The organism is Nocardia sp. NPDC057440, assembly GCF_042802915.1.
GTDB lineage: Bacteria > Actinomycetota > Actinomycetes > Mycobacteriales > Mycobacteriaceae > Nocardia.
In genome coordinates this window covers 381,606-437,645 of the sequence record NZ_JBHVDF010000002.1, presented here as the reverse complement: position 1 = coordinate 437,645, position 56,040 = coordinate 381,606, and the positions used below count along the sequence as shown (strand labels likewise).

The 56,040-nt window shown below is 65.7% G+C and carries 56 protein-coding genes and 1 riboswitch; of the genes, 26 read left to right on the top strand and 30 right to left on the bottom strand.

The features are described 5' to 3' along the window. Positions 1-72 precede the first annotated feature (72 nt). Both ACFU4Z_RS05085 and ACFU4Z_RS05080 read left to right on the top strand, forming a co-directional pair. The gene (locus ACFU4Z_RS05085) at positions 73-216 is read left to right on the top strand and encodes a hypothetical protein (RefSeq protein ID WP_379059853.1); all 144 of its coding nucleotides are present in this window, start codon (positions 73-75) and stop codon (positions 214-216) included. Positions 217-790: 574 nt separating this feature from the next. Next, positions 791-1,546: a hypothetical protein gene (locus tag ACFU4Z_RS05080; protein WP_379059851.1), complete on the top strand. Its 756-nt coding sequence runs from the start codon at positions 791-793 to the stop codon at positions 1,544-1,546. A gap of 321 nt (positions 1,547-1,867) precedes the next feature. Here the strand turns inward: ACFU4Z_RS05080 and ACFU4Z_RS05075 are convergent, their stop codons facing one another. The 6 genes from ACFU4Z_RS05075 to thiO all read right to left on the bottom strand — a co-directional run bounded on the left by ACFU4Z_RS05075 (position 1,868) and on the right by thiO (position 7,029). Further along, on the bottom strand, positions 1,868-2,623 hold the full coding sequence (locus ACFU4Z_RS05075; RefSeq protein ID WP_379060349.1) for an adenylate/guanylate cyclase domain-containing protein: 756 nt from the start codon (positions 2,621-2,623) through the stop codon (positions 1,868-1,870). A 534-nt stretch (positions 2,624-3,157) separates the two neighbouring features. Beyond that, positions 3,158-3,919 (bottom strand): ABC transporter permease, encoded by a 762-nt coding sequence (locus tag ACFU4Z_RS05070; RefSeq protein ID WP_379059849.1) that lies wholly within the window; start codon positions 3,917-3,919, stop codon positions 3,158-3,160. Further along, positions 3,919-4,863, bottom strand: coding sequence for an ABC transporter ATP-binding protein (locus ACFU4Z_RS05065; protein ID WP_379059846.1), 945 nt, complete (start codon positions 4,861-4,863; stop codon positions 3,919-3,921). The genes ACFU4Z_RS05070 and ACFU4Z_RS05065 overlap by 1 nt, the downstream gene beginning before the upstream one ends. Before the next feature lie 105 nt (positions 4,864-4,968). Next, complete coding sequence (locus tag ACFU4Z_RS05060; protein WP_379059844.1) at positions 4,969-5,724, bottom strand: thiazole synthase; 756 nt, start codon at positions 5,722-5,724, stop codon at positions 4,969-4,971. Continuing rightward, a complete protein-coding gene (gene thiS, locus ACFU4Z_RS05055) occupies positions 5,717-5,935 on the bottom strand; it encodes a sulfur carrier protein ThiS (RefSeq protein WP_328406919.1) in 219 nt (72 codons plus the stop codon). The genes ACFU4Z_RS05060 and thiS overlap by 8 nt, the downstream gene beginning before the upstream one ends. Then, positions 5,932-7,029: a glycine oxidase ThiO gene (gene thiO, locus ACFU4Z_RS05050; RefSeq protein WP_379059842.1), complete on the bottom strand. Its 1,098-nt coding sequence runs from the start codon at positions 7,027-7,029 to the stop codon at positions 5,932-5,934. The genes thiS and thiO overlap by 4 nt, the downstream gene beginning before the upstream one ends. Positions 7,030-7,086: 57 nt before the next feature. Here thiO and thiE point away from each other — a divergent pair, with 57 nt between their 5' ends. Then, positions 7,087-7,785 (top strand): thiamine phosphate synthase, encoded by a 699-nt coding sequence (gene thiE, locus ACFU4Z_RS05045; RefSeq protein WP_379059841.1) that lies wholly within the window; start codon positions 7,087-7,089, stop codon positions 7,783-7,785. A gap of 77 nt (positions 7,786-7,862) precedes the next feature. Here thiE and ACFU4Z_RS05040 read toward each other — a convergent pair whose 3' ends face one another. Further along, positions 7,863-8,585 (bottom strand): NUDIX domain-containing protein, encoded by a 723-nt coding sequence (locus ACFU4Z_RS05040; protein WP_379059840.1) that lies wholly within the window; start codon positions 8,583-8,585, stop codon positions 7,863-7,865. 117 nt (positions 8,586-8,702) lie between these two features. On the opposite strand from ACFU4Z_RS05040, the gene ACFU4Z_RS05035 reads away from it, so the two are divergent. The 3 genes from ACFU4Z_RS05035 to ACFU4Z_RS05025 are packed head-to-tail and all read left to right on the top strand — an operon-like array spanning position 8,703 to position 13,594. Continuing rightward, entirely contained in the window at positions 8,703-10,070 is a 1,368-nt protein-coding gene (locus ACFU4Z_RS05035) for a hypothetical protein (protein ID WP_379059839.1), read from the top strand. Continuing rightward, positions 10,067-11,041 (top strand): glutamate ABC transporter substrate-binding protein, encoded by a 975-nt coding sequence (locus ACFU4Z_RS05030; protein WP_379059837.1) that lies wholly within the window; start codon positions 10,067-10,069, stop codon positions 11,039-11,041. Before ACFU4Z_RS05035 ends, ACFU4Z_RS05030 begins: the two co-directional genes overlap by 4 nt. 6 nt (positions 11,042-11,047) lie before the next feature. Continuing rightward, positions 11,048-13,594, top strand: a complete 2,547-nt coding sequence (locus ACFU4Z_RS05025) for a tetratricopeptide repeat protein (RefSeq protein ID WP_379059836.1) — start codon at positions 11,048-11,050, stop codon at positions 13,592-13,594. Between the two features lie 194 nt (positions 13,595-13,788). Here the strand turns inward: ACFU4Z_RS05025 and ACFU4Z_RS05020 are convergent, their stop codons facing one another. Then, a complete protein-coding gene (locus ACFU4Z_RS05020; protein WP_379059835.1) occupies positions 13,789-14,466 on the bottom strand; it encodes a macro domain-containing protein in 678 nt (225 codons plus the stop codon). Positions 14,467-14,570: 104 nt separating this feature from the next. On the opposite strand from ACFU4Z_RS05020, the gene ACFU4Z_RS05015 reads away from it, so the two are divergent. Continuing rightward, positions 14,571-16,160, top strand: a complete 1,590-nt coding sequence (locus tag ACFU4Z_RS05015; protein WP_379059834.1) for an ADP-ribosyltransferase domain-containing protein — start codon at positions 14,571-14,573, stop codon at positions 16,158-16,160. Positions 16,161-16,391: 231 nt separating this feature from the next. Further along, the gene (locus ACFU4Z_RS05010; RefSeq protein WP_379059833.1) at positions 16,392-17,591 is read left to right on the top strand and encodes a cytochrome P450; all 1,200 of its coding nucleotides are present in this window, start codon (positions 16,392-16,394) and stop codon (positions 17,589-17,591) included. Positions 17,592-17,631: 40 nt separating this feature from the next. On the opposite strand, the gene ACFU4Z_RS05005 is transcribed toward ACFU4Z_RS05010, so the two are convergent. The 3 genes from ACFU4Z_RS05005 to pta form a co-directional block, all read right to left on the bottom strand. Further along, positions 17,632-18,582 (bottom strand): AraC family transcriptional regulator, encoded by a 951-nt coding sequence (locus tag ACFU4Z_RS05005; protein WP_379059831.1) that lies wholly within the window; start codon positions 18,580-18,582, stop codon positions 17,632-17,634. A gap of 554 nt (positions 18,583-19,136) precedes the next feature. Beyond that, positions 19,137-20,354 (bottom strand): acetate kinase, encoded by a 1,218-nt coding sequence (locus ACFU4Z_RS05000; RefSeq protein ID WP_379059830.1) that lies wholly within the window; start codon positions 20,352-20,354, stop codon positions 19,137-19,139. Positions 20,355-20,479: 125 nt separating this feature from the next. Further along, positions 20,480-22,552 (bottom strand): phosphate acetyltransferase, encoded by a 2,073-nt coding sequence (pta, locus tag ACFU4Z_RS04995; RefSeq protein ID WP_379059828.1) that lies wholly within the window; start codon positions 22,550-22,552, stop codon positions 20,480-20,482. Positions 22,553-22,735: 183 nt separating this feature from the next. On the opposite strand from pta, the gene ACFU4Z_RS04990 reads away from it, so the two are divergent. Next, a complete protein-coding gene (locus tag ACFU4Z_RS04990) occupies positions 22,736-23,242 on the top strand; it encodes a nitroreductase family deazaflavin-dependent oxidoreductase (protein ID WP_379059827.1) in 507 nt (168 codons plus the stop codon). Between the two features lie 87 nt (positions 23,243-23,329). Here the strand turns inward: ACFU4Z_RS04990 and ACFU4Z_RS04985 are convergent, their stop codons facing one another. Further along, a complete protein-coding gene (locus ACFU4Z_RS04985; protein ID WP_379059826.1) occupies positions 23,330-23,695 on the bottom strand; it encodes a hypothetical protein in 366 nt (121 codons plus the stop codon). Between the two features lie 199 nt (positions 23,696-23,894). Beyond that, positions 23,895-24,905: a glucose-6-phosphate dehydrogenase (coenzyme-F420) gene (fgd, locus tag ACFU4Z_RS04980; protein WP_379059825.1), complete on the bottom strand. Its 1,011-nt coding sequence runs from the start codon at positions 24,903-24,905 to the stop codon at positions 23,895-23,897. Between the two features lie 418 nt (positions 24,906-25,323). Here fgd and ACFU4Z_RS04975 point away from each other — a divergent pair, with 418 nt between their 5' ends. Then, positions 25,324-26,079 (top strand): HAD-IIA family hydrolase, encoded by a 756-nt coding sequence (locus tag ACFU4Z_RS04975; protein WP_379060347.1) that lies wholly within the window; start codon positions 25,324-25,326, stop codon positions 26,077-26,079. A 12-nt stretch (positions 26,080-26,091) separates the two neighbouring features. Here the strand turns inward: ACFU4Z_RS04975 and ACFU4Z_RS04970 are convergent, their stop codons facing one another. The 6 genes from ACFU4Z_RS04970 to ACFU4Z_RS04945 all read right to left on the bottom strand — a co-directional run bounded on the left by ACFU4Z_RS04970 (position 26,092) and on the right by ACFU4Z_RS04945 (position 30,306). After that, positions 26,092-26,547, bottom strand: coding sequence for a MarR family winged helix-turn-helix transcriptional regulator (locus ACFU4Z_RS04970; RefSeq protein WP_379059823.1), 456 nt, complete (start codon positions 26,545-26,547; stop codon positions 26,092-26,094). 108 nt (positions 26,548-26,655) lie between these two features. Beyond that, on the bottom strand, positions 26,656-27,297 hold the full coding sequence (locus ACFU4Z_RS04965; protein WP_379059822.1) for a type 1 glutamine amidotransferase family protein: 642 nt from the start codon (positions 27,295-27,297) through the stop codon (positions 26,656-26,658). Between the two features lie 188 nt (positions 27,298-27,485). After that, a complete protein-coding gene (locus tag ACFU4Z_RS04960; RefSeq protein ID WP_379059820.1) occupies positions 27,486-27,932 on the bottom strand; it encodes an RpiB/LacA/LacB family sugar-phosphate isomerase in 447 nt (148 codons plus the stop codon). A gap of 96 nt (positions 27,933-28,028) precedes the next feature. Then, positions 28,029-29,243 (bottom strand): O-succinylhomoserine sulfhydrylase, encoded by a 1,215-nt coding sequence (locus ACFU4Z_RS04955; protein WP_379060345.1) that lies wholly within the window; start codon positions 29,241-29,243, stop codon positions 28,029-28,031. After that, a complete protein-coding gene (locus ACFU4Z_RS04950) occupies positions 29,240-29,656 on the bottom strand; it encodes a rhodanese-like domain-containing protein (RefSeq protein ID WP_379059818.1) in 417 nt (138 codons plus the stop codon). The genes ACFU4Z_RS04955 and ACFU4Z_RS04950 overlap by 4 nt, the downstream gene beginning before the upstream one ends. 14 nt (positions 29,657-29,670) lie before the next feature. Further along, a riboswitch (SAM riboswitch) is annotated at positions 29,671-29,788 on the bottom strand. Positions 29,789-29,850: 62 nt separating this feature from the next. Next, positions 29,851-30,306: a hypothetical protein gene (locus ACFU4Z_RS04945; protein ID WP_379059817.1), complete on the bottom strand. Its 456-nt coding sequence runs from the start codon at positions 30,304-30,306 to the stop codon at positions 29,851-29,853. Between the two features lie 341 nt (positions 30,307-30,647). Here ACFU4Z_RS04945 and ACFU4Z_RS04940 point away from each other — a divergent pair, with 341 nt between their 5' ends. From ACFU4Z_RS04940 to ACFU4Z_RS04925, 4 genes are all read left to right on the top strand, one after another. After that, positions 30,648-32,036, top strand: a complete 1,389-nt coding sequence (locus tag ACFU4Z_RS04940) for an FAD-dependent oxidoreductase (RefSeq protein WP_379059815.1) — start codon at positions 30,648-30,650, stop codon at positions 32,034-32,036. A 101-nt stretch (positions 32,037-32,137) separates the two neighbouring features. Next, on the top strand, positions 32,138-33,013 hold the full coding sequence (locus ACFU4Z_RS04935) for an amidohydrolase family protein (protein ID WP_379059814.1): 876 nt from the start codon (positions 32,138-32,140) through the stop codon (positions 33,011-33,013). 97 nt (positions 33,014-33,110) lie between these two features. Beyond that, the gene (locus ACFU4Z_RS04930) at positions 33,111-33,713 is read left to right on the top strand and encodes an SMI1/KNR4 family protein (protein WP_379059813.1); all 603 of its coding nucleotides are present in this window, start codon (positions 33,111-33,113) and stop codon (positions 33,711-33,713) included. 18 nt (positions 33,714-33,731) lie between these two features. After that, the gene (locus ACFU4Z_RS04925; RefSeq protein WP_379059811.1) at positions 33,732-34,148 is read left to right on the top strand and encodes a hypothetical protein; all 417 of its coding nucleotides are present in this window, start codon (positions 33,732-33,734) and stop codon (positions 34,146-34,148) included. A 209-nt stretch (positions 34,149-34,357) separates the two neighbouring features. On the opposite strand, the gene ACFU4Z_RS04920 is transcribed toward ACFU4Z_RS04925, so the two are convergent. Beyond that, positions 34,358-34,855, bottom strand: a complete 498-nt coding sequence (locus ACFU4Z_RS04920) for a DUF456 domain-containing protein (RefSeq protein WP_379059810.1) — start codon at positions 34,853-34,855, stop codon at positions 34,358-34,360. A gap of 413 nt (positions 34,856-35,268) precedes the next feature. Here ACFU4Z_RS04920 and ACFU4Z_RS04915 point away from each other — a divergent pair, with 413 nt between their 5' ends. Together ACFU4Z_RS04915 and ACFU4Z_RS04910 are read left to right on the top strand one after the other, a co-directional pair. Further along, a complete protein-coding gene (locus ACFU4Z_RS04915) occupies positions 35,269-36,006 on the top strand; it encodes a hypothetical protein (protein WP_379059809.1) in 738 nt (245 codons plus the stop codon). 636 nt (positions 36,007-36,642) lie between these two features. After that, positions 36,643-36,858, top strand: a complete 216-nt coding sequence (locus ACFU4Z_RS04910) for a hypothetical protein (protein WP_379059807.1) — start codon at positions 36,643-36,645, stop codon at positions 36,856-36,858. Positions 36,859-37,274: 416 nt separating this feature from the next. On the opposite strand, the gene ACFU4Z_RS04905 is transcribed toward ACFU4Z_RS04910, so the two are convergent. Further along, a complete protein-coding gene (locus tag ACFU4Z_RS04905; protein WP_379059806.1) occupies positions 37,275-37,481 on the bottom strand; it encodes a DUF397 domain-containing protein in 207 nt (68 codons plus the stop codon). Next, complete coding sequence (locus ACFU4Z_RS04900; RefSeq protein WP_379059805.1) at positions 37,478-38,365, bottom strand: helix-turn-helix domain-containing protein; 888 nt, start codon at positions 38,363-38,365, stop codon at positions 37,478-37,480. Before ACFU4Z_RS04900 ends, ACFU4Z_RS04905 begins: the two co-directional genes overlap by 4 nt. Before the next feature lie 256 nt (positions 38,366-38,621). Here ACFU4Z_RS04900 and ACFU4Z_RS04895 point away from each other — a divergent pair, with 256 nt between their 5' ends. From ACFU4Z_RS04895 to ACFU4Z_RS04870, 6 genes are all read left to right on the top strand, one after another. Continuing rightward, positions 38,622-38,891, top strand: coding sequence for a hypothetical protein (locus ACFU4Z_RS04895; protein ID WP_379059804.1), 270 nt, complete (start codon positions 38,622-38,624; stop codon positions 38,889-38,891). 751 nt (positions 38,892-39,642) lie between these two features. Continuing rightward, a complete protein-coding gene (locus tag ACFU4Z_RS04890) occupies positions 39,643-39,960 on the top strand; it encodes a hypothetical protein (RefSeq protein ID WP_379059802.1) in 318 nt (105 codons plus the stop codon). 222 nt (positions 39,961-40,182) lie between these two features. Further along, positions 40,183-40,683, top strand: coding sequence for a hypothetical protein (locus ACFU4Z_RS04885; protein ID WP_379059800.1), 501 nt, complete (start codon positions 40,183-40,185; stop codon positions 40,681-40,683). Positions 40,684-40,699: 16 nt separating this feature from the next. After that, on the top strand, positions 40,700-41,821 hold the full coding sequence (locus ACFU4Z_RS04880) for a hypothetical protein (protein ID WP_379059799.1): 1,122 nt from the start codon (positions 40,700-40,702) through the stop codon (positions 41,819-41,821). A 962-nt stretch (positions 41,822-42,783) separates the two neighbouring features. After that, on the top strand, positions 42,784-43,725 hold the full coding sequence (locus ACFU4Z_RS04875; protein WP_379059798.1) for a hypothetical protein: 942 nt from the start codon (positions 42,784-42,786) through the stop codon (positions 43,723-43,725). 233 nt (positions 43,726-43,958) lie between these two features. Then, on the top strand, positions 43,959-45,059 hold the full coding sequence (locus tag ACFU4Z_RS04870) for a CaiB/BaiF CoA transferase family protein (RefSeq protein WP_379059796.1): 1,101 nt from the start codon (positions 43,959-43,961) through the stop codon (positions 45,057-45,059). 299 nt (positions 45,060-45,358) lie between these two features. Here ACFU4Z_RS04870 and ACFU4Z_RS04865 read toward each other — a convergent pair whose 3' ends face one another. Then, on the bottom strand, positions 45,359-46,063 hold the full coding sequence (locus ACFU4Z_RS04865; RefSeq protein WP_379059795.1) for an NUDIX hydrolase: 705 nt from the start codon (positions 46,061-46,063) through the stop codon (positions 45,359-45,361). A gap of 321 nt (positions 46,064-46,384) precedes the next feature. Beyond that, positions 46,385-47,209 carry an SDR family NAD(P)-dependent oxidoreductase gene (locus ACFU4Z_RS04860; RefSeq protein WP_379059794.1) on the bottom strand — a complete coding sequence of 275 codons (825 nt, stop codon included), beginning with the start codon at positions 47,207-47,209 and terminating at the stop codon, positions 46,385-46,387. Positions 47,210-47,341: 132 nt separating this feature from the next. Between ACFU4Z_RS04860 and ACFU4Z_RS04855 the strand changes: the two genes are divergently transcribed. Next, entirely contained in the window at positions 47,342-47,932 is a 591-nt protein-coding gene (locus ACFU4Z_RS04855; RefSeq protein ID WP_379059793.1) for a TetR/AcrR family transcriptional regulator, read from the top strand. 175 nt (positions 47,933-48,107) lie between these two features. On the opposite strand, the gene ACFU4Z_RS04850 is transcribed toward ACFU4Z_RS04855, so the two are convergent. From ACFU4Z_RS04850 to ACFU4Z_RS04830, 5 genes are all read right to left on the bottom strand, one after another. Further along, a complete protein-coding gene (locus tag ACFU4Z_RS04850; RefSeq protein WP_379059791.1) occupies positions 48,108-48,851 on the bottom strand; it encodes a DUF2071 domain-containing protein in 744 nt (247 codons plus the stop codon). Between the two features lie 11 nt (positions 48,852-48,862). Next, positions 48,863-49,201 (bottom strand): metalloregulator ArsR/SmtB family transcription factor, encoded by a 339-nt coding sequence (locus ACFU4Z_RS04845; protein ID WP_379059790.1) that lies wholly within the window; start codon positions 49,199-49,201, stop codon positions 48,863-48,865. A 777-nt stretch (positions 49,202-49,978) separates the two neighbouring features. Beyond that, a complete protein-coding gene (locus tag ACFU4Z_RS04840) occupies positions 49,979-50,128 on the bottom strand; it encodes a hypothetical protein (RefSeq protein WP_379059788.1) in 150 nt (49 codons plus the stop codon). A gap of 26 nt (positions 50,129-50,154) precedes the next feature. Continuing rightward, on the bottom strand, positions 50,155-50,625 hold the full coding sequence (locus ACFU4Z_RS04835) for a hypothetical protein (protein WP_379059787.1): 471 nt from the start codon (positions 50,623-50,625) through the stop codon (positions 50,155-50,157). A gap of 286 nt (positions 50,626-50,911) precedes the next feature. After that, positions 50,912-52,417, bottom strand: a complete 1,506-nt coding sequence (locus ACFU4Z_RS04830; RefSeq protein ID WP_379059786.1) for a PLP-dependent aminotransferase family protein — start codon at positions 52,415-52,417, stop codon at positions 50,912-50,914. A gap of 62 nt (positions 52,418-52,479) precedes the next feature. On the opposite strand from ACFU4Z_RS04830, the gene ACFU4Z_RS04825 reads away from it, so the two are divergent. Both ACFU4Z_RS04825 and ACFU4Z_RS04820 read left to right on the top strand, forming a co-directional pair. Beyond that, entirely contained in the window at positions 52,480-52,830 is a 351-nt protein-coding gene (locus ACFU4Z_RS04825) for a hypothetical protein (RefSeq protein WP_379059785.1), read from the top strand. Then, complete coding sequence (locus ACFU4Z_RS04820) at positions 52,827-53,399, top strand: methylated-DNA--[protein]-cysteine S-methyltransferase (RefSeq protein ID WP_379059784.1); 573 nt, start codon at positions 52,827-52,829, stop codon at positions 53,397-53,399. Before ACFU4Z_RS04825 ends, ACFU4Z_RS04820 begins: the two co-directional genes overlap by 4 nt. Before the next feature lie 376 nt (positions 53,400-53,775). On the opposite strand, the gene ACFU4Z_RS04815 is transcribed toward ACFU4Z_RS04820, so the two are convergent. Next, a complete protein-coding gene (locus ACFU4Z_RS04815; protein WP_379059782.1) occupies positions 53,776-54,942 on the bottom strand; it encodes an MFS transporter in 1,167 nt (388 codons plus the stop codon). A gap of 82 nt (positions 54,943-55,024) precedes the next feature. On the opposite strand from ACFU4Z_RS04815, the gene ACFU4Z_RS04810 reads away from it, so the two are divergent. Beyond that, complete coding sequence (locus ACFU4Z_RS04810) at positions 55,025-55,459, top strand: MarR family winged helix-turn-helix transcriptional regulator (protein WP_379059781.1); 435 nt, start codon at positions 55,025-55,027, stop codon at positions 55,457-55,459. Positions 55,460-56,040: the final 581 nt, after the last annotated feature.

The window sequence follows — 56,040 nt, the reverse complement described above, 5'->3', positions numbered from 1 at the left end:
AAGCAAGCACGCGTGCTTGTTAATCGCCCACGCCCACCTAAACCCCCACAACCTGCGAGTAAGCTCCCCGCCGTGTCCTCCATCCTCCTACTCGCCCTCGCCGGTTTCCTCCTCGGCGGCGCCTACTCCACCTGGAAGACCCTCCGCCCCCTGTCGATCGCACTGGGTGTCTGCGCAGCCCTGGCGGTGGCGGGCGCGATCGCCTGGATGAGCTAGAGCATCATCCCCACCAACCTTGCGGTAGCTGCTGGTCGGGGATTGGCGGGTGGTCCGGGCAGCGAAACCGCGGGAGTTCGCACGCTTGACCTTGACCCTAGGTCAAGGTGCACGTTCATCGCATGACTACTACGCCTCTCTCTGACTCTGCTGGCGAAATCTGCTCCAGAGCCCCTCAACATGGCCATTGACAAGCGCCTGCGCGAGAGTGATTCCGGTATATTTTCGGCATGGCGGCGATGCTCGGACCGGCCGAAAACCGCGATACGCCAGCGCCAATGGAGAGCCAGGCCAGTCTGGGCCGGGGTTTGCTGTGATGAGGCTAGGCATCGATGTTGCACGAGCCATGGTTGCTGCGGCGCGTCGGCTGAACTGTCTGGGTGAGGCCGCAGCGGGCTTGGCCCTCAGGCTCCGGAGGGACGGGGATGCCTTGCATTCCGTGGTGCCCGAAACCGGACATGTTGACGCGGCCCTCGCCGAACGGATCCGCGGCATTTCCCTGGACACTCGATTCGACAGGGCGAGTACAACGATTCGAGAGAGGCTCGACCGCGATCCACCCGGCACCGAGGACATGTTCTATCGCGACCTGCGTGAACATGTGCGCGAACACGAGATGCCATTGAAAATGCGTGAAACGGACGACGACGACACATGGGCGTGGACAGGCACGGATGACGCCGTTGAGAAGGAGGCAGAGAGAGCGCAATGGCTGGCGAACCGCACCTGGGGTCGAGCCATTCAGATCAAACAAGACCATCTGCGCCAGCAAGGTGTGACCGGGAGAGCACACGCCCAGTCCATGTGGGACTGGAAGGATAAGCTCGAACGGGCGGCACGCGACTACGGGGATCCGTTGCCCTTCCTTCCGGAGATCGCGGGAAGGGAACCGCGCATGAGCGAGGTCTATCGCGGCGACGGGCAGCCTCGGGAGGTGATCTTCACAGAAGGCTTCCAGGCGTGGCGCGACGCCCCGGACGCCGACCGCGCGCTCATGGACCCCCGCCCCGGCTACGATGGCCGGATCTACACCGCGAAGGAGCTCGAGGTCGCGGCGCTCTATCCATTGGACGACCCGGGCAGGCACGTGTACGTCATCGAGGACGCGCGCAATTACACGGACATCGAGGATGCACGGAAATACAACCCGCACGGACCCCGTTACGAGGCAGGCGAGGCGGGCGAGGTGGTGTTCCCGAACGTGCCACCCGACAAGATCAAAGGCGAACTCCGCGACCCCCACGACCCGAGCGCTGGACTCATAGCCAACCCCAACTTCAAACCCTATGAACCGCCGCCGATCAGGCCACCGCGTGAGGACGGCGACTAACGCCGACATCAAACCCGCCGCCTGCGGCCTCTACTTCCAACGACCCCACAGGGACTGGACCATCAACCAGCTCGCGGTCGCCGAATACGTTGCGCGGGAATGGTTCCGACCTGCGCGCCGCGATACCGGTGAATTTCGCAAACCTGAACGGAGACGACACCGCCCGACAGGGATAGGGATGCCGACCCGTCAGTGCTCAGTTCACCGGGCTGAAATCGAGACCCACCAGCCCGCCTAGCTCACGACAATCCCCAGCCAACTCAGCCCGAAAGACCCGCCCCTAGGTTCACCTATGACCGAAAGACGGGGCAGCCCCCGCCTTCAACTCAGCCGAAAAATCCTCAAGTCCTCCGGCACCCCACTCAACGGCGCCGCAAAAAAACTCCGCCGATAAGGCTTGATCGTGTACCCCAATTCCTCCAACGTCTCCGGCCGCAGCGAATCCAGCGTCGCCTCCGACACCATCGTGTTGCCGTTGCCGCCCGCTTCCATCACTCGCGCGGCGATGGTGACGTCCACACCGAGCCAGTCGCCACCGATCTCGCGCGGTGAGCCGGTGTGCAGCCCGACGCGCATCTGCGGCCGGTAGCCGCGGACCTCGACCTCGCCCAGGTTGCGCTTGGCCTGCGTCGCGGCGTGCACCGCACGATCAGCCGAGGTGAACACGGCCATCACGCCGTCACCCATGCGCTTGACGAGGTGACCGCCCCGGTCGGCGATCGGGGGCTCGATGGCCTTGGCTACCACCCGCAGAAGTTCGAGCGTCGCCTCATCTCCCGCCGACAGCGACCAACTGGAGAACGCCACCAGATCGGTGAACATCACAGTTATCTCTTGGCTACCTCTGCCGCGACCGACTCGCTCCAACACGGCCTGCCAGACCTGGAGCGCGCCGAACCCGATCTCACGGGCCGCGCTAGGTGTATCACCGACCAGTTTGTCCGCGGCGCGGGCGACCGCGCGAGCGCCGCCGGGACCCGAAACCGACAGCGGATCGCCGAAGGCCGGATCACCTGGAAGCTGCTCACGCGCCTTCCGCAGCGCACCGATCAGATCTGGTCGCTGATTCGCATTCATCAGTGCGGAAAGCTGCCCCCGGCGAAGCCCAGGCTCCGAACGACGAGGCGAACCGTCCTCGTCGACGGGCACCAGCGGTATGACTACCTCGGACGGAATGCCGCCGGTCTCCCCTGGCGTCGACTCCGGCTCAGCACCGCCGGAAGGTGTTTCGCTCACGCCCCGAGCGTATCTCAGCCGACCTACCGTCGGCGGGTTACTTATCATCGCCACTGCCACCTCACGATCAGACGGAGCGGGCACGACATTGGGGCCGCCGATAGATAACGTGATAGTTGCTGGAGCCGATGCTACCCAGCACAGATTCCAGACGGAAGCGGCCTATTTCACAGTTTCCGCGATGTTCACACGCGACAGAAGCGGTCGGAAACGAGATCGCCGGCCCGGTGTGGAAGGGGATTCACACACCGGACCGGCGATCGCACCGTCCGCCGGGCAGTGGCAGGCGGTGACGAAGGGCGCGCGATTCCTCCCGACAAGGTGACGCGCCCCACACCCGAGTGGCGAGGGAGGGCTACTCGGGTAGCTCCTTGCTCAGGCGTCGCGCTGGTTCACCGTGACCAGCGCCGCGCCGAAGATGATCGCCACGAAAGCGATGAAGTAAGCCAGGCTGCCCCAGACGCCCCAGTGCCAGTTCGCGGTGGACTCCGAGGAGCTCACGAAGCGAGTGATGTTCTGGAAGGGCAGGAACGGCGCCACATTGCGACCGAAGCTGCCGAAGGCGCTCAGCAGCGGCTCGATCAGCAAGGACCACAACACGACCAGGGAGATCGCCGCGGCCGACTGCCGAACGAGCACACCGATGCCGATGGCGAGCGCGACGGCGAAGAACGCGTAGATCGGAATGCCGTACACCGAACGCCAATGGTCCTCGAGCACCACATCGGCGGCCGCCTTCGAGCCGCCGACCACTTTGGCTACGGCAATGGCGATCAGCGCGATGATCGTGGTGAGCACCGCCCCGAAGCCGCCGACCAGCGCGGTCTTGGTCACCAGGACCTTCGTCCGATGCGGTACGGCCTGGAACGTCGTCCGGATGACGCCGAAGCGATATTCGCTGGTCACCGTCAACGCGGCCATGATCATCAGCACCATGATGCCGAAACCGGTGACGCCCGCGGTCGCGGTGCCGATGTCCAGCGTCGGCGTCCCCTCGTCGGGATTGTCACCCGCGGAACGCACGACCAGCGCGAACAGCGCCGACAATCCGATGCCGAGGATCACGATGATGGCCGAGCACCACCAGGGCGACCTGGTCGAGGTGAGCTTGATTCGTTCTGCTGCCAGCACGCCCATCAGAGCGCACCTCCCATCACCTGATCGAAGCCTTCGCCGTGGTACTGCACCGCGCCGCCGGTCATCCGCATGAATGCCTCTTCCAGCGAGGCCCGCTGCGGCGCGAGCTCGAACAACGTGATGTCGTTCGCGCCCGCGAGCTTGCCGACATCGTCGCTGGTCACGCCCGCTACGACCAAGGCGGGACCGTCACTGCTCTCACCGTCTTCGCGCACGGTCATGCCGTTGGAGGTGAGCACACTGCGCAGCTGTTCGAGCTGCGGGCTGCGCACCCGCACCGACGCTTCCGAGGCGCGTTCGATGAATTCCTGGGTGGTCGTATCGGAGATCAACTGACCCTTGCCGATCACCACCAGGTGCTCGGCGGTCTGCGCCATCTCCGAAAGCAGGTGGCTCGACACCAGCACGGTGCGGCCCTCCGCGGCCAGACGCTGCATGAACCGGCGAATCCAGAGAATGCCCTCGGGGTCGAGGCCGTTGACCGGCTCGTCGAACAGCAGCACCTGCGGATCGCCGAGCAGTGCGCCCGCGAGGCCGAGCCGCTGCGACATGCCGAGCGAGAATCCGCCCGCGCTCTTGCCCGCCACCTCGGACAGGCCGACCAAGCGCAACACCTCGTCGACGCGCGAGGACGCGATGTCGTTGGATGCGGCCATCCACTGCAGGTGCGCGCGCGCCGAACGATTCGGATGCACCCACTTCGCGTCCAGCAGCGCGCCGACGGCACGCAACGGATGGTCGAGCTCGTGGTACGGCTTTCCGTTGATCAGTGCGGTTCCCGCGGTGGGCTTGTCCAGCCCGAGGATCATCCGCATAGTGGTCGATTTACCGGCGCCGTTGGGTCCAAGGAAGCCTGTCACCTGTCCGGGACGGACGGTGAAGGACAAATCCTGAACGGCGACGGTCTGCCCGTAGTGCTTGGTCAGGCCCCTCAGCTCGATCATGAGTACCAGCATTGCGCAAGAAAGGGCCGCACGCGTCACTAGAAAGTGTCGAGTCGGATCATCCTCGAGGATGATCTCGACCCCGAGGGGTCTGCGGATGTTCCCCTAGAGCGCGGGCGAGGACGCCTGCGCCCAGAAACGCTTGGGGATGCGGCCGGCCTGGCGGGCCAGATGCCCAGCGCGCACGGCGTCCGCCATGGCGGCGGCCATCAGCGCGGGGCGTCGGGCCCTCGTCACGGCGGTGGCGAGCAGGACGGCCGAGCAGCCGAGCTCCATGGCGAGGGCGGCGTCGCTCGCGGTGCCGATGCCCGCGTCGAGGATGACGGGGACCCCCGCCCCGGCCACGATCATCTCGATGTTGTGCGGGTTGCCGATGCCGAGACCGGTGCCGATCGGGGCGCCGAGCGGCATGACCGCGGCGCAGCCCGCGTCCTCCAGCCTGCGGGCCAGGATCGGGTCGTCGGTGGTGTAGGGCAGCACCACGAAACCCGCGTCGACCAGTTGTTCTGCGGCGGTGAGCAATTCGATGGGGTCGGGAAGCAGGGTTCGCTCGTCGGCGATCACCTCGAGCTTTACCCAGTTGGTGTCGAGCGCCTCGGCGGCCAGCTGTGCGGTGAGCACCGCTTCGGCGGCGGTGCGACAGCCCGCCGTATTGGGCAGCGCCGTAATGTCCAGGCGCTTCAGTAGATCGAGCACGCCGGTGCCGCCGACGGCGTCCACGCGGCGCATCGCGACCGTGGTGAGTTCGGTACCGGAGGCGATCAACGCCTCCTCGAGCACGGCGAGATTGTCCGCGCCGCCGGTGCCCATGATCAGCCGCGAGCCGAACCGCTTGCCCGCGATCTCCAGTGCGTCAGCCACCCTGGACCGCCGTGAGCACCTCGATCTGCCAGCCGCGCCCGACCGGCTCGCCCCAGCGGGACTTCGGGAACACCGCACCGTCCACCGCGAGCGCGACGCCCTGATTCGGCAGCCCGAGGCGGTCGAGCAGCTCACGCACGGTCAGTGCTTCGGCGAACTCGTGGTCGGCGCCGTTCACGGTGACACCGATAGGGATTGACGTCGCGGTCATCGAATTCCTCCTGCGGACGACGATAGGGACGGCGCACCTGGCGCCGAAAAACGTTGCGGATCGGCGGCTTCCGCCGCCGTGAGCACCGTGCCGTCGAGCACGCTCAGCACCGCGTCGACGGTGAGCGGGACGGCGAGCATGCCGTTGCGGCCGTGTCCGGTCGCCGCGACGATCCGGTCGGAGAGTCTGCCGATCAGCGGCAGATTGTCCGGGGTGCCCGGCCGCGAACCCGCACTGGCCTCGGCCAATTCGTACTCGCCGATACCGGGCAGCACCGCCTCGGCGTCCGCGATCAGGTCACGGACACCGGCCACGGTCACCGCGGTATCGAAGCCTGCCTCGTATTGCGTTGCGCCGACGACGATTCCGTCCGCGCGCGGCACCAGATAGACCGGCCTGCCGTGTACTCGGGCCCGGATCACCCGCGTCGGCGGGGGCGTCGCGCCGGGCCGATGCCGCAGGCGCAGGATCTCCCCCTTGACGGGACGGACCGGCAGCTGCGGCCACAGGCCTGCGGAGGCCGCGCCCGCCGCGAGCACGATCTGGTCATGCGGCAGTGCGTCGAGTTCGGCGACCGATTCGGCGCGGAACTCGACCCCCTCGGCCACGCAGGCCTGCCGCAAAGCATCGAGCAGGCGCCGGTTGTCGATGGCGGGCTCGGCGGGTGCGAGCAGACCGGCGCGCACCGTGCGGGCCAGTGCAGGCTCCAGGGCACGCACGCCCGCCCGATCCAGCAGGCGCAGCTCGTTGCCGCGACCGCCCACCCAGTCGGCCACCGTGCGCAGGTCGGCGGCATCGGCCCCGTCGAGCGCGACGGTCAATGTCTCATCGGCGACGAAGACACGCACTCCGGTGGCGGCCTCGATGCGCCCGGCGAATTCCGGCCAGCGGGCCAGTGAGGCGGCGCCGAATTCGAGGACGAGATCCTCCCCCGGCCAGCCTTCGGACAGCGGGGCCAGCATGCCCCCCGCAACCCATGAGGCGCCGGATCCGACGGCGGGGTCGAAGTTCGTGACCGACCAGCCCGCCTGCGCGGCCCGCCAGGACACAGCGAGTCCGATGGCGCCGCCACCGACGACAGCCAAAGTCCGCATCCGTTCCACCTGCCTTCTTATTCGCATCCCCACGGTAGCGCGGCTACGGTCGAAGGCGTGCAACCCTCCCACCCGTACCGGTCCCTCCCGCCCAGGGAGCGTCTGGCAACCGCGCGGCTCTATCTCTGTACCGACGCTCGCCGGGAGAAGGGCGATCTGGCCAAGTTCGCCGCGGCCGCCCTCGCGGGCGGCGTCGACATCATTCAGCTCCGAGACAAGGGCTCGCCCGGCGAGGCGAAGTTCGGTCCGCTGGAGGCCAAGGCCGAGCTCGGCGCGCTCGCCGAACTCAAGGCCGCGGCCCACAGATACGGTGGGTTGGTCGCGGTGAACGACCGCGCCGATATCGCACTCGCGGCGGGCGCCGATGTGCTGCACCTCGGACAGGGCGACCTGCCGCCCTGGTACGCCCGGCGCATCCTCGGACCCGAGGTGGTGATCGGGCGCTCCACCCACAATCGCGCGCAGGCCGGACTCGCCGCGATCGACGAGCACATCGATTACTTCTGCACCGGTCCGGTGTGGACGACCCCGACCAAACCCGGCCGCCAGGCCGCCGGACTGGATCTGGTGCGCTCCACCGCCGACGCCCACCCGACCCGGCCCTGGTTCGCGATCGGCGGTGTGGACGGCCCGCGGTTGCCGGAGCTACTGGAAGCCGGGGCCGACCGCATCGTCGTGGTGCGAGCGATCACCGAAGCCCGTGATCCGGAGGCCGCGGCACGAGAACTCAAGTCCGCGCTGCTCGAAAACGCATAGGGCTGAGCACCCCTCGCCCAGCATCCCGTCGACTCCGGTCCACCGAGGTTCGGTTCCGGACGACTGCCGCACCGCACCTAGGAAACGACCTGAACGCGAGTGAGCGAGAGGATCGGGCCGGCCGTCGCGATATCGGCGACCGAGGCCGAATCCGATGCTGCCGCCGTAGCGCTCGAATCCCGCGCGGCAACCACCGCCGGGTCGACGATCCTGGCGCAACCGCCGGGGCCATCCGGATCCGAATGCAGCCAGACGAACCCGTCGTCGGCCAGGTCGACGGTGCGCGGCAGCGCGGCCGCGACGGCGGGGGCGTCCACCACATCGTCCAAGCAGACGCGAGCGGGCGCGGCACGCAGCGACGGCCAGGAGGCGGCGAAGCCAGGGTGCAGCGGACGGGCGTCGACCTCGTCTTCCGGCACCCACGCCAACGCGGTGCTCTCGCGGTTGCGACTGGTCGGCAGGGGCATCACGGCATCGGCGACCACGGTCGTATAGGTCCAGCCGCTCGACGAGGTGGCCGTGACCCGTTCCCCGCGCACCCGGACGTCGGCGGGATTGATACCCGCCTCCTCCCATGCCTCGCGTACTGCGGCGTGCACGGGCGTCTCGTGGCTGTCGCGCGCACCGCCCGGCAGCGCCCAGGTGCCGCCCTGATGGCTCCACAGCGCGCGATGCTGCAGCAACACCGCGGAACCACCGCCGACCAGCGGAGCGCGCAGCAGCAGGCCGGCCGCGCCGAAGCGGCCCCAGTGCCGCAAGCCGTCGGGGTCGTCCGACCAACCGTCACCGTCACCACGCATCTGCCAAACCATCCTCATCCAGCCGTGGCAGGGGTGTTTCACACGCCACGGCACCGGTAAGACCACAATAAACTCCGACACGGCGCGTACGTGCGCCACAAAACCGGGGAGGTGGAGATGGCTCGCACCGAGCAGGCGACGGCTGCGCAGCCGCCGTCGGTCGTAACCGAGCCCGCGCGCAAGCATCTCGGTGCCGCGCGCAACTCGGCGGTGCGTGAGCATCTCGACCCGGCCAATCTGCGATCATTCGCGCAGTCCTCACCGGGACGGCTCATCGCGTTCGGCCTGGTGCTCATCGGCCTATGCCTGGCGGCGGGCGTCGTTTCGGCGGTCACGGTGAGCGATCGTCAGCAGGCGCTCGACATCCTGCTCGACGACACCGAGCCGGACGCGCAGTCCGCACAGCGGCTCTACACCACGCTGTCCATCGCGGACGCCGCGGCGAGCACCGCGTTCATCGCGGGCGGCCTGGAACCCGAGGCCGTGCGCGACCGATACAGTCAGGCACTCGGCGAGGCGTCCTCGGAACTGGTGACCCAGTCCGGGCCCATGGCATCTGCCGACCCCGACACCCGGCTGCGGACGGGGATCGCCACCGGCCTGCCCGTGTATTCGGGTCTGATCGAGACGGCCCGAGCCAACAATCGCAGCGGATATCCGGTCGGCGCGGCGTACTTGAGCGAGGCATCGAATCAGATGCAGACGGCGCTGCTGCCGATGGCTCAGGAACTACAGGATCATCGATCGGGCGCGGTCGACGCGGCCCAGCGCCACCACGCGCAGCCACCGTGGCCCGCCATCATGCTGCTGATACTCGCCTTGGCGTTTTTGGTCTGGGCGCAAATCGAGCTGGCCAAGCGCTGGCACCGCGTGATCAATCCCGGACTGCTGCTCGCCTCCGCCGCGATGGTGACCCTGCTGGCCTGGACCGTGGTCGCCGGGTCGATCTCGGCCGTGTCGATGATCAGCGGCCGTGACGGTGCGGCGGTGCCCGCCTCCCGGTTGACCGAGAGCCGCATCGTGACCCAGCAGGCGCGTTCCGCCGAAACATTGAAACTGGTGCGACGCGATGCGACCGGCGATTACGACCGCACCTACGATTACAGCATCGCCCGGCTGACCGAACTGCTCGACGGCTACCCGACGCGCGCGCCCGCAGCCGGGGACGTGGCGAACGCCCGAACCGCGCTCGCCCGTTGGCGCGCCGCGCATCAGCGAATGAATGAAACTCTCGCCCACGGCGACTTCAACGGTGCGGCAGCGGTCGCGACCGGACCCGGCACCGCGGATGCCGCCGCCCAGGTGGACGCGCTGGACAGGTCGCTCGGCGCGGCGCTGGCGAAGACAAGGGACACCTTGCGCGGCAAGATCTCCCAGGGCGCCCGAGTGCTCGACTTCCTTGCCCCCGGCGCGATGGTGCTCGGCATCCTCGCCGCGGGTTTGGTCGGCCTCGGTCTGTGGCCCCGACTGCGGGAGTACCGATGAAAACCACTCGCGGCATCCTGGCCGCCGCCCTGCTCGTTGTCGCCTGTGCCGGCGGTTGTGCCAGCGACTCGCTCACGAGCGCGCCGGTCAAGATCATCCGATACGACGAACCGCCACTGCCTGCCAAAGCCGTCCCGGTATTGCCGAATACACCGATCACGCCACAGGTCGACCCGCAATGCGGCGATCCGACCGCCAGCCTGCGGCCGACGGGATCGGCGGTCGGTGGGCCGACCATCGAGGCAATCCGCGCGCGTGGCCGACTGGTGGTCGGACTGGACACCGGCAGCAACCTGTTCAGCTTCCGTGATCCGGTCAGCGGCGCCGTCGTCGGCTTCGACGCCGACATCGCCAGGGAGGTCGCGCGCGACCTGCTCGGCAGCCCGGACCTGATCGAATACCGCAGTCTCGGCTCCGCCGACCGCGAGCGGGCGCTGCAAAATCACACCGTCGACCTGGTCGCCAAGACCATGACGATCAACTGTGAACGACGGCAGAAGGTGACGTTCTCCACGGTGTACCTGCGCGCCAACCAGCGCGTGCTCGCGGTCAAGAACTCCGGCATCAACGGCCTCGGCGACCTCGCGGGCAGGCGGGTGTGCGTGGTGCCCGGCACCACCTCACTGGAACGGATCCGCCACGAACAGCCGGGCGCCACCATCCTCGCGGTGCCGACCTGGGCAGATTGCCTGGTGGTTCTGCAACAGCGCCAAGTCGACGCGGTGAGCACCGACGACGCCATCCTGGCCGGTCTCGCCGCGCAGGATCCCTACACCCAACTGGTGGGCGGCAGCATCAGCGTCGAGCCCTACGGCCTCGGCATCCCCAAGGGCAACGACGATCTGGTGCGTTTCGTCAACGGGACGCTGGAGCGGATCCGAGCCGACGGCACCTGGACCAGAATCTATCGACAGTGGCTTTCCGTGCTCGGCCCCCCACCGGCGCCGCCGGAACCGACCTACCTGGACTGATCGCCGATGACGAGTAAGCACGGCGCCGATCCTGACGAATCCGCCGGTTCCGGTAGGAATGGTTCGCCTGCGCCGCAGGAGGATTCGGCCGACCATGACCTAGCGGGCACCCAGGCGGTCCGACCTGGGCACGAACCCGCGGCCGAGGAGAACATCGGACCCGACACCACCGCCGCCGAAACCGCCGCACCGGACACCGCAACCGTCGCGCCCGGCCCCACAGCTGACGAAAACATCGCCCCGGGGACCTCGGCCGCCAATTCCGCCGGACCGGACACCACCGCCGCCGAAGCTGTTGGGCCGGGCACCACCGCCGCCGAAGGCGTTGGGCCAGGCACCACCGCCGCGGACTTCACCCTCGGCACACGGCGTCCACAGTCGGAGCCGAATTCGAATGCCACGATGCGGACCTCCGGCCGCAGCGTGCGCACCGTCCGATCACGGCCGACAGTGCGCAAGCTCGGCGGGGGACTGGTGCCCATCCCGGCCATCGCGCCCGCCGATCCGCTCGACGCGGTGCTCACCGATCCGGTCGTCTCCGAAGGCAGGCGCTTCTGCTGGCGCTGTGGGAGCCCGGTCGGCCGGGCCACCGCGGTCCGTCCGGCGATGACCGCGGGGACCTGCCAAACCTGCGGCGCGACCTACGATTTCCGGCCCTTGCTGTACCCGGGCGACTTGGTCTCGAACCAGTACGAGGTCCAGGGCTGCATCGCACACGGCGGACTCGGCTGGATCTACCTGGCGATCGACCGCAATGTCAGCGATCGCTGGGTGGTGCTCAAGGGCCTGCTGCACGCGGGCGATGCCGAGGCACAGGCGGTGGCCGTGGCCGAGCGCCAATTCCTTGCCGAGGTGGCCCATCCCAGCATCGTCAAGATCCACAATTTCGTCGAGCACACCGGCCAGGACGGCGAGCCGGTCGGCTATATCGTCATGGAATACGTCGGCGGCAAATCGCTGCGCGACATCCTCGACACCTATCCGCGGCCACAGCGGATGCCGGTTGCCGAGGCCATCGCCTATCTGCTGGAGATCCTGCCCGCGCTGGAATACCTGCATTCCATCGGAGTGGCCTACAACGATCTCAAGCCCGACAACATCATGATCACCGAGGACCAGGTGAAACTGATCGACCTCGGTGCCGTCTCCACCTTCGAAGCGTACGGAAATCTCTACGGCACCCGGGGGTTCCAGGCGCCGGAGATAGCAAGGACCGGGCCGACTGTGGCGTCGGACATCTACACCGTCGGGCGGACGCTTGCCGTGCTTACATTGAGCATGCCGATGGAGCAGGGCCGATATCTGGATGGAATTCCAGACCCCGCAGCACATCCCGTGCTCGAGCACAACGAGTTCTTCCATCGGTTGCTGTTGTCGGCGACCGATCCAGACCCGAAGCGGCGCTTCCCCTCCGCTCGCGCCATGTCCGCCCAGCTGGCGGGCGTGCTGCGCGAAATCCTGGCCGTGGAGACCGGGGCCGAACATCCCCAGCTGTCCACGGTGTTCAGCCCGCAGCGCGCCAATTTCGGCACCGAGGAGCTGATCAGTCAGACCGATGCCTACGCCGACGGCATCGGCCGCAGTAGCCGGCTGCCGGCACGGGAAGTCGCCGCGGCCCTTCCTGTTCCGCTGCTCGATCCGGCGGATCCTTCCGCGCCGCTGCTCGCCGCCGCCGTGCGCCACGACCCGCAGCAGGCGCTGGAAGCACTGCGCGAAGCACGCGAGCGCGCCGGATCCAATCCCGGGGATACTCCGGAGACCATGGATCTGGAGCTGACGCTCGCGGAGGCGCGGGCGCACCTCGATCTCGGCGAGTCAGCCACGGCGCTGGATATGCTGTCGCGGATGCCCGCCGATCGCGATTGGCGTATCAATTGGCACACCGGACAGGCCCAGCTGCTGGAACAGGATTACGAAAAGGCTTTCGCCAGTTTCGACGCGGTACTGCAGGTGCTGCCGGGCGAAATCGCGCCGAAGCTGGCGCTGGCGGCCACGGCGGAACTGATACTGCAGCAATGGGATTCCGACGATCCGGAGCAATGGCGGGTCTATGCCGAGAAGTTCTACGACACGGTGTGGCGCACCAACCGCGCGGTGGTGAGCGCCGCCTTCGGCCTGGCCAGGCAGCTGGCCACGGCGGGCCGGGTCGCCGATGCGGTGCGCGCGCTCGACGAGGTCCCCGCCGCGTCGCGGCATTACAGCACGGCACGCGTGACCGCCGTGCTGCTGCTGCTCACCTCCGCGCCGGTGGGCGAACTCGAGGAAGCGACCCTGCACATCGCGGCCTCCCGAATGCTTGCCATCCCGAAGGGCGAGAGCCGCGCGGTCCAGATGCGCGTCCTTGTCCTCGGCGCCGCCCTGGCTTGGCTACAGGCGGGCAATACGCCGAAACGACAGGACGCCACCCTGTTCGGCGCCCCCTTCACCGACCGCGACCTGCGCGAAGGCACCGAAGCCAACCTGCGGGCCCTGGCCCGCAGCGCGCCGGGCCGAAACCATCGCTACGCCTTGGTCGACCTGGCGAACGCCATTCGAGCCAAGACCTGGATCTAAGCCTCGATCCGTGGACGAGCTCGGGTAATGGTGTCGCGGCCGCAGCAGCGAGTCGCAATGTGCTCGGTCAGCGTCATCACCCGACCAGCCCGGCCGCGTCCAAGCCACTTAGCGCCAGATGTCGCACGCAGGCGTGTCCGGCCACAACATGCACCTGGACCCGGTCGACCGCCCGCTCCAAGGAGGCCGGTCGATCAGCGACCGGTCACGGGGCGTTTGGGTCGCGCGATGCGTACCCGCTGGTCGTTGGGCGCGTTCTCGATGTCGTCGAGTTGCGCGATGATTGTGCTGCGCAGGTCGTCGTAGTCTTCGAACCAGTAGTCGTTGAACAATGTGTGGCCCGTCCACATCAGGTTGGCGCTCACGCGGGCAGGCACGCGGCCGGTTTCGGCGCCCATGCCTACCAGCGCCACCGACTCGATGCTGCCTGGCGCCTCGTTGTTCTGCCGGTGGATCGCCTGGAACCCGGCGGCACACGCCAAGGCCACATTCAGGGTCTCGCTGACGTTCTGTACGGACGCTTCCATTGTCGGCGTCGAGATCAAGAACTTCGGGTTGGTCGCCCCGGACGGAACACACACCGCGCTGCCCACCGGAAGTGTTCCCGCGAACTGATCACGGATCGCCCGCTGCACTCGCAGTTGGATGCCCGCCCCGAGGTGTCGCTTGATGACCGCGTCCAGCCCTCCGTCCATCCGACCCCGGGAGTTGGTCGGGGTGACCCAGGCATCGACATACTCGTCAAGGATTGAGCCCCTGCGGATCTCGATGCCGGGGTTGTCGGCGAACGCCGCCCGCCACGCCTCCACAACGTGTGGGTTGATGTCGATCAACACCACCCTCAGCGGCCCCTGCACGCGGTTCACGGTCATGGTCAACTCCCATCGAGATGCGGTCCTCCTGCTGTTCGTGACGCTACCGCGCCCCACTGACATGTCCTCTGCCCGAGCGGATTTCATGACATATAGTGCCGACGGTGAGCACGAATGATCCGCTGGCCCTTGCCGAATTGTTCAAAGGCGGCGGTGAACCGTGGCTGCCACTGCTGAAGCCGGTAATCGAGGCACAGCCGGACGCGGCTACGTTCATGGGCCCGGGCCGTAGCCCGCACATCGTCCCCGTCCGGGAACTGACCTTCCAGGCGCTCAAGCCCAATCCACCGCACAAGTGGAAGGTCGTCGTCTTCGGCCAGAACCCGTACCCGCGGCCGGAGAGCGCCACCGGTATCGCCATGTTCGACAACACCTTCCACAACTGGAAAGAAAGCCAGTTCGGACGGGTCGTCAGCATCCGCTGCATCATCAAAGCAGCGGCGATGTGGAAGTACGGCATCCCCAAGAAGACCCCGATTGCCGACATTCGCGCACTCTTGCACGAGCAGGACACCGTTCAGCCGCCGGAATGGTTCCAGGCGATGCTCACCCAGGGTGTACTACTGCTGAACGCGGCGCTCACCGCCAGTAGCGACGGGGCGATGGGAACCGACCAGCACACCGCGTTCTGGCGTCCCGTTGCCGAGCGGATCGTCGAAGAGATCCTCAGCGCCAAGCAGAACGCCGACGAGGCCGACCGTGGTGTTGTCTTCGCGTGGTGGGGCGCCCACGCGCGCAGTTTGAAAAAGATTGTCCTGCAACTGCAGAAAAAGTATCCCCAGGTCGAAGTCCGGCACGTAGACCACGCCAATCCCGCGGCGCAGGGCGATATCTTCTGCGACGGTGACCATTTCGCAACAGTGAACGCGGCCCTCGCAGCGCTGGGCGCCGATCAGATCGACTGGTTGCCGAGCACCGGGTGGAACAAGCGTACGGCGGAAGCCGACGGGACAGACCACGACATCGCCGAACGCATGGGCGCGTTCATCGCGTCCACCATGGAGCTGCACCAGCTGTACCTCGAACGGCTCGCGAGCGTCAAAGACGAGGGGCTCGTCCTCCCCGCGATCACCGGTGTATTCGACACACCGCTCATGGACTTCCACGATGCCATCGCCCCGGTCGCCAAGCTGCTTTCCGGTCTCGACCGGCACGCCGTGCTATCGCACGAGTTCGGCAAGAGGCGGGCGGATCAGACGACCGGGAGCCTGTCCGCCGACGCGATTGCCACGCTTCACCTTTACACCTGCGAGTCCGCGTTCTATCGGGAGATCAACGCCGTCCTGCGCGCCCCGGACCGGGCGAAACTCGCCCCGTACCTCCCGTACCTGCGGCTGCTGTTCTCGGCGGTGTCACGGCTTCCCGCCCGCAGCGAGCCATTGTGGCGCGGGGTGTCGCTGGACCTGCGCGCGCAGTACCCGCTGGGTCGGACCGTGACCTGGTGGGGAGTGTCGTCCTGCACGTCCAAACCCAGCGTGGCACGGGCATTCCTCGGTAGTCGCGGCAAGCGAACACTCTTCGAGGTACTCCCCGCCCGGGCCGTGAGCATCCGGAATTTCTCCGCGTTCACCGACGAAGAGGAATTCGTCCTCTTGCCGGGCACTCAGCTCGAGGTGACAAACGTCAAGGCCGAGCGCGGCGGATTGTGCACCGTGACGTTGACCGAATCGGACGAGCAACCCCTCGTGTCCTGAGCATCGCGCGATGGTGAAAGAAAGCCGCCGCCGAGTCCTTACGGTGGGTGAGCAGCAGTACCTCTGGACGACTACCACCAGCATGTAGACGGCTGCGAGCTTCTCGGGTGCTCACTTCCGTTTTGGTTTCTTCCGGTTCCGGTCTGGGGCCGGAAACGCGCGTACCGCGCGTTCCGCACACGCGGACAACCGAGTATTTCCTCAGCAATCCGAAATTTGTTGGGAGACAGCATGACCGAGCAAGTGATCCAGCTGCCCACCGCGGGAGAGTCCACCTACGACACCTATGACCGAATTCGTGAGCGCGGCGAAGTCGTTCCTATCGAATTGCCAGGCGGGGTGCCGGCCTGGATCGCGACAAGCTATCAGGCCGTCAGTGAAGTCCTTGACGACAAACTGTTCAGCAAGAGTGCCGCGCAGTGTCCCGCCCTGCACGACGGCACCATTCCGGCCGATTGGCCCATGCGCGCGCTCACCGATATCGACCACATGCTCAACAAGGACGGCCTCGACCACCGGCGGCTGCGCAAGACCATCAGCCAGGCGTTCACTCCGGCCAGGGTCGCCGCGCTCGAACCGCGCATCGAGAAGATCGCCGCGAACCTGATCGCAGACTTTCCCAGTGGCGACCGGATCGATCTGGTCTCGGCCTTCACCACGCCGTTCCCGGTTCGTGTGATCTGTGAACTGTTCGGCGTACCGACAGCGATACAGCCGCAGCTCAAAGACTGGACCACCACGCTCATCTCGCACACCAGTACCGGCGAAGAGGCGCAGAACGCGATGGCGAGCATGCTCGGCTACTTCGCCGAATTGCTGGACAGTAAACGGCGCGAGCCAGGCGACGATCTCACCACCGCACTGCTACAAGCCAACGCAGCGAACGAGCTGACCGACGACGAGCTGTGCAACATGCTCTGGATAGTGATCGTGGCCGGACACGAGACCACTGTGCACCTGCTGGGCAACGCCGTCGTCACGCTGTGCACCCATCCCGAACAACGCGCCAAGGCGCTCGTCGAGGACCGATGGGCCGATGTCGTAGAGGAAATGCTGCGGTACAAGTCATCTGTGGTCGGTGCCCTCATGCGATACGCACGCCATGATGTGACAGTGGCGGGAGTCGGCATTCCCGCAGGCAGCATGGTGATGTGGTACGGCGGAGTAGGCAGGGACGCGCGGCGCTACCCGGACGCCGGTACGTTCGATATCGACCACGACCACCGCGACCAGTTGGCGTTCGGTCGCGGCCCGCATTTCTGTCTCGGTGCGCCACTGGCCCGACTGGAGAGCCGCATCGCACTTTCCATGCTGTTCAATCGCTTTCCGCGGTTGAGCCTCGCGGTTGATCCGGCGGATATCGAGTACGCCCCGCAGATCAGCACCAACGGACCACTCGAACTTCCGGTGCGGCTCGATTCCGCCACCTAGACGATGTCGGCCGGATGCGGGCTTGCGGCATCCGGCTCGGTCAACGCGCCGCCACCGACTGCGGCGCGCCGCCGTGCTCGGTGAGTTCGTCCAGCCTGCGGCGCCGGAAATCGCGCGGCGACTCGCCGTACCGCGCTTTGAACGCCGTGGAGAACCAGCCGGGAGTGAAGCCACTGCTGATGGCCAGGTCACGGATGGGCACTGCCTCCCTTGCCGGGTCCTCGAGCAGGTCGCGGGCGGCGCGCAGCGCCTCGTCCCGCCGCACATCTCGGAACGTGGTACCCGACTGCTGCAGGACCGTTCGCAGGTGCCGTGGCGACCAGCCGAGTGCATGTGCCACCGCGGGCAATCGCACGTCACCGTGGCCGACATTCGCCCGCACATATCGCCGAATATGCTCGGCGATCTGCGCGTGATGAGCCCGCTGCGGATGGGTGTCTCCGAGCGAGATCAACGACAGCAGCTCGGCGATTCGATCGCAGACCGCGTTGAACTCACGGTCGGACAGGTTCGACTGTTCAGCGTGGGCACTGCGGATCATGGCCTGCGTGATGCGGCCGAGGCCGGAGCGCAGGTCGAGCACCCTGGCGCCTGGGCCGGAAGACCCCGCTCGATGGTCGATCTCGGTGCGTGGCACCTGGAACGCGTACGCCGACAATTCCGGAATGTGTAGCTGGCACACGTCATCGAGGGCGGTCAGCGCGGCATGGCCGGGATGCGTCCAGGTCACCTCATCCCGATAGCGGACCGAGTACAAGCCCCGTTCGGGGAGGACGACCCAGTAGAAGTCATCGCAGGGACCTCGGCGGATGTGCGTTCGCGTTCGGTAGGAGGTGCTGGTTCCACGCTGCTCCCAGCGCAACAACCGATAGACGGTCGACTCCTGAACCGTCAGCCCCGAATACCAGCGCTCGGGGTCGCGGTACTGATAGTCCATCCCGACGAAGCTGTTGGCGACCGTCGTCCACGACCGCGAATCGCTCGCGGTCACGCGATAGCACTGCATAGTGACCACCCTCGCCGTCAGCTCACGGATATCGTATTGTGCACCAGCACAATATGTCTGCACCTCGACGATTACGCCCCGCCGGCTGGTCGCCGTGTGCGGCCGCCGACTTTCGTGCTGTTGTCCCCTACGCGTGAACCGGCGGGCACAGTGTCAGCGACCGGAATTCCGGCGGCGCCACACCGGACCGAACCTCATTCATCCGCAACCACATTCGTCGATCCGGCACCATCGAGCCCACCATCGCCGGATCCGACCAGCCACGGCTGACGATGGTTTTCGGGCGCGCACCAAGAAAAAACCCGGCCGGGAGGGAAGACCGGCCGGGTCGGATCTGTCGGAACAGCCGGCACACCGAAACCTGGGATCCGCGTGCACCCAGCGAGCTCCGGGGGCAGCCGGAGCGAGCAATTCGGGCGGGGCGAGGGCATCGCTGACCCGAGAGCACGCGGATCGGGTCGTCCGGGATCTCGGTGGGCCGGCGAACTTGATCCGATACCAATACTGGCGTATCGATCATGAGGTTTTCGTGAGGGTTTCTAGACCTGTTCGGCGGCCACCACGCGCTGCGCCGCGCGGGCAATGGCCAGTTCCTCATTGGTCGGAACGACCAGAACGGCCACCTCGGCCCCTGGCACCGAAATATGCCGGGCCGTGCGGTCTTTCGCGGTGTTGAGCGCGGGGTCGACCGCGATGCCGAAGCGGGAGAGCCCGGCGAGGGCGTCGGCGCGAACCTGTGGGCTGTTCTCCCCGACGCCCGCGGTGAAGGTGATGGCGTCGAGGCGACCCAGCTCCACCAGGTACGCGCCCAGGTAGCGGCGCAGTCGGTGGATGTACACGTCGTAGGCGAGCTTCGCCGCGGCGTCACCCTGATCGATGAGCCGTTGCAGCTCACGGAAGTCGTTGACACCCGACAGCCCCTTGAGGCCCGAGTTCCGATTCAGGAGCTCGTCGACCTGGTCGATGGTCAAATCGGCCGAGCGCATGAGGTGCGGCACGATGCCCGGGTCGAGGTCGCCGGACCTGGTGCCCATCACCAAGCCCTCCAGCGGTGTCAGACCCATTGTCGTGTCGACCGGGTGACCGCCCTTGATCGCCGAGGCCGAAGCGCCGTTACCCAGGTGGAAGACAATCTGATTCAGGTCGGCGGGATCGCGATCGAGCAGCTGCGCGACCCGCCCCGAGACATACTCGTGCGAAGTGCCGTGGAAACCGTATTTCCGAATGCCCTGCGCGGCAGCGACCTTGGCATCGATCGCGTAGGTCTTCGCGGCATCGGGCAGTCCGTGGAAGAACGCGGTGTCGAACACCGCGACCTGCGGTACGCCAGGCAGTAGCTTCCTGGCACTCTCGATGCCCGCCACGTTGGCCGGATTGTGCAGCGGCGCAAGCGAAGACAGCTCCGAAATCGCGGCGACCACGGCATCGTCGATCAGCGTCGGCCGGTAGAACACCTCGCCGCCGTGCACCACGCGATGCCCGACCGCGTGCACCCCCTCGCTCGCCAGATCGTGGCCGGTCTCGGCGAACATCTCGAAGACCAGTCGCAGTCCGGCGGTGTGATCGGCGACCGGCTCATGACGCTCGACGGTCATCCCCTCGGCACGATGCTCGATCCCGGCGTTCGCCTCGCCGATCCGGTCGACCATGCCCGAAGCCGCGACCGCGCTCGACTCCGGGTCCAGCAGCTGGTATTTGATCGACGACGACCCGGAATTGATCACCAGCACCAGACCATCGGCACGTTCGCTGCTCATGACGCCTCCTGTGTCCCGCGAGAGGTCACATCGCCTCCAGGGTTCTGTGGTGCTCTCGCACACGTTCAGCAACCGCGATCACGACACGGATGTTCCGTATTGCCCCTGTGCCGCGGGCCACCCCGTCACTCGCCCTGCGCCTGAATCGCGGTGATCGCCACGGTGTTGACGATGTCGGCGACCAGAGCGCCGCGGGACAGATCGTTGACCGGCTTGCGCAGACCCTGCAGCACCGGGCCGATAGCGATCGCGCCCGCACTGCGCTGCACCGCCTTGTAGGTGTTGTTGCCGGTATTGAGGTCGGGAAACACGAACACCGTTGCGCGGCCCGCCACCTCGGAATCCGGCAGCTTGGTGGTGGCGACGGTCGGCTCGATCGCCGCGTCGTATTGAATCGGGCCCTCCACCAGCAGTTCCGGCGCACGCTCGCGGACCAGCTTGGTCGCCACCCGCACCTTGTCCACATCGGCGCCGCTGCCGGATTCACCGGTCGAGTACGACAGCATTGCCACCCGCGGCTCGATGCCGAACCTGGCCGCGGTGCCCGCCGAGGAGACGGCGATATCGGCCAGCTGCTCCGACGTCGGATCGGGGACCACCGCGCAGTCGCCGTAGGCGAGCACCCGATCGGCAAGGCACATCAGGAAGACGCTGGACACCGTGGCGACGCCGGGCGTGGTCTTGATGATCTCGAACGACGGCCGGATGGTGTGCGCCGTGGTGTGCGCGGCGCCGGACACCATGCCGTCGGCGATGCCCTTGTGGACCATCATGGTGCCGAAATACGAGATGTCGGTCATGGTTTCGCGGGCGCGCTCGACGGTCATGCCCTTGTGCGCGCGCAGCTTCGCGTACTCCGCGGCGAAATCGTCCAGATATCCCGAGGTGGCGGGATCGAGCACCTGCGCGGCGGCGATATCGACGCCCAGTTCGGCGGCGCGGGCCCGGATGGACCCCTCGTCACCGAGAATGACCAGGTCGGCGATCTTGCGCTGCAGCACCCGACCCGCGGCACGCAGGATGCGGTCGTCGTCGCCCTCGGGCAGCACGATGCGCTTGCGGTCCGCGCGCGCCCGCTCGATGAGCTGGTACTCGAACATCTGTGGGGTCACCACCGCGCTGCGCGGAACATCGATGCGCCGCAACAACTCCGCATCGTCGACACGCTGCTCCATCAGCGCGAGGGCGGTGTCGACCTTACGCGGGCTGCCCGCCGACATCCGGCCGCGGGTGCGGTAGGCGGCGCTGGCCGCGTCGTAGGTGCCGAGCTCGGTGGTGAGGATCGGCAGCTTCGGCTTCAGACCGGTCATCAGTCGCGCGACCGCGGGATGCGGGAGCATGCCGCCGTTCATGACGATGCCCGACAGCGACGGAAAGCCCTCCGCCTCATGCGCATTCACTACGCTCAGCAGCACGTCCGAGCGGTCGCCCGGCGCGATGACCACGACGCCGTCGACAAGCCGCTCCAGAATGTGTTCGGCCGTCATGCCGCCGACCATGATCTTCAGCGCCTCGCGCTGCAGCAATTCCGGGTCGCCGCTGTACATTTCGCCATCGATCGCGGTGCACAGCTCGGCCATGGTCGGCGCGATCAGCAGCGGCACTTCCGGCAGCGTCCAGGACGGCACATCGAAGCCCTGCAGGGCCGAGCACACCTTGTCGAGCTGGTCGGGATCGCAGCGGTTGGCGATGATCGCGACCAGCTGCGCGTGCTCGAGTGCCAGTTCGCTCGCGCACAGCTCGGCCAGATGCCGCACCTCCTCGGAGGTGCGGTCGGAGCCGCGCACCACCAGCAGCACCGGTGCACCGAGGTTCACCGCGATCCTGGCGTTGAAGCGCAGCTCGCTGGGGCTGGCCACATCGGTGTAGTCGCTGCCGACGATCACCACGGCATCGCACATCTTGGCGACCTCGTGAAAACGCATCACGATCTCGCTGATCGCGGCATCGGGATCGGCGTGCACCTGGTCGTAGGTGACGCCGGTGGCCTGCGCGTAGTCGATATCGGCCGTGCTGTGCTCGAGCAGCAGTTCGAGAATGTAATCCGGCTCGGTGGTGGAGCGAGTGATCGGCCGGAACACCCCGACCCGGGCGGTAGTCGCGCACAGCATCTGGAGCATCCCGAGCGCCACCGTCGATTTTCCGGTGTCACCCTCCGGAGACGCGATATACACAGCGGATGGAGCAGATTCGGCCATATCCGCAGCTTAGTAAACCGATGGCAACCACAACCGTGTGGCGAGACGGTGATCACGGCTGAAATCACGAGCTCCGTCGTGAGACTCGTGCCCGAGCGCGACGAACTGTGATCGGCACAGCCGGACGAAGTCCGCCCCTGGACGTGCCCGGACGAGCGGAGCCGGGGGCGTTATAGTCCGGTCATGGCTGAGCAGTTCCCGGACCGGCAATGGGGTTCGCGCACCAATGTTCTTTCCCGCGTGGCGAATAAGTTCGCGGCTACCAAGCCTGGTTCGTGGTTCATTCGGAAGATCACGCCGCTGGATCGCGCGCTGCTCGAGCGCACCGACGCCAAGTACACCGTGCTCGGCCCGATCGGTGCGCCCGTCATCCTGTTGACCAGCATCGGCCGCAAGTCCGGCGAGCCGCGCACCCAGCCACTGCTCTATGTGCACGACGGCAGCACGTTGTATGTGATCGGCAGCAACTTCGGCCAGGCCAGGCACCCGGCCTGGACCGCTAATCTGCTGGCGAATCCGCAGGCCACCGTAGCCATCGCCGGTGAGCGCATCCCTGTCCAAGCCACCCTCGTCGCCGAGGCCGATAAGGACGCCGTCTTCGCCCGCTTCGTCGACATCACCGGCGCATACGATGCCTACCGCTCCCGCACCACCCGCGACCTGCGCATCTTCGCACTCACCCGAGCCTGAGACGCGCTCACGACCTGCCGCAGTCCCGCGAAGGAGTGGATGGTGTGGTGGCGGGACCCATGCGATGGCCGCCACCACACCGTCGATCTAGCCCCCGAAACTACCGGTTGCGGGCTTGGCGGCGGGGACGGTGACGGTGACCAGCTCCGACAACTCGTATCCCGCGTCGCCCGCGCAGCCTCCCCTGGCCGTGATCGTCGTCCCCGGCTCGAGACCTTCCAGCGACGTCTTGATCGTCTGGCCGGGGTTGGCCAGCGACTCCGGGCGAGAACCGCCGAAGAACACGTGGTTGTTGTCGGGTCCGACGCCGGCCTCGGCCCAGCACTGACCCTGATCGTTCGGATTGTGCAGCGTCGCGGTGACCGTGCCCGGTCCGGTGCCCGCGAAGGTGATGTCAGGGGCTTTGAACGGTGTCGCGGCGCTTGCGGGTGCCGCGGTAGTGGGGGCGAACATTACGGCCGCCGCGGAGGCGGCAAGAAGGACGGCTCCATGAATTCGTCGGTTCATCACATGACCGGATCATTCCCTGGAACAGGGTTCAGCACAATAAAATCCGCCGCCAGAACTGGGAATACCCGCTAGAACACACACCGCGGGTGATGGGACATGGCCGCGGCGACTCTCACAAGCGCCGCGTGGCCATGTTCGATTGTCAGCCGAGTGCGCGCAGGCGGGGTGCCAGGTCGCGCTGGAAGAGGTCGAGGAAGCGGCGCTGGTCGTGGCCGGGAGCGTGGAAGACCAGGTGGTTGAGGCCCGCGTCCAGGTAGGGCTTGATGAGGTCGACGGCCTGGTCAGGGTCGCTCGCGACGATCCAGCGCTTGGCGATCTGATCGATGGGGAGGGCGTCGGCGGCGGCCTCCATTTCGATCGGGTCGGTGATGCTGTGCTTCTGCTCGGGGGTCAGCGACAGCGGGGCCCAGAAGCGGGTGTTCTCCAGGGCCAGTTCGGGATCGGTGTCGTAGGAGATCTTGATCTCGATCATCCGGTCGATGTCGTCGACGGTGCGGCCTGCCTTCGCGGCGCCCTCGGCGACGGCGGGCATCAGCTTCTCGGTGTAGAGATCCATGCCCTTGCCCGAGGTGCAGATGAAACCGTCACCGGCGCGGCCCGCGTACCGGGCTACCAATGGACCGCCCGCGGCGATGTAGACCGGGATGCCGCTCTTGGGGACGTCGTAGATCGAGGCGCCGACGGTGCGGTAGTACTGACCGTCGAAGTCGGTGCGCTCGCCGGTCCACAGTGCGCGCATCAAGTCGACCGATTCGCGCAGGCGGGCGAAACGCTCCTTGAATTCCGGCCATTCGCCGGTGAACCCGGTGGCGATCTCGTTGAGCGCCTCACCGGAGCCGACGCCGAGCATGATCCGGTCCGGATACAGACAGCCCATGGTGGCGAAGGCCTGCGCGATCACCGCGGGGTTGTAGCGAAAGGTCGGGGTGAGCACCGAGGTGCCGAGCTGGATGCGCTCGGTGCGCTCGCCGACCGCGGCCATCCAGGCCAGCGAGAACGGCGCGTGCCCGCCCTTGTGCCGCCACGGCTGGAAGTGGTCGCTCACGGTGGCGCTGTCGAGCCCGTGTTCCTCGGCGAGCACCGCGATCTCGACCAACTCCCGAGGTCCGAACTGCTCTGCCGATGCCTTGTACCCGAGCTTGAGCTCACCCATGTGCGCCACTCCTATCGCTTAGCTGCCACGGTTCGTGTGCGGGCGTTCCCGCACCCCGTTTCGGCCGTATCAACGCTTCATCGTGTCGCGATAGTCCGCGTCGCGGCGCAACGCCGCACGACGGTCCTCCGCGTTTCAGACGGCCTTCCTCGACCATAGTCAGCGACTCGCCATGGTGTGTGCAGGGTCGCACCGAGTCGATCGTTTCGCCACGATCACCCGCACTAGGCGGCTGCTTCGCCTTCGCTCAGCCCGGCGCACAAGCGGCTGCATCGCCTTCACTCAGCCCAGCGCGAGCGGCTGCATCGCCTTCGCTCAGGGCGGCGCTGGCCGGCGACGGACTTCGTCCGGCTGCGCCATGGTGGACAATTGACCGGTGACCGCCATTGACGAGCCCATCCTGTCCTACCTCACCGACATGGACGGCGTGCTGGTGCACGAAGACCACATGATCCCGGGCGCGGACAAGTTCTTGGCAGAGCTGCGGTCCAACGACATCCCGTTCCTCGTGCTCACCAACAACTCGATCCGTACCCCGCGTGACCTGCAGGCCCGGCTACGCCACACCGGATTGGACATCCCGGAGGAGGCCATCTGGACCTCCGCCCTCGCCACCGCCACCTTCCTCAATGACCAGCGCCCGAACGGAACCGCCTATGTCGTCGGCGAATCCGGGCTCACCACGGCGCTGCACGAGATCGGCTACGTGCTGACCGACAGCGATCCCGACTATGTCGTGCTCGGCGAGACCCGCACGTACTCCTTCGAGGCGATCACCACCGCGATTCGCCTGGTCGAGCGCGGCGCACGCTTCATCGCGACCAACCCGGACGCCACCGGCCCGTCCCGCGACGGTCTACTGCCCGCGACCGGCTCGGTCGCCGCTCTGATAACCCGCGCGACAGGCAAGGAGCCGTACTACGTCGGCAAGCCGAACTCGCTGATGATGCGGTCGGCCCTGCGCCGCATCGGCGCGCACTCCCAGTCCACCGTGATGATCGGCGACCGAATGGACACCGACGTCATCTCCGGACTCGAGGCGGGTATGCGAACCATCCTCGTCACTACCGGCATCTCCACCCGCGCCTCGGTTGAGCAATACCCCTACCGCCCGACCCTGGTCGTCGACTCCGTCGCCGACCTCCTCGGCCGCACCAGCACACCTTTCGAATAGACCCCACCGACCTCAGGTTTCGTCGGTGGCGATGGCGTCGAGGGCGGCGGACAGTGTGGTCAACGCGTCCACCATGCCGGCGAATTGTTCGGAACCGAGTTCGGCCGCCAGACGCTGAGCGATGACGGCGTGCTGCGGGTTGATGCGCTCGATGGCGTCGTGGCCCGCTTCGGTCATCGCGACCAGTTTCGCGCGGCGGTGGGCGGGGTTCGGGCGATATTCGGCGAGTCCCTTGGCCACCAAGAGATCCGCGATGCGCTGCACGCTCTGGCGGGTAATGCCCATCGCTCTGGCGATGCCCGCCACCGGAAGCGGTTCGCGCAGCACCGCCCCGAGCACCTGCCACCAGGCCGCCGTAATGCCCGCGGGCTCGGCGAGTTCCTCTGCGATCGTGAGGAATTGGCCGTTGAGCCGGAACGAGGTGATGGCGGCGGTGCTGAAGAGTTCCTGTTCGGGGGTGTCACTCATGCCGAGCAGTCCCCCTGTGCCGCACGGCTTTCGGTGCCGGGCATGCCGCCTCCTCGTGATGGATCGTCGGTGGTCCGACCGTTCGATCGGACCACCGTGGATTGTCCCTCAGTGGGAGGCTCCCGCCATCTGCGCCTCGTACTCGGCGAGGACGGCATAACCTGCCGGATCGCTGTGCGCATAGAGCCGGTACCAGCCGTCGAGCACGTGCGGCTCGTACACACCGAGCCTGCCCAGCACCTCGCGGGCGAATTCGAAGGGCGCGGTCCCGCTCGCGGTGATCAGATCGCCGTCGGTCACCGCAGGCTCGTTCACGTAGCGGTCGCCGCCCGAATAGCCGGTGTAGGCAAGGAATTCCGCAACATTGCTGGTGTGTGCGCGAGTGTCGAGCAGACCCTCCTGCGCCAGCCCGAAGGTGGCGCCACAGATGCCGGCGACCGGTACACCCGCATCGAGGAACGCCTTGGCCAGGCGAGCGAACGGGGCAAGTTCGCCCGTAACCCAAGTATCCGCGCCGGGCAGGATCAGCATCGCGCTGTCAGCGGGGGCGAGTTCGGCGATCGCCACATCCGGCACGATCCGCATCCCACCCATCGTGGTGATCGGATCCGTGGTCAAGCCGACCGTCTTGACCTGGAACTTTCCTGGCTCTTTGTGCCAGGTGTGCTTGTTGATGTGCGCAGTGGCAGCACCGACCTCCCAGTCGGCGAGAGTGTCGAAAACGGCCATGTGAACTGTCTGCGTAATCATGACAGTATCCTGTCATATTTGACAGAATACTGTCAATTCCGCAATCGAAGTCGCTCCCGAGCGCAGCTCATTCGACCGCTCGAGACCCGCACGGGCACACCGCGACACCATGGGGTTCAGGTGCTCGCCAGACCGGAAAAGGGTGCACGACCTGCGGATCGGCAAAGGAACGGGCAGACCCGGTTCGCTCAGCGTGCGCGCTCGAGCTTCGAGAGGTGCGCGATATTGGCTCGATCATCCGAGTCCGCGCTCGGCTCCGTCACGAACCAGGCGTCGAGGATCTCCGTCAGCAGGGCACCCGAGGTCGTGCGCAGGCTCAGCGCCAGGACATTCGCGTCATTCCACTTGCGCGCACCGGCCGCGGTGACGGCATCACCGCACAGCGCGGCCCGGATACCGGCCACCTTGTTCGCGGCGATCGAGGCACCGGTTCCGGTCCAGCAGCAGACGATGCCCTGCTCGGCTCGCCCCTCGGCGACATCACGCGCGGCCGCCGCACTGGCCCAGGCCCAGTCGTCGCGCTCCATCTCGGAAAGCGCCCCGTGCGCGAGCGTCTCCAGCCCGCGCCGATGCAGCTCCTCGATCAGTTCCTTCGCCACTCCCACACGCTCGTCCGCTGCCACCGAGATCCGCATACGTCCAGGGTAGGCACGCGGCGCCGCCGCGGGTCGCCGAACGGGACATCGCTGTGCTCGTTACTCGACGATGTCCCGCTCGCGGCGCGGGACGCACTAGCTGAGCGCGTGGTCCAGGTCGTCGAGAAGGTCTTCTACGTCCTCGAGGCCCACCGAGATACGGACGACGCCGTCGGTGAGACCGATGGTCGCGCGACCTTCCGGGCCCATCGCGCGGTGGGTGGTGGTGGCCGGGTGGGTGATGAGGGTCTTGGAGTCGCCGAGGTTGTTGGAGATGTCGACGATGCGCAGGCGGTTGAGCACCTCGAAGGCACGCTTCTTGCCTTCATCCGCAGGCGCGTTCAGCTCGAAGGTGACCACCGTGCCGCCGCCGCTCATCTGGCTCACGGCCAGCGCGTGCTGCGGATGTGATTCCAGGAAGGGGTATTTCACCCAGCCGACGGACTTGTTGCCCTCGAGGAACTGAGCGACGCGCAGCGCGGATTCGGTGGAATGACGCACCCGCAGCGGCATCGTCTCCAAGCCCTTGAGCAGGGTCCACGCATTGAACGGGCTCAATGCGGGGCCGGTGTGGCGCATCAGATTCTTCACCGGGCCGTCGATGTAGTCCTGCGGACCGAGAATCGCGCCGCCGAGCACCCGGCCCTGGCCGTCGATGTGCTTGGTGCCGGAATACACCAGGACGTCGGCGCCGAGTTCGAAGCCGCGCTGCAGCAGCGGTGTGGCGAAGACGTTGTCCAGCACCACTTTCGCGCCCGCGGCGTGGGCGAGTTCGGTGACCCGGCGCACGTCCACCAGCGTCTGCATCGGGTTGGCAGGCGTCTCGAAGAACACCGCCTGGGTGGGCACCGAGAGTGCCTGCTCCCACTGATCGAGGTCGTCGCCGTCGACGAAGACGGTTTCGATTCCCCAGCGCGGCAGAATCTCGTTGCACACCACGAAGCAGGAGCCGAACAGGCTGCGCGCGGCGACAAGCCGGTCACCGGCGCCGAGTAGCGCGCCGAGCGCGGTGAAGACGGCGGACATGCCGCTCGCCGTGGCGAAGCAGGCTTCGGCGCCGTCCATCAGCCGCAGCCGCTCCTCGAACATGGCGACCGTCGGGTTGCCGTAGCGGGAGTAGACGAAATGTTCGACATCGCCGGTGAACGCGGCCTCAGCGGCCTCGGCGCTCTCGTAGACGAAGCCGGAGGTCAGATACAGCGCTTCGGCCGTCTCCTCGAACCCCGAGCGCCGCAAGCCACCGCGCACGCCGAGGGTCGCCGGGCCGACGCCATCGGGCAGCGGCTTGTCGAAGGAGCCGCCGGTGATCACGACTGCCGCCACGGGAGGCCGATGGCGCGCCAGCCGGAGCCGCCACGATGACCGGTCGCGTCGAGGCCGCCCTCGAAGCCATCCAGCACGTTGTAGGACGGTCCGATCCCGACCCCGGTCGCGGTGTTCGCGGCATGCGCGGAACGCTGGCCGGAGCGACACAGGAACACGACGGGGGCCTCCGGGTCGCGGCCGTCGAGCGCCTGGGTCAGCTGCTCGACGAACGCGCCATTGCGGGTGCCGGTGCCGTCGACCCACTCGATCAGCACCGTCGGGCGCTCGATCGATGTGGTGTCGGGAACTCCGACGAAGCGCCATTCGCCTTCGGTGCGCACGTCCACCAGGACGGCTTCCGGGTTGTCCCGCAGTAATTCCCACGCCTGCTGCGGGGTGATGTCACCGGCATAACTCATGTGGACCTCCTGTGAATCCGCTCTTGCCGCACCTTGGTTTCGGGTGCGCGGCCAGGTCGTCACCCGGAGCACCCCGCCGCGGAGGAGGGTTGCCGACCAGCAAGCCGGGGCTTGACGCTGATTCTCATGACCTGGTTCTGAGATTGCCTGGGCGGGGGTCACCCTGTCAAACCCCAGTTCACGACGTGGGACGGTCAACCGCAGATGAGCCAGCCGTCGCCCGATCGCGTCAGATTCCAGGTCGCCGTGGCTGCCTTGCCATTGACCTCGGTGGTGACTGTCGCCTTCGCCCGGTCACCGTCGACCATCGGATTCTCGATTTTTGTTATCTCGACGGTCTTTCCGGTTTCGAGGCCACCGAGCTGCGCGGCCAGCGACGACTTGCCCTCGTCGAATCCATCGCACGCCACACCCGGCGGCGGCGTGAGGTCGCTGTGGCCGCGAGCGTCGGCGTAGTTGCGGACCGCCGCCGCGATGCGGTCCGCTTCTGTGACATTTTTCTCAGCCGGTGACAGCAACCCGCCGAGCACGATCCCGACGACCACGATGACCGCCACCACCGCCGCCGCGATGAACGGCCACGGGGTGCGGGAGTCGGTCTGGTCGACCTCGATTACATCGTCGCCGTCGGTGCCTCGCTGATCGGTCATGTCCACGATGATCCCTGGTCGGCGGGGTTATCGAGCGCCCGCCCCCGAACTCGACGACACGCCGCGGAGGATCTCGTGCGCACAGCGGTTACCCCGGAGCACACCGTGGGTAAGCAACGAGAGGCAGGCCGTCCTGGCCGCGGGCCGGTCACCGCACCGGCGCGGGCTGCCGGGCGGACCACCGATAGAATCGCGAGACTGCGGCCTGCTGTCATAGCTGATATGACAGCGAGTCGGCACCAGTGTCCGCACATCAGGTGCAACCACAGCGGCGCGTCGAGTTAGCCTAGGCTAAGACCGACGCCATTAATTGTTTTCGACCTTAAGGGTGCGCGTAAGAGATGACCGAACAGAGTGCAGCGACCCGCCCGCTCCGCATCGCGATCGTGGGCGCAGGGCCGGCCGGCATCTACGCCGCCGACGCATTGATGAAGTCCGATGCCGAAGTGTCGATCGATTTGTTCGAGCGCATGCCTGCTCCGTTCGGGCTGATCCGCTACGGCGTCGCGCCCGACCATCCGCGCATCAAGGGCATCATCACCGCCCTGCACAAGGTGCTCGACAAGCCACAGGTGCGCCTGCTCGGCAACATCGACTACGGCACCGACATCACTCTCGACGACCTGCGCACCTTCTATGACGCGGTCATCTTCTCCACCGGCGCCAACGCCGACCGCGCCCTGGACATCCCCGGCATCGGTCTCGACGGCAGTTACGGCGCGGCGGACTTCGTGTCCTGGTACGACGGACACCCCGATGTGCCGCGCACCTGGCCGCTGGAGGCCGAGAAGGTCGCCGTCCTCGGTGTCGGCAACGTGGCGCTCGACGTGGCGCGGGTGCTCGCCAAGACCGGCGACGAACTGCTGCCCACCGAGATACCGCCGAACGTTCACGCTGGACTGAAAGCCAACAAGGCGGTCGAGGTCCACGTGTTCGGCCGCCGCGGCCCCGCGCAGGCGAAGTTCACCCCGCTGGAGCTGCGCGAGCTGGACCACTCCCCGACCATCGAGGTCATCGTCGATCCCGAAGACATCGACTACGACGAGGGCTCCGAGGCCGCGCGCAGGCACTCCAAGCAGGTCGACATGATCGCCAACACCCTCGAGCAGTGGGCCATCCGCGACGCGGGCAACCGTCCGCACAAGCTGTTCCTGCACTTCTTCGAGTCCCCTTCGGAGATCATCGGCGAGAACGGCCAGGTCGTCGGCTTGCGCACCGAGCGAACCCAGCTCGATGGCACCGGAAACGTCAAGGGCACCGGCGTGTACCGGGACTGGGACGTCCAGGCCGTCTACCGCGCGGTCGGCTACCTGTCGCAGAACCTCACCAACCTGCCCTTCGACGATCAAGCGGGCACCGTGCCCAACGAGGCCGGTCGCGTGATCGGTGACGAGAACGCGGACGGCGCCGACCGCTACCTGCCCGCCACCTACGTCACCGGCTGGATCAAGCGTGGCCCCGTCGGCCTCATCGGCCACACCAAGGGCGACGCCAACGAAACCGTGGCCTGCCTGCTCGACGACAGCGCGAACTTCACCCCGGCCGCCCAGCCGGAGCTGGACGCGGTGACCGCGTTCCTGGAGAGCAAGGGCATCCCGTTCACCACCTGGCAGGGCTGGTACCGCCTGGACGCGCACGAGCGCGCCCTCGGCGAGCCGGAGGGTCGCGAGCGCGTCAAGGTCGTCGAGCGTGAGGACATGCTGCGTGCCAGCGAGCCGCACAAGGTCTGAGCGGCGCATGGTGTGATCGCACCGGATCCGTCCGTGCGTGGAGCGGAAGTACTGTCACGTCTACGGCAGCGAAAACTCCGGCACTGAGGCATTCTGTACAAGTGTTCGATGCCCATGTCCATATCTTCGACCCGCGGTTCCCGCTGGCCGAGAACGAGGGTTACCTGCCCGACCCGTTCACCATCGCCGACTATCGAAAGCGCATGTCGCGCTTCGATATCGGCGGTGGTGCCGTGGTCAGCGGCTCTTTCCAAGGCAGCGATCAGACCTATCTCAAGGCGGCACTCGCCGAATTGGGCGAGGGCTGGGTCGGGGTGACCCGCCTCGATCTCGACGCCACCGACGACGAGATCATCGAACTGGACAAGATCGGCGTACGCGCGCTGCGCTTCAACCTCAAACGCGCCGCCGCCGACATCACCGGCATGACCCTGCAGGCACTGCGCGCCCACGAGTTGGCAGGCTGGCATGTCGAGGTCTACATCGACGGCCAGATGCTCGGCTCGCTGCAGCCCGTCATCTCCAAACTGCCCGCCTTGTCCATCGACCATCTCGGCATGTCCGACGAGGGCCTGCCCTACCTGCTCGACCTGGTCGACCGCGGCGCCCGTGTGAAGGCAACGGGTTTCGGCCGCGTCGCCATGAATGTCGCCAACACGGTGCGCCGGATTCACGCGGTGAACCCCGAAGCCCTCATGTTCGGCTCCGACCTGCCCGGCACCCGCGCAGGCCGCCCGTTCAAGGACTCGGATGTGGACCTGATCTGCGACGTCGTCGGCACCGACATGTTCAAGGTCCTCGAAGACAACGCCCGCGCCTTCTACCGGCTCCCGGCCCGGGTCCGCGCGCTCCCCGGCGATCCCAACCCGACCACTCCCCTGTTCCGCGCCGAACAGCCGACTTTGCCGTTGCGCCGCGACGAACTCCCGAAACTCGAAGCGGTGGCGGACACGATCCCGTTTCCGGCGATCGAATAGCGGCGTCAGTTTCCTCAGCGGAGAGCCCAGCTGACGCACTCAGCGCTTCCCACCTACGGAAGTTATCGAAATCTATTGTGCCCCTAGTATTTCGGCCGTGGCGAAGTTCGAGGAAGTCATCACATCCTTCTGGCAAGACCCGATCGAGGACAACCATGTGGCGTTGACCGATGCGGCGATCCGAGACGCCGAGGAAAAACTCGGTGTGCGACTTCCCGCCTCGCTGCTGCGCCTGCTCCGGGTGCGCAACGGCGGCCACGTCGCCGCCCACTGGGACGCCTTTCCGGTCGAGGGTTCATCGTGGTCGGAGCACTACGCGTGCTTCGACTACCTCGAAGGCATCCTCGACGAGGATGATTCCCCCACGATCCTGGACACGCCGTACCTGGTGCGGGAGTGGGAACTTCCCTCACCGGTCGTGCTCCTGCACGGCGACGGGCACTGGTGGGTCGCGCTGGACTATCGTGCCTGCGGCCCGACAGGCGAACCATCGGTCGTGGAAATCGACTCCGATGGGCCGGACGTCGTCTTTCTCGCACCTGATTTCGAGTCGTTCGTCGAGGAGCTGACCTCGTCCGAGAGGTTTTTGGTAGATGATCAGCTCGCAGTAGCGACCGTCGACGCACCGGCCGCTGGAATTCACGTTGGAACTCGAACTCCGAAAATTGAACTCCCAGATCGAATCCCACGCACAGAGTGACCACCAGGAGATTTGCGAGTGACAAGCAGCCCCACCCCAGATCACCCGGCGCGATCCGAACCCCGGAAGGACCTGGTGGAGCGTGCGGCACCCCTACTTCCCACAGGCAGTGAAATCCGGCAGGTGTTCATCTGTCAGACCGCGCCGAACTTCGGCTTCTTCCTCATCACGTATCTCACTGGTCTGACGATCTTCTGGAACAAATACCGTTGCGTGGCAGTCACTCAGGACGCCATATACGTGCTGGAGAGCAGCAAGCTGTCGGGCGGCGCCAGGCCGCAGCAACTGCTGGACACGTTGCCGCGCCACACCCAGCTCGGTCCGGTCTCCGGCCGATGGGGTCGGGTGAACATCCTGGGCAAGCGCCATTGGATCCACAAGCGCTTTCACGAAGCGATCGCTGCCGCCGACTGTGAGGCCGGCTTTACACACTGAAGCACGGGGCCGGTCAACCGGTTCGGATACCCGACCCACCCGAAAAGTCTGGCTGTCAAGAACATTGACTAAGCGACTGCGAACCCGTCGATCACCGCGCCGAGGCCTCTGGACGGTCATGAGCAGGGGTCGGGACTCGCAGCCCTCGAGTAAGCGTGCTCCAGAGAGAATGGATTTGGCGTCGTGCCACAGCACTGGGATGACTCCCTCTACGTCACTATCGCGCCAATAACCCAGACTCCTGTCGCCAGCAGCGCCCCTAACAACTCGATCAGCATCGAAAGGCCGACGCCCTTCAACGCGTGAACTGTTGCCTGCCATGCCTGTTGGTTTTCGCGAAGGCGCTGAAGTTCCGAAAGGTAAACGCCGAGAACGAAACCTACGAACAGACCGACCACCGGGATCACGAAGAAACCGACGATGCCCAGGACCGCCCCGAGGAAAAGGGCCCGGTTGGAGACACCCGCGTCCTTCATCTTCCGGCCGGGCCAGGTGTACTTGATGATGCCGGACAGCACGAGGAACGCGGTGCTGACGGCGAAAAAAGTCCACGCGGTAGCGCCGCCCTCGACGAACGCCCAGACCGCGATCGCGCCGAAGATCAGGATGACGCCGGGGAGTATCGGGACGATTATCCCCAGCAGTCCGACAAGAATTACCAGGCCGACAAGTACTAAAAACCACCCCTCATGGGCGTACGTTTCCACTGGTGAAGCCTAAGGGGTCTTCGCGGCAGGGGCGAGCCGCCATGGCGGAGCCCGTCACACTCAGCAGGAAGGACGGCCGAGGGCTACGGCGTAAGTTCCTAGCCAGGCAATCGAACCCCTGAGACTTGGTACAGCGAGGCACCGCCGCCACGGATGGTCAAGACATCCAGGATTGACGGCCTGCGACTTCAGCGCTGTCGACCTCGGCGAAGCCGACAGTGGTGACAGTAGAGACTCCTGGCCTGTCGATGACCTTGCGGCAACGTCTTGGTTCACTGCTTGCGACGGTCAGTCGGGAACTGATGCTCCTATAGGCAAGGCTGCGGCATGAATTGAAGCTTACGAGCCACAGTGCGGCGTGTCCCTCGCGCGTGTCGCTTCCGCAATGGAGTGGCGAGTGCAATCATTCGTCAATGAACTGGCTCAGCGTAATCCCGCCCGTCGGAATACTCGCAATATTGGTTACAATATTCATAACTTGGATGAATAGACGCTCAAACCAATTGAGGTTCGAAATTGCGTCGAAAGGCATGATCTCCGCTAGTGCGGTACACGAAAAGATCAGTGTGACGTACGGCGATGAACCCGTTGGCAATCCACATCTGGTGGAGGTGAATTTTGTCAATTCAGGCAGCAAAGACGTACGGCCTAGCGACTTTGCGCATGATGCGCCGCTGATCATTGATGTAAATGCGTCAGTTGTTGCAATAATTAAGGATGGGTCAACCGAAGGCAGTGTAAAATCATCCGTTTCAGGGAACACGATCGAGATTGCGCCCAGCCTCTTCAGGAGGAATCGCCAGTACACGATCACTGCAATCGTTGACGGCGACCCTAATTCCAAGTTCAACGTAAGCAAAGAAATTGTGGCCGATACGAATGTATCGTGGTCGGAGCGCACCGATGATACCGAAGGCGGACGCGGCCGTGGGATGCGTCTATCTGGCATCGTCGCCACTTCCGCTATGACTCTTGCATTGGTGGCAAATCTTGTCGGTATATATAAGTTGACGCAGAAAACTAACGAGAACAGCAAACAGATAGATTCGACGCTCATAGAGCAAAATCGGCAGCTACAGGAGGCGAACAAGCGCAACACGGAACTCGTTGAGGTGCTTGGGCGGGTGCTGGTGGAGCCTGCGCCTAGATAGCAACCCGGAATGGCGTTTCACCTGTTCATGGAGCATTTGCTTGGCGCATTCGTGTCGCGACCGCTGTTGTCAGATGGCAAGCCCCGGAGGGGTGCGGCAGTGTTCTGGCAGAACCTGTGTGGCGCGTTCAACGTCGAGCGCAAACTGATAACTGTAACTACTTCGAGAAGGGTGGGCCAGAAGTGATGGGGGAGTCTGAACCCATTGACGACATGTTTGTGTCACCCGACCCGCTTCCGTGGCATGTTTTGACAATGCGCTGCAAGATCTGCCTCAAACCTGCGGAGATGTTCATAGCGGAGCATGAGGACGTGTCGGTGGAAGAGATTACTGCACACGGCCATTGGGAGTGGGCACAGACCCGACGGCGTTGCGAGTGCCAACAGCCACCCCGGCGGCCAGAGCAGACCGACCTTCGACGACATGTCGCTCGTGCCGTGCGTAAAGGCTTGCACAGACTATACGAGGGCGGTACTGTCACGATCCGACAGTGACCTACTCGCCGCACGACGATACTGACGGGTTGGACGCTCTCGTAACTCAACAATGCCATGCTTCATCGCTTAACGGCCGACGCGCGCGTCGGGAATACGAGGGCGGAGCGCCTCGTGTGACCTCGGAAGAGGTGCGCGAAGCATGTTTTCAGCATCCACATTGATGCTCATCGTTGTGACACTCGTGATGCTATACATCGGCGTGTGTGGCGCGGTAGCGCTGTTCCATCCTGACGAACGCCGTGTAGCCGTTGCGTTGGCGGTCATGGATCAGCTGATGGGGTTGATCCCGTGGCGGCGTCGCGGAGTTCGAGGCCGCGATATGGAGGCGGACGAAGGCGGTAACTCTGCGCCCTGATCGTATGTCGTGACTCGGAATCGCTGTGGCAGTTCGGATCTCTCCCCTGGTTGCTCGCCGGGGTGCCCGCCCGGGAGCGGAGCGGGAGGGCGGGTGCACCGAGCGGCGCGCGTAGCGCGCCGCTCTTGATTCTGTAGAGGGAAATTCGGCAAGTTCTTTCGTTGGTTACCGGTTCTTTTTCTTTTCTTCCTCTTCCGGTTCCCAACTTTCTGCTCAACTACAAGACTCACCAAGATTGCGGGACAACACTTTTCGCGAGACTGTTCAGTGCCTGCATGTCCAGCGACGCGACCGGGTGGCACGCTGGCTTCGCGGTTCAGGAGTGGGAGCGTCGAATCCGGCACGACCGTATGCGCATACGCAAAGGAGCCCCGCACCCCCACGACCAACCGAGGTACAGGGCTCCTGGCGGCGGGTTATCGGCGCGCGAACTCGCCGTCTTGCACGCCAGCGGTGAACGCGTCCCACTCGCCAGGGGTGAACACCAGCGCCGGACCAGTCGGGTTCTTGGAGTCACGCACACCGACTAGGCCCCCGTCCAGGTGTGCCACCTCCACGCAATCCCCACTGGGTTGGCTCCGGCTACTTTTGAACCATTTTGCGCCCGACAGGTCGATATTCACGCTGCATACTCCTCTGCAATACCTACAACCAGTCGTCTGGTGTCGTCATGATCCAACGCTACCCGGCCCACATCTTCCAGGGCTTTCTGGCGGCGTTCGATCACGCGAGGTTCCTCGAGGAAGAGTGCCCCGTCGTAGCCTTCCACGAAGACCACGGGAGGCTCGATCAGGCGGCTTGCTCGCAACGGCGGGAACTCGAACAAGGTGAAGCTTTGCACGACCAGACCGAGGTGGCTGCCCGCATCGAGTGGTAGGACACGTATCGAGACGTTCGGCAAGCGACCCACCTCAATGAGGTGCAGAAGCTGCTCAGCCATGAGCTGTCGGCCCCCAACTTGGTGCCGCAACACCGCCTCCGACAGAAGTACGTCCATCGAGAAGTCCGGATCTTCCCGGATTCTGGCCTGTCGTCGCACAGCCAGCTCTATCTTCCGCTCAACATCTACTGCTGACATCTCCGGCCGTTCGGTGAGGATCATCGATCGGCGATAGGCAGCGGTCTGGAGCAACCCCGGCAGCAAGGTGAGCTGGAACGTCGCCAGCTGTGAGCACGCTTCTTCGAGGCTCATGTAGTGATCGAAATGAGATGCCACGACATCGGCGTACGTTCGCCACCATCCGGCCGGATCACCCTTCGCGGCCTTGACTTCTCGCAGCAGTTCAAGCGCAACCGCCTTGTCTTCCGTGCTCGCTTGGTAGAAGTCCAGAAGCACGTCCATCTGCGGAGTACTGATCTTGACCGGCTGCCCGTCCTCCATCCTGCCGATGCTCTGGGGCGAAACCTCGATCGATAAACCGGCCGCTAGCTGGCTCTTTTCAACCTTGGTTCGTAGCTCACGCAAGAGTCGCCCCAATGCGCGCCGGGGGATCGTGGACCCTGCCATTTCGTTAGCCTCGCTATCTGGGTTCGACCGTACTGGAATGCGCCCGCACGGGGTGCCCGTCGTGGAATAACCCACGGGAATCACCCCGGAATGGATGTCCAGCATATTCGGTGGACTTGCCTCACTGGACGTTCCAGTGCAGTGATTTTGAGGTCTACTGAACATGCGCCCGGAGAGATGACTTCCTTCCCCTTCATCAGGAGTTGTCAGTGGCCGGGCGCACCCTAACCGCAGTCGATGCCCCGGAGGTCGGCAGATGCCGAACAACGAGCTTCCACAACGAGACCCGTTCACCGGGCCACCAACCGCCTACACAGGCCCCACCATCTATGCCGACAACGAAGTAGCCATGGACGAAGTCGTTTGCACGGGCGAAGCCGCCACCAATCTGTGCGAATCGTTCGGGGTCGCGCTTCGGGAGTGGGCAGGCCCGCCGCCGGCCTCCGCGGAATCGTCCCGGTGGCGGGGTGACGAGCCCCCCGCCATCGGGCGCACCACACCGCCACCGACGCAAGCAGAGGTGTAACCCGATGGACCACATACCTTTTGGGGATACACCGATGTCTCGTTGCATCTTCTATCGGCGGGTGTGCGATCTGCCCGCGACCGTCGATCCGCCGAGCTTGGGTCGCATCATCATGAAAGCAACACATGTGTGGGCGGTGAGAATGCCTGTGCCGCTCGGGCAAGCGGTCAGACACGATATGGGCCGTCGCGGTGCGGCTGTCGGTCCAATCCTGGCGCTTCCACGGTCGGACCAGTGGATGTACCTCATCCGCGCAGACGTCCCCGAGGACGCCGCTGTGCTCGCTGACTTGTTTCGAAACCATGTGTCCGTCATCCGTGACAGCAGCGCGGTGACCTTGCCGTCACCCACGGCGCGGTCAAGCAAAGTCCGCTATTGGGTTAAGCCGCCACGAGACACGTTCCGGCCTTCTGGGTTTGCTGTGATCGCCTCGGTGCGCGCGTGTTTGGGACCCGGCAAGGTGCGGGAAGTGGCGGATGTCTGAATGCGGTTGCGGCCCGTGGATCACGGTGTCGATGTGCGGTATGGCCGGATACGACAGCACAACCGGTGAAGTCCAATCGGTGGCGTGCCCGTCCCGCTTCTGCACAACCATGGTCGACCTAGTCGACGAAAAGATCAGCGACCACGACGGCATGGCTTCCGGCCGCTGCTCGTTCATCGGTGTGCGCGTAATCAATGACCGCCCCGTGCTCATACCCCAACAACCACCGGTACACGCTTCCACCGACCCTTCGAACAGCGAACCCCAATGACTGTCAAAGCAATCGGGCTGCTACAGCTCGATGTCAGCGGACCGCACCTGTTGCGAGACGAACGCGTCATCACCGAGTTGGCCGACCAGCACGGCTACACCCTGATACGGCTGGTCACCATCAAGCACGACACGTTCATGCCGACCGTGCTCATCGTCGCCACAGCACGCAACCTGGGTGCCACCATGGTTATCGCGCCGAGCGTCGATCACATCAAGCACAACGCCCGCGCCATCGCAATAGCCTGCGACCTCATCACCCCGACCCACCGCATCCCCTGCACTTCCCCTGATCGGCGCGGAGGCATGTCATGAGCACACCAGACGACGAATACCAAGCCGCCCTTGCTGAGTTCCGGCGCGCCTCGGATGCGTTTCATGACGGGGCCTTCCCTCGACCGGGCCACTCGCGGATGCATACAACGTGGCTGCGGCCCGCCTGCAAAGGGTGGCGTCTCACCGCTGCGACACCCACAAGCCGACTAGATTCGATGCGCCATGACATCAGGCAGCCAGCACGAGGGGAAGGCCCGGCCAGTGGACGACGAACAGATCGGCTTCGAGATCGAATTCGATGACAAGACCCAAGCATTCCTTGACTGGGTCGCACCCGAACGCATGGAGTCAAAAATTCGGAAATTCTTGTCTGACACGGTTCCTGGCATAGCGGATTATGGGGATACCTGGTGGAATCCTCCACTCACGATACGAATCTTGGAAGCGTCTAAAGAATTGTTTGGCGACCGGGAAGGGTTCCTTGCGCCCGAAAATCGGGATGCTGCCGATCAATTTATCAGATTCTATGGCGAATGCTTCGTACGTCGCGCTGGAATGCATTGGACCAACCGTCCCGAGCGGAGCAGCGCTCCATTGTACGTCGATTTCAGTCCGGCAGTTCACGGCAGCAACGGTGAAGAAGTTCGGAACATGCTGGCGGTGACAAGGTACCTACTGGGCGAGAACCGTGGCCCGGATATGGCGGAATACGAACTCGCGGCGACCGTACGCGATATACGCAAGGCCCGAAAAGCCACATAGCATCTGGTAAACGGGGGTGGGCATTATCGTGCCCGACGAGTACGACGATTTCCGAAGAAAGCTGACCAACTACGAGAAGGGTCTGTATTTCGAACTCGGTCGAGCGCGGATATGCGGTGAAACTCCCGAGCGCGGCTGGGTTCGGCAATTCACATTGCAAACCGACTTGGGTCCGCGTGTGCTGGATTCGGCGAGTACCGACGGAAAAGGTACGCGTGGCGTCGAGCGTAAATCGGGACGCATTTCAGATCGGGAGACAAAGCGTCAGCTGGACAAAGAACGGGATGGGCTTGAAACCGGCAAGTTGACCCAATCGCGGTGGGAAACCGTAGCTGGCGAGAAGATTCCGGAGCAGATACGCCAAGACCTGCGGGACATGGCCCGCGATTTTGGCGACAGGTTTCAGCATATTGCTGTTTCCCGCGAGGACGCGTTACGCGCAATAAAGCTCGGCCAGTCACTGGTATCGCAACAGCTCGAACTGGTCCGGGCGTATGAGCTGGATCGCGCCGACCGTGCCCGTCAACGTCTCGCGAAGATACGCGAAATCGTGCCGGCGAAAGAAAAGGCCGAGCGATTCCAGCAGATGCAGAAGTTTCGCGATGGCATCGCTCGTGGCCGGGAGGAAGCTCCACGTCGCCTACAAGCCGAACGTGCCCTACAGGCACGAGAGCAAGCCGAGCGAGCCAAGGTGCGGGAAGCACCGGAAAACGAGCGCGCAAGGGTTGAACGTGAGGCTGCTGAACGGGTGGCGCGGGAATTCCTGGTGCCCAGTCAGCTCTTGGGGCGGGAAGCCACCGACGGTGGGGAAGGTGTACACGACAAAGCACGGGCTGAGCGTGAAGCGGTCGAGAAGGCTCGGGAGCAACCTGGCCGGGCACGGGAACCCGAAGCGGCGGAGCGGGTCCATCAACACCGGGAAGCGTTTGCGGCGCAACGTGAACGTGCCGAGCGAGCGGGCATCTTGGATTCGGTGCGCATTGTGCAACTCCAGTGGGATCAGCCAGGGGAACAGCGTCAAACGGAATCTGTGGACGAGGCGAATGGCGCTGACCACCGATACCGCGAGGAAGCCAGAGAGCGTGAGCGTGTGGCGGAGCGAGAGCGCCAGCGCACGCTTGGGCGCGAACCTGACTAGAAGGGGTTTTTGGGCGCTGCGCTGAGACTGCAAGCCACGCAGGGCGAATCTGGGGCTTCTTCTTCATGCCGCGAGGTGCAACGCGGACCCTCCGCGTTCGGCTGAAAACCCGTACAGAACTCGACACCCGCATTGCGAGCCGGTCTAACGACAGGGGCAGGGTTGCCCCTGGGGTGAACCGGGCCCGGTCAACCTGTGCCGGGGCCGACACGGTTCGATTGCCCAACCCACTGCCCCGGGTACTTGGCCCCCTCTCAGTACGCCTAACGGCACCCTGCCAGACATAGCGCACGTCCCAAGTTCTCACGAGAACCTGGCCGCCTCGATTTGGGACCGGGCAAGGTGCGGGAGGTGGCGGATGCATCACGTCGATGCGGTGAACGTGAAACCCGGCGACACGAGCTGGTGGTAGCGCTGAGCATGTCGCGGAGCGTGATCCCCTGCGCGGGCCGGGGCGGACGCCCGGCCAACCGTAGTGGGTGTGTTGTCCCATGGCTGGACAACTGTTGCTGCCGTGCGCTTTCCACAATGAATGTGTGGGTCGGAGACTTGACGTTGCACGTCAACAGCGGCCGACAACGACCTCACCCCACACACTCACTGCTGGTCCCTCCGGTCGTGCGTCGTTCACGCTGCCTGGATTCTGGCAGAAATGGCGATCGCTAGCGGCGCAGGAGGTCCACGACGCCGGTGTTCGACTCCTTCCCGCCGACCTCGGCGACCCGGGAATGGACAACCGGACAGACCTCATCCGACGAGCAAATCCGGCTTGGTCTTCGCTCACCTCGTGGGCACCTGGGGCAATCGAGCCACTACGTTCACCCCGCCGCCAGCGGGTCTGCGTTCCCACGTGCCGTTCCGACGTTCAGCTAAGCATCAGCTACTAATATCGACTGGGTGCCGCGCCAGGAGGCCACGGCGCAGTAGAGCGGTCGAACTTCACAGCGAAAGGGAAATATCCCATGCAGCGATCCAGTCTCTACCGTGCTCTCGCGGTCACCGTGACCGCCGTCGTCGCAGCCACCGGCGCACATCTCATTGCCGGATGCGGCACTGCGTCGTCAGAGCCGTGGTCCGGTAGCGGCAGCGCCGAGCAGTTCACCCTTACCGCGGACAAGGCAGGGCACCGATGGGCGTCCGCCGCGTCCGCCACCGTAACGCCTGGGGTGCAGACCAACACCCAAGGTGCGAGACAGTGCACGGCGAACTACACCTTCGTCGACGATGCCGGCAACGTGTACCTCGGTCAGGCCGCGCACTGCGCGGGTACGGGTATCGGCAACCTGAAAGACCCCGACGGCTGCACCGCCGACAGTCTCCCCCTCGGCACCGCGGTCACCTTCAACCGTGGCGGCCTACTGACGTTCCCGGGCGAGGTCGTCGGTACCGGTCGTCTGGTCTATAGCAGCTGGCTGGCCATGCGGCAGAACGGCGAGCAGGACCGCAATACCTGTGCCTACAACGATTTCGCGTTGGTGAAGGTCGCCCCCGAGGACATCGGCAAGGTCAACCCAACCGTGCCGTACTGGGGTGGTCCCGTCGGCATCAACACCACCGGAACCGGCACCGGTGACCGCGTTTACGGTTACGGCAACTCCGGCCTGCGGTTCGGAATCGCCGAATTGTCCCCTCGGACCGGCCAGAGCAAGGCCGACGCGGTTGTTACCGCCGGTTGGACACACGCGCTGAACGTGACCATGCCAGGGATACCCGGCGACAGCGGCAGCGCGTTCCTCGACCGCAACGGCCATGCCCTCGGCACGCTGTCGACACTGGGCATCGGTTTGCCGATCGTCAACAACATCGGTGACATCAGCCACGAACTTGCTTACGCCCGAGCACATTCCGGCATCTCGGGACTCTCGCTGGTCCTCGGCACCGAACCGTTCAACCCGAACCGCTGAGTGGAGCTGTCGGCTACGAGTTGCGCTCGCCAATCTTGGACCGACGGTCAGAAAGCTGGAGACCGTGCCCTAGGCCCGTCGTGGTCAACCGATTCGGCCGGATCGAAGCACGGAGAGGTTCCGGACAGGCGATCCGACGTTATTGTCATACTGTCAATACACCCCCGGGGCCGCTCCCGGGCGGACGCACCGCGACGCCGGTGCACAGGATCAACGACGAACCGAGGTAGGGCGTGAGCACACCAACCACCGCCACCAAGCAGGGCCCGCTCGCGGGCATCAAGGTCATCGAGCTGGCCGGTATCGGTCCCGGTCCGCATGCGGCGCTGCTGCTGGCCGATCTCGGCGCGGACGTGGTGCGGGTGCAGCGGCCCAACCTGCTCCCCGGTTTCATGGAACGGCCACAGTGGCGTGGGCGCACCATTGTCGAGGCGAATCTGAAGGATCCGGCCGATATCGAGCAGGTGCTCGGACTCGTCGAGAAGGCCGATGTACTGATCGAGGGCTTCCGCCCCGGTGTCACCGAGCGGATGGGCCTCGGGCCGGATACCGCGCTGGCGCGCAACCCCCGTCTCGTCTACGGCCGGATGACCGGATGGGGACAGGACGGTCCGCTCGCCGACCGCGCGGGGCACGACATCAACTACATCTCGCTGACCGGTGTGCTGAACGCGATCGGCCGCAAAGGTGAGCGCCCGGTGCCGCCGCTGAACATGGTCGGCGACTTCGGCGGCGGCTCGATGTTCCTGGTGTTCGGCGTCCTCGCCGCGCTGGTGGAGCGGCAGAGCTCCGGCAAGGGCCAGGTGATCGACGCGGCGATGATCGATGGGGCCCTTGCCCTTTCGCACATGATCTGGGGCATGCGCGGCATGGGCCTGTGGTCCGACGAGCGCGGCACCAACCTGCTCGACACCGGCATGGCCTTCTACGACACCTATGAGACCTCCGACGGCAAATACATGGCCGTCGGCGCGATCGAGCCGCAGTTCTACGCCGAGTTGCTGAAGGGCCTCGAGATCGATCCCGAGGGCCTGCCGATGCAGATCGACCCCAATGGTCAGGACCAGTTGAAGAAGCTGTTCACCGAGAAGTTCAAGACCAGAACCCGCGACGAGTGGGCCGAGATCTTCGACGGCACCGACGCCTGCACCACCCCCGTCCTCACCTTCACCGAGGCCGAGCAGAACCCGCACATCGTCGCCCGCACCGGCCTGATCGAGCTCGACGGCGTCGTCCAGCACGCACCCGCCCCGCGCTTCTCCCGCACCCCGAGCGCCACCCCCACCCCACCGCCGACGGAGGCGACCCCATTCGAATCCGTCTGGGCCGACTAGGCATTCATCGCACTACTCGAACGGCACGTTGGATGACCACACGTCATCGAGCGTGCCGTTCGGCTGTCGGGCGGCGACCCTTCCGCGCAACGATCGCACCCGTTGTCGCTCGTCGAACGTCGAACATCCAGGATTACCTTGCTGCACTGTGGTTTTCGTACACATTCAGCCATGGAACGACGGCAGCATATCGCCGAGTTTTCCGCCGAAATGGAGCGGCCGCGAGCGGACTGTCGCCCGGAACTTTCACCGCCGCAACGCAGTACCGCATCGCTGGTGCGCAGCCCCGACGCCGACAGCTACCGACGGGTCCAGTCGGGCTGAACGAAGTCGGCTATGCGAGCTTCGGACGGATCGCGGCCGAGCAGGACGATCTCACGAAACTGCCAGAGCATCGCGCCGGTCGGGGCGTGGATCGTCATGTCACTGCCGAGGCGCATCTGTAGCAGGCCATGTCCCTCGGTGCCTGGTTCCTGCACATCGTCCCGCAGTGCCGATTGCCGCACGGCCGCGCGGGGGTGGACCCAGCGCGGCGTGTCATCGGCGGCCAGTCGAGCGAGATCCACCAGATGTACGGAGTGAATCTCGGCGGGGCTCGGCGTCAGCTCGCTCGTGTCGGCGAGGGCCGCGACGAACGGGGCGATCACGAATCCTGATGCGGCGGGGAAATCGTCGAGCCTGCCGAGAAGGTCGGCGGGGGTGGCGGTCAGGCCGAGTTCCTCGTGCAGCTCGCGCAATGCGGCCTGCTCGACGGTTTCGCCGTCGTCCAGTCGGCCGCCGGGCAGTCCCCACTGCCCGGCGTTGCGGCCGCGGTAGGCCCGCTTGATGACAATGATCGACGGTCGCCCGTCGGCTTGTTCCACCACGCACAACAGCACGGCAGCACGACGGATGCCAGGGGCGTCCGGGACTTCGATGTGCGGAAACTCCCTCAGTCGTGTGCTCGCGAGCACACGGAAGTCATCGACGTTCTCGGGGACGTGCGGTCCCGTGGTGGAGCCCATGCCCTCGATACTGCCCCACTCGCTCCGGCGGCGGTCGACCTCCCGCCTTGCCGCCCATCTGTCCAGTCGACGGCGCAGCTCCGCCGCCGCAGCCGTACACACCGCATTCCGTCGAATGGGACATGGCGGGGCGGATTCTCGGCATTTGCCACGACAGCTGCGGGCACCACGGCAGCGTCGCCGGGTGCTACGGCCCCAGCAGCCCGACGTCCATTCCCCACCCCTGCCTGCCGCACCGACGGCGGCGGCCGCAAGCCCCCCAGCCCCAGCCCTCGCACTCTGGGGCTGTGCGCGCCGGGCGGCGGGGCGAATGCTTCGGGCTTATGTCGTGGCGTTCGCCGCGTTGGCCGGGCGGGCGGCATCGGCCACTCCACGGGTGACCAGTTTCGCGATTCTGGCTACGAAAGTGCGTGGGCGGCGGGGCATCAGGTGAGCCGATGCGAAATTCCCGGCGCCGGGGACGACGTAGCCCTTGTTGCGTTCGAGCGCGCGCAAGGCGGAACGCACAACTCCGTCGACGTTGCCCATCGGTGCGCCGATGGCGGCTTTTCGAGTGCCCACTACGTCGAAGAACTGGGTCTCCGTCGGGCCGGGGCAGACAGCGAGAACCTTGATGCCGCGGTCGCGGTATTCGCTCCACAGCGACAGGCTGAAGTTGAGAACGAAGGCCTTGCCCGAGGCATAGGTGGCGAAGTAGGGCGCGGGCTGGAAGGCGGCGGTGGATGCGACGTTGACGACTTCGCCGCTGCCGCGTGCGAGCATGCCGGGCAGCAGACGGCGGGTAAGGCCGGCCAGCGCTACGACGTTGACCATCAGCTGGTCGTGTTCGCGATCGGCGGCGAGTTCCTCGAAACGGCCCGCGCTGCCGAAGCCCGCGTTGTTGACGAGGGTGTCGATCGAAAGTCCGCGAGCGGCAAGCTCGTTCGCGATGCGAGCGGCGGCATCGGGTTCGGCGAGGTCTTGGCCGATGATCTCGACGCGGATGCCGTGGCGGTCACGCAGTTCCGTGGCAAGGGATTCCAGGCGGTCCAGCGAGCGGGCGACCAGGACGAGATCGTCGCCACGGGCGGCGAGGGCGACTGCGAACTCGGCGCCGATGCCGGAGGAGGCGCCGGTGACGAGTGCGGTTTTTCCAGAGCGGGTCATGTCTAACTCCTTCGATCGAATGCAACACAACAGTAGCCGTATTTCCACAAACTGCAACATTCATGTTGCAGTTAATTCTGGAAATGATCACCGCATGTACTATGTCCAACAGATAGCAGCGAAGAGGAGTCCATGCCGTCCACATCCGCCCGCCCACTACGCGCCGACGCCGAACGCACCGTGCGCGCCATCCTCGACGCGGCCGAGCGGGTACTGAGCGACAACCCGAACGCGACACTGGAACAGATCGCGGAAGTCGCGGGCGTCGCGCGGACCACCGTGCACCGCCGCTTCGCCAACCGCGAGGATCTGGTGCGCACCATGGCTCTCACCGCATGGCGGCGAATGAGCGCGGCGGTCGATGCGGCTCGCCCGCAGACCGCACCGCCGCTCGTCGCCCTACATCAGGCGACCGCCAATGTCATCGAGATCAAGTACGGCGCCTCCTACGCCCTCGATCGCATCGACATGACCGACCCCGAAGTCGCCGAGATCCAGGCAGACGTCTTCGAGAAATGCGACGCGGTATTCGCCCGCGCTCAAACCGAAGGTGTCATCGCGCCCGACGCCGACCTCACCTGGGTGCGCCGCGTCTACCTAGCACTGATCACCGAAACCGTCCATGGTGCAACAGAATTGGATACGACCACCGACCCGGACACGCTGGCGAGCCGCGTCATCGACACTCTCCTCGGCGGCGTCGGAGCCGGACACGCACGGTAGTCGACCGCGCCCGCGGTCCGCCTCGCGCAGCGGCCACAGCGGTGGTGGCCGACATGTCTTGCGGCGGACAGCACCTCACCAGCGCCACCACGACTGCCGAACAGACGGCGAGCTGCGGGCACCATTGCTTGGTCTCGACTCGCCCTTTCTGGCCTACTGGTGGAGGGTGCTATTCCTAGCGTGCGCTATTCCCCGCAGTCGCGGAGCCAGCAACGACTCGCAGAGGCGGAAGGGGGCGCCAGGTCACAGGCACCTCGCGCATCAGCAAGGCGCAGTCGAGCACCGCGCTGCCTGAGGGGAACCGGTCCTGGTCGTCGAAGACCGTGGACCGAACCGAGCGAATATCGACCGGCTCGACTTGCCATGCGTCCGTTCGAAGTTCGAGCCCGTCAAGGCATTGACCGCCATGCGTGGCCGAGAATCCGGCCGAGCCACGTCGAAAGAAGTCCGATGCCTGCGCCAGATCGGCGAACAGTTCGCTTCCCTGGAACCGCTCGGCGGTCCGGACGTCCACGCTCACGGAGATCGTCTCGTCCCGACTGGCGAAGGCCACATGCAGGTCCTCCGCTGTCTCCCGCACGTCGAACCGCGCCAAACTGTGCTCACCCGGAAACAGTCGGCCACCGGCAAGGACATTGATCACCGAGCCGCTGTCACGACGCGAGATGTACACACCGGTCGAGCGTCCCCGCGGACCATCCCACTCAACCGCGATGCGATGCGCCGCGTTCTCGCTGCGCAGCCCGACCGCGCCAGGTAACCAACCGGGCCGGAACTGTCCGAGGCGGATCAGGCAGATGCCGGCAACCGCCCAACCACCAACCAATTGAGGTCGCATCTGCGGCGGTACCAAGCGCGCGGCGGACTCGGGGTCGACTCGGTAGTTCACAAGAAGACGTCGCTCGACGACGCTGGACATCCGCGGAGGTCTCATCCGGCACTCCCGTTCTTCGTGGTTCGCGGTCTGCGCTGCCTGACGATGACCTGTTCCGGGCAGATCGCGCTCAGGAACCTGCCGACACACAACGCCAGTCGTTCCTCGGCAAGCGAGTAGAAGATCCGATTGGCAACTCGTCGCTCTCGGACGAGCCCGGCTGCTTTGAGTACGCCCAGATGCCGGGAGATCGAAGGACCACTGATCGGAAACCTCGCGGCAATATCACCCGCGGTCAACTCGCCGGAGCGGAGATCCTCCAGGATCTGCCTGCGCGTCGAGTCGGCTAGCGCGCGGAACACACCGGCTTCCTCCTCAGGGTCGAGTTCGGTCATATTCGCAATTTAGCACTGTAGCTAAATATTGAATAATCAGAGGGGATCCCGACCGCCGGGGCGCCCGTTGCATGGAAGGCGACCAGCGGCGTGGTCGAGACATCTGGATGGGTATCAGCGATCCACCGATACCCCATCTGAACAGCTAAATCGTGTCCTGGTGCTCATGGGCAGTGCACTGGCCATGCCCAACCTGGTCGCCAGTTCAGCCCTGTTTGGTGTGTTCAGCCCGCTGTCAGCGGTTGGCGTCGCGGTTCTGCTGGCAACGCTGACTCTCGCGGCAGTTCCGAATACTGCCCACCGGATCAAAGCTAGCCAGCACCCGCATCAGGGCCAGTTTCCGGCTGGGCCGCCGCACCCGCCGGCGGCCCCACACGGCCAGTCCGCCCCGTCATACGGCCAGCCCTCGAGCCCAAGGTGTCGGTAACCGATCGATTTTCGACACCGGTATACGACGAATCAGCCTCCGGTGTGTGAACCACGGGCGGTAAGGCATGGTTTCAAGCACCATCGAGCGGTGCTCGTGTGGGTGAGAAAGCGCAACAAGGCAATTGGTTACTTCGCTGGACGAATCCGCCTATTCCCCGCGGTCTTCCTTGCGCTCGGGGGCGGACTAGTCGTCGCGATCGCCGCCTACGGATTCCTGCGCTGGATCACTCCGGTCGACGCGACCACGGCCGCCGCCGAGATCGACGCTACCTGGGCCGCGCTGACCGTTGTTGCGGGGTGTCGGCGGTGTGGTCGCGTTGGTCATCGCCTACCGGCGGTCGGGATCACTCAGCTCGCAGAGGGGTTTCCGGGCGGCCGGTCGTCGAGGGCGCGCTGCAAGTCGGTGTCGATGCGTTCGGCTTCGGCGAGCTGGTCTTCGAGGATCATGATCCGATACGCCGCGTCCAGGGGGTTACTGACGTCGACGAGCTCGCGCACGCTGAACCGCGCCCGATCCGCTCAACTCAAGAAGCGCTGCCGGTCGGCGGAAGCGCCTGACGCGCACTCTCGCATGCGGCATGGTCGGCCTCGGGCTTGTCCTCGCCGTTTCGAGCGCAACCCTGTCGGTTGTAACCGAAGCGGTCCCGACCGAAGCTGTCGTAGCCGAAGACGTCGTAGCCGAAGCGGTCCCGACCGAAGCGGTCCCGACCGAAGCTGTCGTAACCGAAGCTGTCGTAACCAGATCGGTCCCGACCGAAGCGGTCGCGGCCGAAACTGTCGTAACCGGATCGGTCGCGGCCGAAGCGGTCCCGGCCGAAACTGTCGTAACCGAAGGCGTCGTAGCCGTCGGACTGGCAGCCGATGGTCACGGCCGTCGTACAGGGAGCGGCGAGCGCGGGCGCCACCGCGGCTGCGGGCGCCAGCGCCATTGTCGTGATCACGACGGCTCGCGCCACCGTCACCCGCGCGCGGCCCGGATTCATTCTTGTCAGCAAGGGTCGGCTTCCTACTCGAACGGAACCCCACCGCAGGGTCCGCACAGCACATCGAAACGTTCTGTGCAGCAAAGGTATCAAGGACGGTCCACTACCGCCTCCGGGTAAACCCCCATTTTCCCGTTAGCGTGCGGCGGGCTCGTGCGTGGTGGTCCGCGGTTCGATGCTCGGCTCGTTGTCCAGCCTTGTGAATCGGTGATGGTGTCGCTGAAACGTTCTTGCAGATCTCGAGCTGGGGTACTGAGGAAGGGCCGTGCATCCCGAAACCCTTCGGGCCGAAAGGGTCTCAGTAGCAGGTCAGCGGCTGGAGCGGGTCGGCCGCTCGGGGGGTCAGCGCTTGATAGGCGGCGGCGATCGACTTGACCGCGAGTCGGAGTTCGGGTTCCTGGTGGGTGAACGGCAGGCGCAAGAAGCGTTCGAAAGCGCCCTGTACGCCGAATCTCGGTCCGGCGGCCAGCAATACGCCATGGTTGGGGGCGGTGGCCGCGAGGGCAGTGGAGACCGGGGCCGGGAGCTGAGCCCAGACGGACATGCCACCGGCGCCGGTGCTGACGCGCCAATCGGGTAGTTCTTCGGCGAGCGCCGTCAACAGAGCGGCACGCTGAGAGAGCAGTTGGCCACGGCGGCGGTCGAGGATGACCTCGGCATTCTCCAGCAGATAGGTGGTGGCCAGCTGGTCCATCACGGGGGTGCCGAGGTCGACGGTGGAGCGGATGCCGAGCAGCTTGGTGATGAGCGCCTGGTTGGTCCGGATCCAGCCGACGCGCAGGCCGCCCCAGAAGGACTTCGAGGCCGAGCCGATGGTGACGATCTCGGTGCCCTTGGCGAAGGCGGCGACGGGCGGCGGCGGGGTGGCGTCGGTCAGGTGCAGGTCCATCATCGACTCGTCGATCACCACGGTCATGCGGGTGTCGCGGGCGATGGCCGCCAGTTCCGCGCGGCCCTCGGCGTCCAGCAGCAGGCCGGTCGGATTGTTGAAGTCGGGCACCAGGTAGGCCAGCGTGGCCGCGGTTTGCCGTGCGGCACTGCGGATTCCATCGAGATCCCAGCCCGAACCCGGCGTCTCCGGACGCAGCGGCACCGGCACGGGGCGGGCGCCGACATCGCGGATCGCCTCGATGGCGTTCGGATAGGTGGGGTGGTCGATCAACACCCGCGCGGCGGGAGCGGTGAGCACATTGAGCAGCAGCCGCAGACCGTGCTGGGCACCGAGGGTGATCAGGATCTGGTCCGCTCCGGTGGGCAGGCCACGCTCGGTGTAGCGGCGCGCCACCGCCTCGCGCAGCGCGAGCACGCCGACCGGGTCCATGCCGTGGGTCATGAGGTAGGGCGGAAGGCCCTGCAGCGCTGTCGAATACGCGTCCTGCATTTCCAGCGGGGCGGCCATGGCGGCATAAGTCATGTCGATGGTCGGCAATTCCGGCTGCGCCATCAGCGCCAGAATGCTGCGGGCGGGCTTGGCGCCGTCGTGCTGGATGGCCGGCGGCAGGGCCACGGTGCTGCGGGAGCCCTGCCGACTGATCAGGTAACCGTGCTCGCGCAGCAATGCGTAGGTGGAGGTGATGGTCGTGCGGCTGACGCCGATGGTGGCAGCGAGGTCGCGTTCGCTGGGCAGGGCGACGCCGAGCGGGGCCCTGCCGTCGTGGATGAGCAGCCGAATGCCCTCGGCAAGGGCCAGGTAGGCCGGGCGCGCGGACCTGCGGGACTCTCCGGATTCCGCGCCCTCGTCCGCACTGCGCCACTGCCCCAGGTCCCGAGCCAAGCTGGCGGCACCGATCACTCTCGTCGACATAAAGTCCAGTATCGACCAAGTGGATATTTCTTGGCAAGGCCAGTCGGCGCACGCTGTCCGTTATGGCCGCAATCTTCACGGTGCTCGTCATCGGATTCGTTACTTACCTCATCTCCCACTACGCCCCGAAGCGGCCGGAGGAGATCTTCCGGCTCGACCGGTTCCGCGCACCGGGCCCACTCACCGACTGGTCTCCGTCGTACTACGAAGACCAGCGCCGATACTCGGATCTCGCCGCGATCTACGGGCGCAGCGACGTGCCGGATCCCGACCTGGGAAGCGCGGCGCGACCGGCCGTCGGCGCGCGGCGCGCGGAATCCGGACCGATCGCCGAATGCAATCCAGTCCAGTTACGCAAAACTGGACTTGTCTGCAAAAATCTGTCGGCCGCGGGAGGCACACTGGCGGTATGAGTGAATCCGCTCGCACGTCCACCGGGGCGGCGCTCTTCGACACCGCGATCGGGATCTGCGCGATCGCCTGGAGCGAGGGCGCCGTCATTCGCTTCCAGCTGCCCGAGTCCAGCCCCGCGGCCACCCGGGCACGGATCACCCGCCGCCGCGGCGGCAGTGCCGACAGCCCCGACATTCCCGAGCAGACGCCGCGCGGTCCGATAGCCGAAGCGATCGCCGGTATCCGCGCCCACCTCGACGGCAGCCTCGATGACCTGCGCTGGATTCCCGTGGACACCAGCACGATTCCCAGCTTCCACCGCGCCGTGTACGAGGTGACCCGAGCCATCGACCCGGGCCACACCCTCACCTACGGACAGGTAGCCGACCGCATCAATGCCCCCGGCGCGGCCCAGGCCGTCGGACAAGCGTTGGGCCGCAACCCGATTCCCCTCATCATCCCGTGCCACCGGGTACTGGCCGCCGACAACGCCCTCACCGGTTTCTCGGCCCCCGGCGGCATCACCACCAAACAGCATCTCCTGGAGATCGAACGCACCCCCGGATTCGGCGAACCGACACTGTTCTGAGAAACCGATTACTCGGTAGATAGTGACGTGGTGTTCCTCGATCTGCATTCGGACGGACCGGGCCTGGGCGGAGATGTGACCCTTGGCAAACACCGACAACACGTTGCTCAGTACCGCGGCAAGCTTCGTCCTCCCCGCCTTGGGCGGCTGCTTCAAGAACCCGCTCCTCGGGGCCGCTGGGGACTTGTCGGCGGTGCCGTCTTCGGCCTGCTGAAGGTTGCCCGATGCCGAGCGCGAGGAGCTCGCGGAACTCAGCCATAACCCGTCGATCGAGATTCTGGCCCCCCACTGCCGCCGAATTCCTCACCCGGGCCGGATCCGACGCTTGACCGCCGCGGCCCGCGGCCGCGATCTAGCCGCCGCGGGCCTGCTGCGATCAGACGGTAAGCGCCGGTCGGCGATCGCGGTGCACCATGTATACCGCGATCGCCAACCCCGCGAAGGTCAGCAGCGCACCGACGAGATAGATCGACCGCAGGCCCAAGGCACTGTCGCCGACTCGCCCGCCGAGCCACCCCGCGAACGCGGCGGCCAGCTGAAATCCGGAGGCGTTCACCGCAATCGCCAATGTCGGTGCGGCACTGGCGCTTGCCATCACCCGAGTCTGCATCCCAGGGATGATCGCGAATCCGAACACGCCGATCACGAAGGTCGATGCGGCCACCGACGGCGCATCCGCGCCGACCGCCCACATCACCGCCAGCGCCGCGGCAAGGCAGCCGAGCAGCCCGGCAACCGAGGGCAGCAGGGATTTGTCCGCCAACCAGCCGCCGAGAAAGTTCCCGATGACCGCGCCGACGCCGTACACCAGCAGCAGGATGGGCACCGCGCCGTCGGCGAACCCGGCGACGTCGGTGAGCAATGGCGCGATGTAGCTGAAGACCATGACCAGCCCGACATTGCCGACGGCCGTCAGCGCGATCGCCAACTGGACATCACGGTTGGCGAAGACCCGCAGTTCCGGCAGCACCGGCCCGGTCGCCCGCACCGGCAGCACCGGCAGCACCGGAACGAACCGCAGCACCATCAGCACCGCGACGGCAGCGAAGGCCCCCACCGTCGCGAATGTTGCTCGCCAGCCGAAGCTTTGGCCGATGAGGGTGCCGATCGGGGTACCGAGGATGATGCCGAGATTCATGCCGAGCGCCACTTTGGCCACCGCGGCGGACTGTCGATCCGGCGGTGCGGTCGACACGGCGGTCGCGATCGCGACGGCGAAGAATGTGGCCACGACGAGTCCCGCGGCGCCTCGGGTGATCAGGAGCACCGCATAGTTCGGAGCGACCGCAGAACCGAGATTCGCCAGTACCGCCACCGCGACGAGACCGACGATCAGCGGCTTACGGGCCAGCCGCGCGGTCGCGATCGTGATGATCGGCCCGCCGACGATCATGCCGACGGCATAGGCGGTGACCAGCAGACCGGCCGCGGCAACCGACACCGACAGATCGGCGGCGACGTCCGGGAGAATGCCCGCGATCACGAATTCGCCTGTGGTGAGGCTGAAGACGACGAGCATGAGGGAAAGCAGCGGAAGTGGCATCCACGTCCTCCAAGGTAGTTCTAACTGTAATGATTCGAACTAGAACTATCACAGTTCGAATCATCAGCGCTAGACTCGAGCCATGGCAAGACGGCCGGACACATCCGCGGACAGCAAGATCGACCGGGATATGTGCAGGCTGGTGCATCAGTTCGCGCACCAGCTCGACACCAACGTGCGTCGCGTCGCCGACGAACTCGGCCTGACACCGACTCAGGTCGTCATGCTGCGTGAGCTCTCCGACCCGATCACCGCACGAGAACTCGCGGCCCGAATCTTCTGCGAACCGTCCAACGCGACGTTCGTCCTCGATCGACTCGAACAGCAGGGCTTGATAGAACGGCACCCGCACCCGACCGACCGCAGGGCGAAACAGATCGTGCTCACCCGAACGGGTCACGACCGCCGCGCCGAGGTACTGGTCCGTCTGCACACCGACTCGCCGCTGTCGCCGCTGACGACAGCCGAACAGGAAACTCTGCGCGATCTACTGCAACGGCTGGTCGCGCCGCGGTAGCGGCGGCGGGATCGCGGAGTTGGGTGGTCACGCCGAAACGGGCGCCCGCAGTGTCACCGAGGACGCCCCGCCCACGCCACCAGGGGGCCCGGTAGCAATCGCCGATAAACAACGGATGTGAACGCCGCACCTGGTTGTACTGCATGCCCCTGAGCACTACCAGCGGCTATATCACTAACCCCCGACGTGCCCGAGCTCAGCACCAACCAGCTGGCCACCGCAGACTGCGAGCTGGTGCAGTCCGCCTGATCGAAGCATAGGAACCTCTAACCACCGAACCTCAACTACTCGACGTCACGTATCCGAAGGTCGGGACCGAAGGAACTGACGATCAACGTCAACTCCCTGAAGTACTCAGCCGGCCGACTCCGACCGCAACGACGAGCGGATTGCCACGATCGCCGCTACCCGATGGCGGCAAGGACGAACAACTGCTGCCTTCGTGCCTGGCGGACGAGGTATAGCGAAGTGGGGGGGGGCCCCCCCCCCCCACCCCCCCGAGGTTGCGGGGGGGGCGGCGCGGACGGGGGTGAAAAGCGGGGTGGCGCGGAGAAGGTGAACAGCAACCCCAAAAGAATACG

Excerpts from the sequence above, each read along its gene's own strand:
- ACFU4Z_RS05080 (WP_379059851.1), top strand. The coding sequence starts at position 791 with ATGTTCTATCGCGACCTGCGTGAACATGTGCGCGAACACGAGATGCCA.
- ACFU4Z_RS05075 (WP_379060349.1), bottom strand. The coding sequence starts at position 2,623 with ATGAATGCGAATCAGCGACCAGATCTGATCGGTGCGCTGCGGAAGGCG.
- ACFU4Z_RS05070 (WP_379059849.1), bottom strand. The coding sequence starts at position 3,919 with ATGGGCGTGCTGGCAGCAGAACGAATCAAGCTCACCTCGACCAGGTCG.
- ACFU4Z_RS05065 (WP_379059846.1), bottom strand. The coding sequence starts at position 4,863 with ATGATCGAGCTGAGGGGCCTGACCAAGCACTACGGGCAGACCGTCGCC.
- thiS (WP_328406919.1), bottom strand. The coding sequence starts at position 5,935 with ATGACCGCGACGTCAATCCCTATCGGTGTCACCGTGAACGGCGCCGAC.
- thiO (WP_379059842.1), bottom strand. The coding sequence starts at position 7,029 with ATGCGGACTTTGGCTGTCGTCGGTGGCGGCGCCATCGGACTCGCTGTG.
- ACFU4Z_RS05040 (WP_379059840.1), bottom strand. The coding sequence starts at position 8,585 with ATGCGTGGTGACGGTGACGGTTGGTCGGACGACCCCGACGGCTTGCGG.
- ACFU4Z_RS05035 (WP_379059839.1), top strand. The coding sequence starts at position 8,703 with ATGGCTCGCACCGAGCAGGCGACGGCTGCGCAGCCGCCGTCGGTCGTA.
- ACFU4Z_RS05030 (WP_379059837.1), top strand. The coding sequence starts at position 10,067 with ATGAAAACCACTCGCGGCATCCTGGCCGCCGCCCTGCTCGTTGTCGCC.
- ACFU4Z_RS05025 (WP_379059836.1), top strand. The coding sequence starts at position 11,048 with ATGACGAGTAAGCACGGCGCCGATCCTGACGAATCCGCCGGTTCCGGT.
- ACFU4Z_RS05020 (WP_379059835.1), bottom strand. The coding sequence starts at position 14,466 with ATGACCGTGAACCGCGTGCAGGGGCCGCTGAGGGTGGTGTTGATCGAC.
- ACFU4Z_RS05010 (WP_379059833.1), top strand. The coding sequence starts at position 16,392 with ATGACCGAGCAAGTGATCCAGCTGCCCACCGCGGGAGAGTCCACCTAC.
- ACFU4Z_RS05000 (WP_379059830.1), bottom strand. The coding sequence starts at position 20,354 with ATGAGCAGCGAACGTGCCGATGGTCTGGTGCTGGTGATCAATTCCGGG.
- pta (WP_379059828.1), bottom strand. The coding sequence starts at position 22,552 with ATGGCCGAATCTGCTCCATCCGCTGTGTATATCGCGTCTCCGGAGGGT.
- ACFU4Z_RS04990 (WP_379059827.1), top strand. The coding sequence starts at position 22,736 with ATGGCTGAGCAGTTCCCGGACCGGCAATGGGGTTCGCGCACCAATGTT.
- ACFU4Z_RS04985 (WP_379059826.1), bottom strand. The coding sequence starts at position 23,695 with ATGTTCGCCCCCACTACCGCGGCACCCGCAAGCGCCGCGACACCGTTC.
- fgd (WP_379059825.1), bottom strand. The coding sequence starts at position 24,905 with ATGGGTGAGCTCAAGCTCGGGTACAAGGCATCGGCAGAGCAGTTCGGA.
- ACFU4Z_RS04975 (WP_379060347.1), top strand. The coding sequence starts at position 25,324 with ATGGACGGCGTGCTGGTGCACGAAGACCACATGATCCCGGGCGCGGAC.
- ACFU4Z_RS04970 (WP_379059823.1), bottom strand. The coding sequence starts at position 26,547 with ATGAGTGACACCCCCGAACAGGAACTCTTCAGCACCGCCGCCATCACC.
- ACFU4Z_RS04965 (WP_379059822.1), bottom strand. The coding sequence starts at position 27,297 with ATGATTACGCAGACAGTTCACATGGCCGTTTTCGACACTCTCGCCGAC.
- ACFU4Z_RS04960 (WP_379059820.1), bottom strand. The coding sequence starts at position 27,932 with ATGCGGATCTCGGTGGCAGCGGACGAGCGTGTGGGAGTGGCGAAGGAA.
- ACFU4Z_RS04950 (WP_379059818.1), bottom strand. The coding sequence starts at position 29,656 with ATGAGTTATGCCGGTGACATCACCCCGCAGCAGGCGTGGGAATTACTG.
- ACFU4Z_RS04945 (WP_379059817.1), bottom strand. The coding sequence starts at position 30,306 with ATGACCGATCAGCGAGGCACCGACGGCGACGATGTAATCGAGGTCGAC.
- ACFU4Z_RS04940 (WP_379059815.1), top strand. The coding sequence starts at position 30,648 with ATGACCGAACAGAGTGCAGCGACCCGCCCGCTCCGCATCGCGATCGTG.
- ACFU4Z_RS04915 (WP_379059809.1), top strand. The coding sequence starts at position 35,269 with ATGAACTGGCTCAGCGTAATCCCGCCCGTCGGAATACTCGCAATATTG.
- ACFU4Z_RS04910 (WP_379059807.1), top strand. The coding sequence starts at position 36,643 with ATGTTTTCAGCATCCACATTGATGCTCATCGTTGTGACACTCGTGATG.
- ACFU4Z_RS04900 (WP_379059805.1), bottom strand. The coding sequence starts at position 38,365 with ATGGCAGGGTCCACGATCCCCCGGCGCGCATTGGGGCGACTCTTGCGT.
- ACFU4Z_RS04895 (WP_379059804.1), top strand. The coding sequence starts at position 38,622 with ATGCCGAACAACGAGCTTCCACAACGAGACCCGTTCACCGGGCCACCA.
- ACFU4Z_RS04890 (WP_379059802.1), top strand. The coding sequence starts at position 39,643 with ATGACTGTCAAAGCAATCGGGCTGCTACAGCTCGATGTCAGCGGACCG.
- ACFU4Z_RS04875 (WP_379059798.1), top strand. The coding sequence starts at position 42,784 with ATGCAGCGATCCAGTCTCTACCGTGCTCTCGCGGTCACCGTGACCGCC.
- ACFU4Z_RS04865 (WP_379059795.1), bottom strand. The coding sequence starts at position 46,063 with ATGGGCTCCACCACGGGACCGCACGTCCCCGAGAACGTCGATGACTTC.
- ACFU4Z_RS04860 (WP_379059794.1), bottom strand. The coding sequence starts at position 47,209 with ATGACCCGCTCTGGAAAAACCGCACTCGTCACCGGCGCCTCCTCCGGC.
- ACFU4Z_RS04855 (WP_379059793.1), top strand. The coding sequence starts at position 47,342 with ATGCCGTCCACATCCGCCCGCCCACTACGCGCCGACGCCGAACGCACC.
- ACFU4Z_RS04850 (WP_379059791.1), bottom strand. The coding sequence starts at position 48,851 with ATGTCCAGCGTCGTCGAGCGACGTCTTCTTGTGAACTACCGAGTCGAC.
- ACFU4Z_RS04845 (WP_379059790.1), bottom strand. The coding sequence starts at position 49,201 with ATGACCGAACTCGACCCTGAGGAGGAAGCCGGTGTGTTCCGCGCGCTA.
- ACFU4Z_RS04830 (WP_379059786.1), bottom strand. The coding sequence starts at position 52,417 with ATGTCGACGAGAGTGATCGGTGCCGCCAGCTTGGCTCGGGACCTGGGG.
- ACFU4Z_RS04825 (WP_379059785.1), top strand. The coding sequence starts at position 52,480 with ATGGCCGCAATCTTCACGGTGCTCGTCATCGGATTCGTTACTTACCTC.
- ACFU4Z_RS04820 (WP_379059784.1), top strand. The coding sequence starts at position 52,827 with ATGAGTGAATCCGCTCGCACGTCCACCGGGGCGGCGCTCTTCGACACC.
- ACFU4Z_RS04815 (WP_379059782.1), bottom strand. The coding sequence starts at position 54,942 with ATGCCACTTCCGCTGCTTTCCCTCATGCTCGTCGTCTTCAGCCTCACC.
- ACFU4Z_RS04810 (WP_379059781.1), top strand. The coding sequence starts at position 55,025 with ATGGCAAGACGGCCGGACACATCCGCGGACAGCAAGATCGACCGGGAT.